General features: G+C 60.6%; 61 protein-coding genes, 4 tRNA genes and 2 pseudogenes (1 of these 67 running past the window's edge). 8 read left to right on the plus strand and 59 right to left on the minus strand.

What is annotated here, in order from left to right; genetic code table 11:
• The 31 genes and pseudogenes from truA to adhE form a co-directional block, all read right to left on the minus strand.
• On the minus strand, positions 1–835 hold the 5' portion of the coding sequence (gene truA / locus CRD60_RS05975) for a tRNA pseudouridine(38-40) synthase TruA (protein WP_201737228.1). It extends 95 nt beyond the left edge of the window; 835 of the gene's 930 nt are visible here — the first part of the coding sequence; the start codon lies at positions 833–835; the stop codon falls past the left edge of the window.
• A 398-nt stretch (positions 836–1,233) separates the two neighbouring features.
• Positions 1,234–1,683 (minus strand): annotated as a pseudogene (gene rplQ / locus CRD60_RS05980) (50S ribosomal protein L17); the annotation flags it as partial.
• A gap of 86 nt (positions 1,684–1,769) precedes the next feature.
• Positions 1,770–2,765, minus strand: a complete 996-nt coding sequence (locus tag CRD60_RS05985; protein WP_113860390.1) for a DNA-directed RNA polymerase subunit alpha — start codon at positions 2,763–2,765, stop codon at positions 1,770–1,772.
• Positions 2,766–2,845: 80 nt separating this feature from the next.
• Complete coding sequence (gene rpsK / locus CRD60_RS05990; protein ID WP_113860391.1) at positions 2,846–3,244, minus strand: 30S ribosomal protein S11; 399 nt, start codon at positions 3,242–3,244, stop codon at positions 2,846–2,848.
• 83 nt (positions 3,245–3,327) lie between these two features.
• Positions 3,328–3,705, minus strand: a complete 378-nt coding sequence (gene rpsM / locus CRD60_RS05995; protein ID WP_113860392.1) for a 30S ribosomal protein S13 — start codon at positions 3,703–3,705, stop codon at positions 3,328–3,330.
• A gap of 129 nt (positions 3,706–3,834) precedes the next feature.
• Entirely contained in the window at positions 3,835–3,948 is a 114-nt protein-coding gene (rpmJ, locus tag CRD60_RS06000) for a 50S ribosomal protein L36 (protein ID WP_003814578.1), read from the minus strand.
• An 8-nt stretch (positions 3,949–3,956) separates the two neighbouring features.
• Positions 3,957–4,175 carry a translation initiation factor IF-1 gene (gene infA, locus CRD60_RS06005; RefSeq protein WP_003827269.1) on the minus strand — a complete coding sequence of 73 codons (219 nt, stop codon included), beginning with the start codon at positions 4,173–4,175 and terminating at the stop codon, positions 3,957–3,959.
• 146 nt (positions 4,176–4,321) lie between these two features.
• Positions 4,322–4,882 (minus strand): adenylate kinase, encoded by a 561-nt coding sequence (locus CRD60_RS06010; RefSeq protein WP_113860393.1) that lies wholly within the window; start codon positions 4,880–4,882, stop codon positions 4,322–4,324.
• A 101-nt stretch (positions 4,883–4,983) separates the two neighbouring features.
• Positions 4,984–6,318, minus strand: coding sequence for a preprotein translocase subunit SecY (gene secY, locus CRD60_RS06015; protein WP_113860394.1), 1,335 nt, complete (start codon positions 6,316–6,318; stop codon positions 4,984–4,986).
• 215 nt (positions 6,319–6,533) lie between these two features.
• Entirely contained in the window at positions 6,534–6,992 is a 459-nt protein-coding gene (rplO, locus tag CRD60_RS06020; protein ID WP_113860395.1) for a 50S ribosomal protein L15, read from the minus strand.
• Between the two features lie 2 nt (positions 6,993–6,994).
• A complete protein-coding gene (gene rpmD, locus CRD60_RS06025) occupies positions 6,995–7,177 on the minus strand; it encodes a 50S ribosomal protein L30 (protein ID WP_113860396.1) in 183 nt (60 codons plus the stop codon).
• On the minus strand, positions 7,177–7,920 hold the full coding sequence (gene rpsE, locus CRD60_RS06030) for a 30S ribosomal protein S5 (protein ID WP_113860397.1): 744 nt from the start codon (positions 7,918–7,920) through the stop codon (positions 7,177–7,179). The genes rpmD and rpsE overlap by 1 nt, the downstream gene beginning before the upstream one ends.
• Entirely contained in the window at positions 7,917–8,288 is a 372-nt protein-coding gene (rplR, locus tag CRD60_RS06035) for a 50S ribosomal protein L18 (protein ID WP_113860398.1), read from the minus strand. The genes rpsE and rplR overlap by 4 nt, the downstream gene beginning before the upstream one ends.
• Before the next feature lies 1 nt (position 8,289).
• Positions 8,290–8,829 (minus strand): 50S ribosomal protein L6, encoded by a 540-nt coding sequence (rplF, locus tag CRD60_RS06040; RefSeq protein WP_113860399.1) that lies wholly within the window; start codon positions 8,827–8,829, stop codon positions 8,290–8,292.
• 15 nt (positions 8,830–8,844) lie between these two features.
• A complete protein-coding gene (gene rpsH, locus CRD60_RS06045; protein WP_113860400.1) occupies positions 8,845–9,243 on the minus strand; it encodes a 30S ribosomal protein S8 in 399 nt (132 codons plus the stop codon).
• Positions 9,244–9,325: 82 nt separating this feature from the next.
• Entirely contained in the window at positions 9,326–9,511 is a 186-nt protein-coding gene (locus CRD60_RS06050) for a type Z 30S ribosomal protein S14 (RefSeq protein WP_091847705.1), read from the minus strand.
• A gap of 1 nt (position 9,512) precedes the next feature.
• Positions 9,513–10,094, minus strand: a complete 582-nt coding sequence (rplE, locus tag CRD60_RS06055; protein WP_113860401.1) for a 50S ribosomal protein L5 — start codon at positions 10,092–10,094, stop codon at positions 9,513–9,515.
• Positions 10,091–10,426 (minus strand): 50S ribosomal protein L24, encoded by a 336-nt coding sequence (rplX, locus tag CRD60_RS06060; protein WP_113860402.1) that lies wholly within the window; start codon positions 10,424–10,426, stop codon positions 10,091–10,093. The genes rplE and rplX overlap by 4 nt, the downstream gene beginning before the upstream one ends.
• Positions 10,427–10,428: 2 nt before the next feature.
• On the minus strand, positions 10,429–10,797 hold the full coding sequence (gene rplN, locus CRD60_RS06065) for a 50S ribosomal protein L14 (protein ID WP_113860403.1): 369 nt from the start codon (positions 10,795–10,797) through the stop codon (positions 10,429–10,431).
• 70 nt (positions 10,798–10,867) lie between these two features.
• Positions 10,868–11,134 (minus strand): 30S ribosomal protein S17, encoded by a 267-nt coding sequence (gene rpsQ / locus CRD60_RS06070; RefSeq protein WP_113860404.1) that lies wholly within the window; start codon positions 11,132–11,134, stop codon positions 10,868–10,870.
• 2 nt (positions 11,135–11,136) lie between these two features.
• Positions 11,137–11,394 (minus strand): 50S ribosomal protein L29, encoded by a 258-nt coding sequence (rpmC, locus tag CRD60_RS06075; RefSeq protein WP_113860405.1) that lies wholly within the window; start codon positions 11,392–11,394, stop codon positions 11,137–11,139.
• Positions 11,394–11,813 carry a 50S ribosomal protein L16 gene (gene rplP, locus CRD60_RS06080; protein ID WP_113860406.1) on the minus strand — a complete coding sequence of 140 codons (420 nt, stop codon included), beginning with the start codon at positions 11,811–11,813 and terminating at the stop codon, positions 11,394–11,396. Before rplP ends, rpmC begins: the two co-directional genes overlap by 1 nt.
• 4 nt (positions 11,814–11,817) lie before the next feature.
• Positions 11,818–12,669: a 30S ribosomal protein S3 gene (gene rpsC / locus CRD60_RS06085; protein WP_113860407.1), complete on the minus strand. Its 852-nt coding sequence runs from the start codon at positions 12,667–12,669 to the stop codon at positions 11,818–11,820.
• Between the two features lies 1 nt (position 12,670).
• Complete coding sequence (rplV, locus tag CRD60_RS06090) at positions 12,671–13,030, minus strand: 50S ribosomal protein L22 (protein ID WP_113860408.1); 360 nt, start codon at positions 13,028–13,030, stop codon at positions 12,671–12,673.
• 17 nt (positions 13,031–13,047) lie between these two features.
• Complete coding sequence (gene rpsS / locus CRD60_RS06095) at positions 13,048–13,326, minus strand: 30S ribosomal protein S19 (protein WP_113860409.1); 279 nt, start codon at positions 13,324–13,326, stop codon at positions 13,048–13,050.
• A 15-nt stretch (positions 13,327–13,341) separates the two neighbouring features.
• On the minus strand, positions 13,342–14,172 hold the full coding sequence (rplB, locus tag CRD60_RS06100) for a 50S ribosomal protein L2 (RefSeq protein ID WP_113860410.1): 831 nt from the start codon (positions 14,170–14,172) through the stop codon (positions 13,342–13,344).
• A 35-nt stretch (positions 14,173–14,207) separates the two neighbouring features.
• On the minus strand, positions 14,208–14,504 hold the full coding sequence (gene rplW, locus CRD60_RS06105; RefSeq protein ID WP_113860411.1) for a 50S ribosomal protein L23: 297 nt from the start codon (positions 14,502–14,504) through the stop codon (positions 14,208–14,210).
• Between the two features lie 5 nt (positions 14,505–14,509).
• Positions 14,510–15,175 (minus strand): 50S ribosomal protein L4, encoded by a 666-nt coding sequence (gene rplD, locus CRD60_RS06110; RefSeq protein ID WP_113860412.1) that lies wholly within the window; start codon positions 15,173–15,175, stop codon positions 14,510–14,512.
• Between the two features lie 6 nt (positions 15,176–15,181).
• Positions 15,182–15,832 carry a 50S ribosomal protein L3 gene (gene rplC, locus CRD60_RS06115; RefSeq protein WP_113860413.1) on the minus strand — a complete coding sequence of 217 codons (651 nt, stop codon included), beginning with the start codon at positions 15,830–15,832 and terminating at the stop codon, positions 15,182–15,184.
• A 16-nt stretch (positions 15,833–15,848) separates the two neighbouring features.
• Positions 15,849–16,157 (minus strand): 30S ribosomal protein S10, encoded by a 309-nt coding sequence (gene rpsJ, locus CRD60_RS06120; RefSeq protein WP_003808013.1) that lies wholly within the window; start codon positions 16,155–16,157, stop codon positions 15,849–15,851.
• Positions 16,158–16,553: 396 nt separating this feature from the next.
• Positions 16,554–19,241, minus strand: a complete 2,688-nt coding sequence (gene adhE, locus CRD60_RS06125) for a bifunctional acetaldehyde-CoA/alcohol dehydrogenase (RefSeq protein WP_236630876.1) — start codon at positions 19,239–19,241, stop codon at positions 16,554–16,556.
• A 489-nt stretch (positions 19,242–19,730) separates the two neighbouring features.
• Between adhE and CRD60_RS06130 the strand changes: the two genes are divergently transcribed.
• Together CRD60_RS06130 and CRD60_RS09135 are read left to right on the plus strand one after the other, a co-directional pair.
• Complete coding sequence (locus CRD60_RS06130) at positions 19,731–20,561, plus strand: ROK family transcriptional regulator (protein WP_236630865.1); 831 nt, start codon at positions 19,731–19,733, stop codon at positions 20,559–20,561.
• Positions 20,555–20,773: a hypothetical protein gene (locus CRD60_RS09135; RefSeq protein WP_236630866.1), complete on the plus strand. Its 219-nt coding sequence runs from the start codon at positions 20,555–20,557 to the stop codon at positions 20,771–20,773. Before CRD60_RS06130 ends, CRD60_RS09135 begins: the two co-directional genes overlap by 7 nt.
• 225 nt (positions 20,774–20,998) lie before the next feature.
• Here the strand turns inward: CRD60_RS09135 and CRD60_RS06135 are convergent, their stop codons facing one another.
• The 9 genes and pseudogenes from CRD60_RS06135 to CRD60_RS06175 form a co-directional block, all read right to left on the minus strand.
• Complete coding sequence (locus CRD60_RS06135; RefSeq protein ID WP_407923179.1) at positions 20,999–21,388, minus strand: VOC family protein; 390 nt, start codon at positions 21,386–21,388, stop codon at positions 20,999–21,001.
• Between the two features lie 464 nt (positions 21,389–21,852).
• Positions 21,853–22,896, minus strand: a complete 1,044-nt coding sequence (locus CRD60_RS06140; protein WP_236630867.1) for an NAD(P)-dependent alcohol dehydrogenase — start codon at positions 22,894–22,896, stop codon at positions 21,853–21,855.
• Between the two features lie 234 nt (positions 22,897–23,130).
• Positions 23,131–24,012, minus strand: coding sequence for an AraC family transcriptional regulator (locus CRD60_RS06145; protein ID WP_113860466.1), 882 nt, complete (start codon positions 24,010–24,012; stop codon positions 23,131–23,133).
• Positions 24,013–24,243: 231 nt separating this feature from the next.
• A complete protein-coding gene (gene rpsI / locus CRD60_RS06150) occupies positions 24,244–24,735 on the minus strand; it encodes a 30S ribosomal protein S9 (protein WP_113860415.1) in 492 nt (163 codons plus the stop codon).
• A 21-nt stretch (positions 24,736–24,756) separates the two neighbouring features.
• Entirely contained in the window at positions 24,757–25,206 is a 450-nt protein-coding gene (rplM, locus tag CRD60_RS06155) for a 50S ribosomal protein L13 (protein ID WP_113860416.1), read from the minus strand.
• 489 nt (positions 25,207–25,695) lie between these two features.
• A complete protein-coding gene (gene malQ, locus CRD60_RS06160; protein ID WP_113860417.1) occupies positions 25,696–27,897 on the minus strand; it encodes a 4-alpha-glucanotransferase in 2,202 nt (733 codons plus the stop codon).
• Between the two features lie 104 nt (positions 27,898–28,001).
• Positions 28,002–28,781 carry an AbrB family transcriptional regulator gene (locus CRD60_RS06165; protein ID WP_407923180.1) on the minus strand — a complete coding sequence of 260 codons (780 nt, stop codon included), beginning with the start codon at positions 28,779–28,781 and terminating at the stop codon, positions 28,002–28,004.
• A 173-nt stretch (positions 28,782–28,954) separates the two neighbouring features.
• Positions 28,955–29,590, minus strand: coding sequence for an IMPACT family protein (locus CRD60_RS06170; RefSeq protein ID WP_113860467.1), 636 nt, complete (start codon positions 29,588–29,590; stop codon positions 28,955–28,957).
• Between the two features lie 201 nt (positions 29,591–29,791).
• Positions 29,792–31,153 (minus strand): annotated as a pseudogene (locus tag CRD60_RS06175) (CapA family protein); the annotation flags it as partial.
• A 463-nt stretch (positions 31,154–31,616) separates the two neighbouring features.
• On the opposite strand from CRD60_RS06175, the gene CRD60_RS06180 reads away from it, so the two are divergent.
• The 3 genes from CRD60_RS06180 (at position 31,617) to CRD60_RS06190 (ending at position 32,726) form a co-directional block, all read left to right on the plus strand.
• Positions 31,617–32,057, plus strand: a complete 441-nt coding sequence (locus tag CRD60_RS06180; RefSeq protein WP_113860420.1) for a hypothetical protein — start codon at positions 31,617–31,619, stop codon at positions 32,055–32,057.
• The gene (locus tag CRD60_RS06185; RefSeq protein ID WP_201737229.1) at positions 32,044–32,241 is read left to right on the plus strand and encodes a helix-turn-helix transcriptional regulator; all 198 of its coding nucleotides are present in this window, start codon (positions 32,044–32,046) and stop codon (positions 32,239–32,241) included. Before CRD60_RS06180 ends, CRD60_RS06185 begins: the two co-directional genes overlap by 14 nt.
• A gap of 98 nt (positions 32,242–32,339) precedes the next feature.
• Positions 32,340–32,726: a DUF4186 domain-containing protein gene (locus tag CRD60_RS06190; RefSeq protein ID WP_113860422.1), complete on the plus strand. Its 387-nt coding sequence runs from the start codon at positions 32,340–32,342 to the stop codon at positions 32,724–32,726.
• A gap of 92 nt (positions 32,727–32,818) precedes the next feature.
• Here the strand turns inward: CRD60_RS06190 and CRD60_RS06195 are convergent.
• Positions 32,819–32,905: transfer RNA gene (locus CRD60_RS06195), tRNA-Ser, on the minus strand.
• 181 nt (positions 32,906–33,086) lie between these two features.
• Between CRD60_RS06195 and dinB the strand changes: the two genes are divergently transcribed.
• The gene (dinB, locus tag CRD60_RS06200) at positions 33,087–34,364 is read left to right on the plus strand and encodes a DNA polymerase IV (protein ID WP_113860423.1); all 1,278 of its coding nucleotides are present in this window, start codon (positions 33,087–33,089) and stop codon (positions 34,362–34,364) included.
• 279 nt (positions 34,365–34,643) lie between these two features.
• Here the strand turns inward: dinB and fdxA are convergent, their stop codons facing one another.
• The 11 genes from fdxA to CRD60_RS06260 form a co-directional block, all read right to left on the minus strand.
• Positions 34,644–34,964, minus strand: coding sequence for a ferredoxin (gene fdxA / locus CRD60_RS06205; RefSeq protein WP_113860424.1), 321 nt, complete (start codon positions 34,962–34,964; stop codon positions 34,644–34,646).
• 145 nt (positions 34,965–35,109) lie between these two features.
• Complete coding sequence (locus CRD60_RS06210) at positions 35,110–36,630, minus strand: amino acid permease (RefSeq protein ID WP_113860425.1); 1,521 nt, start codon at positions 36,628–36,630, stop codon at positions 35,110–35,112.
• A gap of 235 nt (positions 36,631–36,865) precedes the next feature.
• Positions 36,866–38,038, minus strand: a complete 1,173-nt coding sequence (locus CRD60_RS06215) for an FAD-binding protein (protein ID WP_113860426.1) — start codon at positions 38,036–38,038, stop codon at positions 36,866–36,868.
• Positions 38,039–38,391: 353 nt separating this feature from the next.
• A complete protein-coding gene (gene rpmG / locus CRD60_RS06220; protein WP_113860427.1) occupies positions 38,392–38,562 on the minus strand; it encodes a 50S ribosomal protein L33 in 171 nt (56 codons plus the stop codon).
• Between the two features lie 50 nt (positions 38,563–38,612).
• Positions 38,613–38,686, minus strand: a tRNA-Met gene (locus CRD60_RS06225).
• Positions 38,687–38,690: 4 nt separating this feature from the next.
• Positions 38,691–38,762: transfer RNA gene (locus CRD60_RS06230), tRNA-Thr, on the minus strand.
• Position 38,763: 1 nt separating this feature from the next.
• Positions 38,764–38,845: transfer RNA gene (locus CRD60_RS06235), tRNA-Tyr, on the minus strand.
• Positions 38,846–38,987: 142 nt separating this feature from the next.
• Positions 38,988–40,067: a histidinol-phosphate transaminase gene (gene hisC / locus CRD60_RS06240; RefSeq protein WP_113860428.1), complete on the minus strand. Its 1,080-nt coding sequence runs from the start codon at positions 40,065–40,067 to the stop codon at positions 38,988–38,990.
• Between the two features lie 211 nt (positions 40,068–40,278).
• A complete protein-coding gene (groES, locus tag CRD60_RS06245; protein WP_113860429.1) occupies positions 40,279–40,572 on the minus strand; it encodes a co-chaperone GroES in 294 nt (97 codons plus the stop codon).
• 251 nt (positions 40,573–40,823) lie between these two features.
• A complete protein-coding gene (locus tag CRD60_RS06250; RefSeq protein WP_127975659.1) occupies positions 40,824–41,888 on the minus strand; it encodes a hypothetical protein in 1,065 nt (354 codons plus the stop codon).
• A gap of 326 nt (positions 41,889–42,214) precedes the next feature.
• Positions 42,215–42,889, minus strand: coding sequence for a GNAT family N-acetyltransferase (locus CRD60_RS06260; RefSeq protein WP_113860432.1), 675 nt, complete (start codon positions 42,887–42,889; stop codon positions 42,215–42,217).
• A gap of 231 nt (positions 42,890–43,120) precedes the next feature.
• Between CRD60_RS06260 and CRD60_RS06265 the strand changes: the two genes are divergently transcribed.
• A complete protein-coding gene (locus CRD60_RS06265; RefSeq protein WP_113860433.1) occupies positions 43,121–43,324 on the plus strand; it encodes an FmdB family zinc ribbon protein in 204 nt (67 codons plus the stop codon).
• Positions 43,325–43,675: 351 nt separating this feature from the next.
• Positions 43,676–44,449, plus strand: coding sequence for an SAF domain-containing protein (locus CRD60_RS06270; protein ID WP_161522199.1), 774 nt, complete (start codon positions 43,676–43,678; stop codon positions 44,447–44,449).
• A gap of 13 nt (positions 44,450–44,462) precedes the next feature.
• Here CRD60_RS06270 and CRD60_RS06275 read toward each other — a convergent pair whose 3' ends face one another.
• The 7 genes from CRD60_RS06275 to rplJ form a co-directional block, all read right to left on the minus strand.
• Positions 44,463–44,663: a hypothetical protein gene (locus tag CRD60_RS06275; protein WP_113860435.1), complete on the minus strand. Its 201-nt coding sequence runs from the start codon at positions 44,661–44,663 to the stop codon at positions 44,463–44,465.
• Positions 44,660–48,289, minus strand: coding sequence for a helicase (locus CRD60_RS06280; RefSeq protein ID WP_113860436.1), 3,630 nt, complete (start codon positions 48,287–48,289; stop codon positions 44,660–44,662). The genes CRD60_RS06275 and CRD60_RS06280 overlap by 4 nt, the downstream gene beginning before the upstream one ends.
• Positions 48,290–48,297: 8 nt before the next feature.
• Complete coding sequence (locus CRD60_RS06285) at positions 48,298–49,698, minus strand: FHA domain-containing protein (protein ID WP_113860437.1); 1,401 nt, start codon at positions 49,696–49,698, stop codon at positions 48,298–48,300.
• Between the two features lie 225 nt (positions 49,699–49,923).
• On the minus strand, positions 49,924–51,096 hold the full coding sequence (locus tag CRD60_RS06290; RefSeq protein ID WP_161522200.1) for a class C sortase: 1,173 nt from the start codon (positions 51,094–51,096) through the stop codon (positions 49,924–49,926).
• A gap of 695 nt (positions 51,097–51,791) precedes the next feature.
• Positions 51,792–53,747 carry an isopeptide-forming domain-containing fimbrial protein gene (locus tag CRD60_RS06295; RefSeq protein WP_161522201.1) on the minus strand — a complete coding sequence of 652 codons (1,956 nt, stop codon included), beginning with the start codon at positions 53,745–53,747 and terminating at the stop codon, positions 51,792–51,794.
• A gap of 769 nt (positions 53,748–54,516) precedes the next feature.
• Positions 54,517–54,900: a 50S ribosomal protein L7/L12 gene (rplL, locus tag CRD60_RS06300; protein ID WP_113860440.1), complete on the minus strand. Its 384-nt coding sequence runs from the start codon at positions 54,898–54,900 to the stop codon at positions 54,517–54,519.
• A 102-nt stretch (positions 54,901–55,002) separates the two neighbouring features.
• Positions 55,003–55,524, minus strand: a complete 522-nt coding sequence (gene rplJ / locus CRD60_RS06305; RefSeq protein ID WP_113860441.1) for a 50S ribosomal protein L10 — start codon at positions 55,522–55,524, stop codon at positions 55,003–55,005.
• Positions 55,525–55,828: the final 304 nt, after the last annotated feature.

Genomic DNA, 55,828 nt, shown 5'->3' on the forward strand with positions numbered 1-55,828 from the left:
CTATGGGACCCGTCGACCCCTCACGTAGGGGCACCTCCAACTTCTGGGCGAACCAGTCCAGGCTCTTCCTGTGCCGGCCTATGACGACGCAGGCCTTGACCAGTGAGCGGACCATGTTGTGGGCGAAGGCATCGGCCACGATGGTGAAGCAGAGGAGACCGGATTCCATGGAGGGCACCGTAAAATGCCCGGCCTGCTGGTTCTCGGCACTCACCCCGCTCCCCTCCCCCACCAGCGAACGCTCGCCGATACGGGACCAATAGGCCAGCTTCACCTCACGGATGGTGGTCCCGCCGGGATTGGGTGTGGAGAAGGAACCGAAGTCATGCAGACCGGGGATCATGGCAGCTGCCTGGTTCATCAGGTCGATATCGAGACGGTCGTCCAAGGAGAGAACGAAGGAGCGCAGACGGGGGTCGACCGGCATGGACCCGTCACTGATCCGGTAGACATAGGTGCGTTCCAGGGCGGAGAAACGGGCATTGAAGCCAGCTGGTGCCTCCTGGATGTCGAGAATCCTGATATCAGCCGGCAGACGGTGGTTGAGGCGGTTCATGAGTGCCTGCGTGGCCGGCAGGTCCATATGCCCCCGACAGGCCTCCAGGGTGACCTCAGACATGTCCAGGTGGCAGATCTGGCCCGCAGCATGTACCCCGGTGTCAGTCCGCCCGGCCACCGTCAGCCTCAGCGGTTCCTCCTGGCTGCCGGCCGGAACCCTGAGCACCGTATGCAGGGCATCCTCAATCTCCCCCTGCACGGTAGGCAGGTCGGGTTGCCGGGCCCAGCCATAGTAGGCGCCGCCATCATAGGCCAAGTCAATGCGTAGTCTCATCACCACCCAGTATATGCAGCGCCTCCACCGGGGCTGACACACCAGACACTAGGTCTCGGCCATTCACGATGGATCGCTGGTATGAAGATGCATACAGATGGCCAAATATGCAAACAGGTGGTTGGGAACCTTAGGGTTCCCAACCACCTGTAGACGTTCAGGCCTAAAGCTGCGGAACAGCGGTCGACCTTCTCGTTAGGGCCGGACTATTCGGCAGACTCGGCGGCCTCGTCAGCGACGTCGGCCTCTTCCTCTGCTTCGGCTTCCTTGGCTTCAGCTTCCTTGGCGACCTGCTCCAGGTCCTCGGCGGCCTCATCTGCTGCGGCCACGTCTACTCCGGACTCATTGGCGGCCACGGCCTGATCGACCGCCTCCTTGCCAGCTTCCTCGGCACGGGCTGCATCAGCGGCGGCGTCAACCAGGGTGGCATCGGCCTTAGCGGCAACCTTGGCTGTCGCCTCGGCCTCCTTGACCACGGCCTTCTTGGGGCTCACGGGCTCAGTGACCAGCTCGATGATGGCCTGGGTGGCATCATCACCGCGGCGGGGGGCCAGCTTCACGATGCGGGTGTAGCCACCCTCGCGCTGCTTCATCTGCTCCGCGATCTCCGTGAAGAGCTTGTGGACGATGGACTTGTTGCGAATGACGCGCATGACGCGACGGCGGGAGGACAGGTCCCCACGCTTGGCGAAGGTGATCAGACGCTCAGCCAGGGGGCGCAGACGCTTGGCCTTGGGCAGGGTGGTAACGATGCGGCCGTTCTGGAAGAGGCTGGTGGCCATGTTGGCCAGCATCAGACGCTCATGGGCCGGGCTTGACGCCAGGCGCGGACCCTTCTTGGGTGTAGGCATTATTAACTCCTTTATTGTCCCTGGACTTCAGGTGGGCATACGCCCGAACATCCAAAGTCCAGGGAATCGAAAGTCGAAGAGGTCTTCTACTCGTCTTCTGGCGAGAAGAAGGTGCCGCCTTCAAGGTTGTTGGTATCGAAGCCCAGCGGCGATTCCTTCAAGGACAGACCCAGGGTCTGCAGCTTTTCCTTGACCTCATCAATGGACTTCATGCCAAAGTTGCGGATGTCGAGCAGGTCCTGCTCGGTGTGGGAGACCAGCTCGCCGATGGTGTGGATACCTTCGCGCTTCAGGCAGTTATAGCTGCGCTGAGTCAGGTTCAGGTCCTCAATCGGTACTGCCATCTCAGGGTTGGGCTCTTCGACGACCGGGGTGGGCCCGATCTCCACACCCTCAGCCTGGGTGTTGAGCTCACGGCACAGGCCGAAGAGCTCGACCAGGGTGGAACCGGCCGAAGCCACGGCGTCCCTGGGAGAGATGGCGGGCTTGGTCTCGACATCGACGATCAGACGGTCAAAGTCCGTGCGCTGTTCCACACGGGTGGCCTCGACCTTGTAACTGACCTTGAGCACGGGAGAGTAGATGGAGTCCACAGGGATGCGACCGATCTCGTCGCTATCCTGCTTGTTCATCTGAGCAGGGACATATCCACGACCACGTTCGACCGTGAACTCGATCTCGAGTTCGCCGTCCTCTGCAAGGGTTGCGATATGCATGTCCGGGTTGACGATGGCCACACCTGCGGGAGGCGTGATATCCCCGGCCGTAGCCTCCCCCTTGCCGCTCTTACGCAGATACATGACCACCGGCTCGTCATATTCGCTGGTAAGCACGATGCCCTTGATGTTCAGGAGGATCTCAGTGACATCCTCCTGGACTCCAGGCAGGGTGGAGAACTCATGCAAGGCTCCTGCGATCCGCACGGAAGTAACAGCGGCTCCGGGGATGGAGCTCAGCAGGGTGCGACGCAGGGAGTTGCCGAGCGTATAGCCGAAGCCAGGCTCGAGCGGTTCAATGGTAAAGCGAGAACGCTGAGGACCGACTGATTCCTCAGTAAGTGTCGGACGCTGTGCGATAAGCACTGTTGTTATCCTTTCAGCTTGTGGGCGGTGGTGCACTCACCGGACATAAGCGGGTTGGACGGATGGAATTCTTCTAGTGCTCAGACGCGACGGCGCTTGGGAGGGCGAACGCCGTTATGCGCTTGCGGGGTAACGTCGGTGATGGAACCGACTTCGAGACCGGCTGCGGTCAGGGAACGGATGGCGGTTTCACGACCGGAACCGGGTCCCTTGACGAAGACCTCAACCTTCTTGACTCCATGCTCCATGGCCTTGCGGGCGGCGGACTCAGCTGCCATGCCAGCGGCGTAGGGGGTGGACTTACGGGAACCCTTGAAGCCGACATCGCCACCGGAGGCCCAGGCGACTACAGCTCCGGAAGGATCCGTGATGGAGATGATGGTGTTGTTGAATGTTGACTTGATATGCGCTTGCCCAACCGGTACCGACTTGCGGTCACGGCGACGCGGCTTGCGCGAAGCTTGCTTTGCAGATGCCACTTGGCCCTCGTTTCTTAACTTAGGAACTGATTGAATGGCTCAGGGACAAGACCGTATGAGACTTGCGCTGAGCATCGCCACCCTTACTTGGTGGCCTTCTTCTTTCCGGCGACCGTACGCTTGGGACCCTTGCGGGTGCGGGCGTTGGTTTTCGTGCGCTGACCGTGCACGGGCAGACCCCTGCGGTGGCGAATGCCCTGATAGCAGTTGATCTGGATCTTCCGGCGAATATCGGCGTCGACCTCACGACGCAAATCACCTTCGATCTTGTAGTTCGCCTCAAGATAGTCACGCAGCGTGATGAGCTGCTCATCCGTCAGATCCTTAACGCGAGTGTCTGGATTGACTCCAGTGGCAGTCAGCGTTTCCTTGGCGCGGGTGCGACCTACACCGAAAATGTAGGTGAGGGCGACCTCGATGCGCTTCTCATTGGGGATGTCGACTCCGGCAAGACGTGCCATTGCGATTCCTTCTGTTTTCCGTAGGTCTTACACCAAATCGTCCGGTTATCCGGCCCGGGCCTACGTACCCGGGGTTCAGCTTGTGCTGGGACTCAGTGTCTGTTTGTTTCCTGGTCGTTGGAAATCTGCTCAGCCTTGACGCTGCTTGTGGCGCGGGTTAGTGCAGATGACCATGACGCGACCGTGACGACGGATCACGCGGCAGTTCTCGCAGATCCTCTTCACACTAGGGCTGACCTTCATGGTTTTCCTTACTTGTAGCGGTACGTAATGCGACCCCTGGTCAAGTCGTAGGGGCTCATCTCCAGCACGACGCGATCCTGGGGCAGGATACGGATGTAGTTCTTCCGCATCTTCCCTGAGATGGTCGCCAGCACGATGTGCTTGTTCTCCAGTTCAACGCGAAACATCGCGTTAGGCAGTGCTTCCACCACCTGACCTTCAACCTCAATCACACCGTCTTTTGCCATGAGCCTCATTCTCTTCCTGGGCAACCTTACGAGTGTCATAAGACACACCAACTTGTTATAATACAGCAAAAGCGGGGAAATAGAACACTCGGCGTGTCCCTACCCCGCTTGATGAACGACGGCAAGCCGCCGTTTCCTCATATCCGCTAGCTCAATCCCTGGATAATCCGCTGGTTGATCTCGTCAACCTCACCGACCCCATCCACGGACAGGAGCTTCCCCCGCTGCTCGAAGACGTCGAGCAGCGGTGCTGTCTCCCGGTCGTAGGTCTCCAGTCGCTCACGGATGGCAGCAGGGGTATCGTCAGGACGCCCCTCCTCCTTGGCACGCTTCTCCATACGCTTGAAGAGCACTTCCCTGGAAGCCTCCAGGGCGATGACATGGTCCAGTTGCTGGTCCATCTGTGCGAGCATGTCGTCCAAGGCATGCACCTGAGCGATGGTCCTGGGGTAGCCATCAAGGATCCAACCGTTCCTGACATCGTCCATGCCCAGACGATCCTCGACAATCCTGTTGGTCAGATCATCCGGAACCAACTGGCCCTTATCCATGTAGGTCTGGGCCTGAACCCCGAGGGGGGTCTGGTTCTTCAGGTTGTAACGGAAGATGTCTCCAGTGGAGATGGCGGGAATGCCGTAGCGCTTACTGAGCAGGGCGGCCTGGGTTCCTTTGCCGACACCCTGGGGTCCCATAATCAACAGACGCATAATCAACGTACCTTCCTTGAGGACTGCTGTTGTTACCACTGGTTCTTTGCCAGTTTGCAAGGCTGCCCCGGTGCCTGTCGGCAACGGGACAGCTCAATGATTTACTTGCCTTCGACGTGCTCCGTATTCTCGAAGAGGAAGCCGGTGTATTGGAACTGCTCTGTCTGCGCCTTGGCCTGCCGCAGGGTGTCCAGGCCGACACCCGCGATGATCAGGATGGTGGTACCACCGAAGGGCAGCTGGTTGTTGAGCCCCAGGGCCATGATCAGCACGGTGGGAATCAGCGCCACGAAGAGGAGGTAGACAGCACCGACCGTGTTCAAGCGGTTCAGGACGTACTTGAGGTAGCGGGAGGTGGCCGAGCCGGCGCGGATGCCGGGAATGAAGCCGCCATATTCCTTCATGTTGTCCGCCGTCTCGTCCGGGTCGAAGGTGATCGACGTGTAGAAGAAGCAGAAGAACACGATCATCAACGAATAGATCGCTATGTACCAGATCGAGGTGGTGTTGGCAAAGTTGTCATTGATCCAGGTGGCCCACTTCTCCTTGGGGGCGAACTGGGCGATCAGGGTCGGAATGGCCAGGATCGAGGAGGCGAAGATGGGCGGGATGACGCCGGACATGTTGATCTTCAAGGGCAGGTAGGTGGAGGATCCGCCGTACATCTTCCGGCCGATCATCCGCCGGGTGTACTGGACGGGAATCCTGCGCTGGGAAAGCTCAACGAAATCCACGAGGATGAGGATGACAATCAGCACGGCGGTGACGATGCCGAACTTGGTCCAGTCGCCGTTCTTGCCGTCGGTGCCCCAACCGATCTCCCAAAGCTTGGGCAGGAAACCGGAGCAGATGGACATGAAGATCAGTATGGACATGCCCTGGCCAATGCCCTTGTCGGTGATGAGCTCGGCCATCCACATGATCAGACCGGTGCCGCCGGTCATGACCATGACCATGACGACCAGGTTCCAGACGGACTCATCCGGGATGACCTTGCCGCACTGGTAGTTGAAGAGGGCACCGGAACGGGCGGTGACCAGGATGGTGGTGGATTGGAGTATGGCCAGGCCGATGGTCAGGTACCGAGTGTACTGGGTCAGCTTGGTCTCGCCGGACTGCCCTTCCTTGTGGAGGGCCTCAAAACGGGGAATGACCACACGCAGCAGCTGGATAACGATTGAAGCCGTGATATAGGGCATGACACCCAAGGCGAAAATCGACAGCTGGAGCATGGCACCGCCGGAGAAGAGGTTCACCAGACCGACAAAGTTCTCCTGGTTATTGGACAGCGTGCTCACACACTGACTAACAACCTTATAATCCACACCCGGGGTAGGTATGAAAGAACCAATCCGGTAGATGATAATCATGCCAAGCACGAAGAGAATCTTGTGTCTCAACTCCTTGGTCCTTAAGGCCTGGATTAACGTCCTCACCTGGGGTTTCCTTCCCTTGTAGCGCGTTGACCACGCACCCATGCAAACAGTCTCTCAGCATAGAGCCTAACTTAGACCGTCTACCTCCGTGTCCGTCATCGGACCGATGGCAGCGTCCTCTCCCCAATGTCAGGCATCTTGCTCATGTGAAAGGCTCTCCCCGCCTGGTACGGGGAGAGCCAACCTAACAGCCCTCAGCGTGTCCCGTCAGAGCATTACTCCTCTGAGATGGAACCGCCTGCGGCCTCAATCTTGCTCTTGGCGGATGCCGAGGCCTTGACGCCCTTGAGCTTGAAGGCCTGCTGGCACTCGCCGTCGCCCAGAACCTTGACCGGGTAACCGTGACGCACAGCGCCCTGCTCTATCAGATCCTCGACAGTGACCTCGCCGCCCTTGGGGAAGAGCTTGGCCAGAGTCGAGATGTTGACGACCTGGAACTCCTTCTTGAAGGGGCTCTTGAAGCCACGGAGCTTGGGCAGACGCATGTACAGAGGCAACTGACCACCTTCGAAGCCAGGACGAACCTGATAGCGCTTCTTGGTGCCCTTGTCACCACGGCCTGAGGTCTTACCCTTGGAACCCTCACCACGACCGACACGGGTACGTTCCTTCTTGGCACCGGGGGCCGGGCGCAGATCATGCATCTGCAGGATGGTGTTTTCTTCACTTGCCATAATCAATCAGTCTCCTCAATGGTGACCAAGTGGCGCACAGCGTTGGCCAGACCACGGTTTGCGGGGGTGTCCTCACGCACAACGCTCTGACCGATCTTGCGAAGACCAAGGGTCTGGACGGAAGCGCGCTGGTTGGGCTTCTGGTTGACCAGTCCCTTGACCAAGGTGATCTTAATCTGTGCCATCACTCACCATCCTTTGCATCGGACTTGCTCTGGGCGGCCTCAGCCTTGGCGTCCTCACGGGCCTGACGGGCCTCGGCGATGCCTTCGGCGCGGGCACGCAGGAGGGCATCGGGGACGACCTCCTCCATGGACAGACCACGGCGGGCGGCGATCTCCTCAGGGTCTTCAAGGTTCTTGAGGGCATCCACGGTGGCGCGCACCACGTTGACAGCGGTGGCCGATCCCATGGACTTGGTCAGGATGTCGGTGATGCCTGCGCACTCCATAACAGCGCGAACAGCACCACCGGCGATAACGCCGGTACCCGGAGCAGCCGGACGAAGCAGAACGGTGCCTGCCGCATCATGGCCGATGATGGGGTGAGGAACCGTGCCCTTGATGCGCGGCACAGTAAACATGTGCTTCTTGGCGTCCAGCTGGCCCTTGGCGATGGCCGCCGGGACCTCACGGGACTTGCCATAGCCCACACCCACGGTGCCCTTGCCGTCACCAACCACCACGAGGGCGGCGAAACTGAAGGTACGGCCACCCTTGTGGGTTTTGGAAACACGGTTGATGGTCACCACGCGGTCGAGCAGCTCGTCTGCATGGTTCTCTTCACGGCGGCCACGGTTGCCACGGCCACTGCCGTGACGGCCGTGACGGTTGCGGCGACCCTTGCTGTCATCGCCCTGCTCCTGAGTGGAAGCCTGGGCATTCTGAGTTTCTTCAGCCACTTGGGTTTCCTTTTCCTGATCGCTCATAGTGCCAGACCTCCCTCGCGGGCGCCCTCAGCGACAGCTGCGACGCGACCATGATACTTGTTGCCGCCACGATCGAACACGACTGCGGATATGCCCGCGTCCTTGGCCTTCTTGGCGATGAGCGTACCGACCTGCTTGGCAGCCTCGGTCTTGGTTCCCTTGAAATCAGCGAAATCAGCGGCCAGTGTGCTCTGGCTGACCAGAGTTACACCCTTGGTGTCATCAACCAACTGGGCCACCATGTGGCGGTTGGAACGGGTGACCACCAGGCGGGGCAGCTCGGCGGTACCGGAGATATGCTTGCGCAGACGGGCATGGCGGCGCAGTCTTGCGACCTTCTTGCCCTTACCGAGAATCTTCACGGTCATATCACTTACCAGCCTTTCCAGCCTTGCGCACAATGTGCTCGTCAGAGTACTTGATGCCCTTGCCCTTGTAGGGTTCGGGGGCGCGCAGCTTGCGGATGTTCGCGGCAGCCTGGCCAACGGCCTGCTTGTCGTTGCCCTTGACGATCACCTGGTTGGCGTTGGGCAGTTCAAACTCAATGCCTTCCGGGGGATCGACCGTGATGGTATGGGAGTAACCCAGGGAGAACTCGATGCCCTTGCCCTTCTTCTGGGCGCGGTAACCCGTACCCACGATGTCGAGGGTCTTGGAGAAGCCACTGTGCACACCCTGGACCATGGAGGCGACGAGCGAACGGGCCAGACCGTGCATGGCACGGGTGGTGCGCTCATCATCAACCGGGGTCAGCACGATGGACTGGTCCTCGACCTTGGCGGTGATGCCTTCGGGGATCTCATAGGAGTCAGAACCCTTGGGGCCCTTGACTGAGAAGGACTGACCCTTGATGGTCACGTCTACGCCGTCAGGAATGGTGACGGGGAGCTTACCGATATGTGATGCCATGTTTGCTCTCCTTTCTCACCAAACGAAGGCGACGATTTCGCCACCAATGCCCCTATCGAGGCATTCCTTTTGTGTCAGCAATCCCGAACTGGTCGAGATGATGGCGATTCCCAGACCACCCAAAGGCATGGGCAGGGAGTCCGACTTCGCGTAACGGCGCAGGCCGGGCTTGGAAATACGCTTGATGCCCTGAATGGACTGCTCGCCGTGGGGGCCATACTTGAGGGTGACCTCAAGGGTCTGGCCCACGCGGGCCTCCTTGGCTGCGAAGTCCTTGATGTAGCCTTCACGCTTCAGGATCTGGGCGATGTTCGCCTTGAACTTGGAATACGGCATTTCAACGGTCTCGTGCTTTGCCGCACTCGCATTACGCAGACGCGTCAGCATATCTGCGATGGGATCTGTCATTGTCATGTGGGCTAACGCCCTTTCTCGCCATGGTTTCCTTTGCCTGATCGGGAATCCGAACCAGGCAAAGGACCTTCAGCGTCGATCTTTACCAACTGGACTTCGTAACTCCGGGCAACTCACCGCGGTGTGCCTTCTCACGAAGGCAGATGCGGCAGAGCCCGAACTTGCGATATACGGAGTGGGGACGGCCACAAACCTGGCAGCGCGTGTAGCCGCGCACCTTGAACTTCGGCTTGGCGGCCGCCTTGTTCCTCAGAGCGGTTTTTGCCATATCAGTTCTCCTTGAAAGGGAATCCAAGATGCTTGAGCAGGGCCCTAGCTTCCTTGTCATCCTTGGTGCTGGTCACCACGGTGATGTCCATACCACGCTGGTGGTCGATCTGATCGGGATCAATCTCGTGGAACATGGACTGCTCGGTCAGACCAAAGTTGTAGTTTCCCTGGCCATCGAACTGCTTGCCGGAGATGCCGCGGAAGTCGCGGATACGAGGCAGAGCGAGGGTCAGCAGACGGTCCAGGAACTCCCACATGCGCTCACCACGCAAGGTGACGTATGCGCCGATTGCCTGGCCCTCACGCAGGTGGAACTGCGCAACGGACTTCTTGGCGATGGTAATCTTCGGCTTCTGGCCGGTGATCAGGGTCAGGTCCTTGACGGCGCCCTCGATGAGCTTGGAGTCGCGTGCAGCGGCACCCACACCCATGGAGACGACAACCTTCTGGACCTTGGCAACCTGCATGGGATTGGAGTAGGTGAACTCCTTCTCGAGTTCAGGCACGATCTCATCCATGTAGCGCTGCTTCAGACGGGGAACCTTGGGTGCCTCGACGGCGATTGCTTCGGTGTCGCTCATGCCAGCTCCTTTCCGGACTTCTTGGCGATGCGCACACGCACGTTCTTCACCTTGCCGTCACGGGCCTCCTGGGTGACCTTGACGCCGACACGGGTCGGTTCCTTGGTCTCAGGATCGATGACCATGACATTGGAACGATGAATCGGAGCCTCAGTGGGGACAATTCCCGCCTGCTGACCCTCCTGGGTGGCGCGCACATGCTTCTTGACGATTTGAACGCCTTCGACGATCAGCTTGTCGTTGGGCAGGACCCGCAGGACCTTGCCCTCCTTGCCGCGATCCTTGCCGCGGATGACCTTGACCTGGTCGCCCGACTTGATCTTGGCTACCATTATCAGATCACCTCCGGTGCGAGGGACACGATCTTCATGAAGCGCTTGTCGCGCAGTTCACGACCGACCGGTCCGAAGATACGAGTGCCCTTGGGTTCACGGCCTGAGCCGAGAATCACTGCAGCATTCTCGTCGAACTTGATATAGGAGCCGTCGTTGCGGCGGTGCTCCTTGACAGTACGGACGACAACGGCCTTGACCACTTCGCCCTTCTTGACCGACCCGCCGGGGATTGCATCCTTGACGGTGGCGACGATTACGTCGCCGATGCCGGCATAGCGTCGCTTCGACCCGCCGAGCACGCGGATGGCCAGAATCTCCTTGGCACCCGTGTTGTCGGCGACGTGAAGCCGCGATTCCTGCTGAATCATTGATTCTCCTTAGCCGAGCTGGTTCTCCCCGGCCACCATGAAGGTGAGCCGCGGAGCCTTGCCGAACTTGTTACTTGGCGCGCTCGACGATCGAGTCGAGACGCCAACGCTTGGTCTTGCTCAAGGGCCGAGTCTCCATAATACTCACGATGTCACCAATGTGGGCATCGTTGTGTTCATCATGGACCTTGACCTTGCGAGTGGTACGAACGACCTTGCCGTACAGAGGGTGGGTCGAACGCTGCTCAAGCTCAACGGTAATCGTCTTGTCCATGGCATCGGACACGACGGAGCCGGTATGAACCTTGCGGAAGTTGCGAGTGCTCTCTTCAGCCATGCTTACTTCTCCTCAGCTTTAGTATCGGATGCTGTCGGCTCCTGGCTGATGCCAAGCTCACGCTCACGAAGGACGGTGTACATCCTGGCGATGTCGTGCTTGACGGCCTTGATGCGGGCGGAACCCGTCAGCTGGCCGGTCGCTGCCTGGAAGCGCAGGTTAAAGAGCTCTTCCTTGGACTTCTTCAGGAAATCCTCAATCTCAACGTTGGTCTTCTCGCCCAACTTCTCGACCGAATACTCTGCAGTTCCTAGAGACATCAGATGTCACCACCTTCACGTGCGATAATGCGGCACTTCATGGGGAGCTTGTCAATGGCACGACGAAGGGCCTCACGGGCCACATCCTCGCTGACGCCACCAATCTCGAACATCACACGGCCAGGGTGCACGTTGGCGATCCAGAACTCGGGCGTACCCTTACCGGAACCCATTCGCGAACCCAGCGGGTGCTTGGTCAAGGGGCGATCGGGGAAGATCGTGATCCACACACGGCCGCCACGCTTGATGTAACGGGTCATGGCGATACGAGCCGCCTCAATCTGCCGGTTGGTGATGTAGGCAGGGGCCAGGGCCTGGATGCCGAAATCGCCGAAGGAGATCTCGTTGCCACCCTTTGACATACCCCGACGGGTGGGCCGCTGCTGTTTACGGTACTTTGTTCTCTTTGGGATAAGCATCTGCTCACTCCTTCGTTTCCGTGGTGGCAGGAGCCGACTGCTCGGCGACCGGCGCCGCCTGTGCAGCGGAAGCCTGAGCCGCAGCCGCCTGCTGGCCTTCGGCCTTCGGGGCTCCGCTGGCGCCCGGGCGCTGGCCACGGCGGGGGCGACGATCGCCACCGCGACGTCCACCATTGCCGCGGGCACCCTGCTGGGCCTGCTGCTCTTCGAACTCGCGTTCGGTCATGTCACCCTTGTAGATCCAGACCTTGACACCTATGCGGCCATAAGTGGTCCTGGCCTCGAAGAAGCCATAATCAATCAGGGCGCGCAGGGTCTGCAGGGGGACTCGACCTTCGCGGTAGAACTCGGAACGACTCATCTCGGCGCCACCAAGGCGGCCGGAGAGCTTGATGCGGATACCCTTGGCACCGGCGCGCATGGCGTCCTGCTGGGCCTTGCGCATGGCACGACGGAAGGTGACGCGGTTGGTCAGCTGCTCGGCGATGCCCTGAGCAACCAGCTGGGCATCGAGGGCGGCGTTCTTAACCTCGAAGATGTTGAGCTGAATCTGCTTGCCCGTGATCTTCTCCAGCTTGGCGCGAACACGCTCGGCCTCCGCACCACGGCGGCCGATGACGATGCCCGGACGAGCGGTGTGGATGTCCACACGCACACGGTCACGGGTCCGCTCGATGATGATCTTGGAAACGCCTGCGCGCTCCAGATCCTTGCTCATCTCCTTGCGGATCTTGTCGTCTTCCAGGACGAAGTCGCGGTAACGCTCCCCCGGCTTGTTGGAATCGGAGAACCACTTGGAACGGTGATCTTCAGTGATGCCCAGGCGATAGCCAAAGGGATTGATCTTCTGACCCATATTAGCGGTTTCCTTCCTTCTGGGCGACGACGACCGTAATGTGGCTGGTCCGCTTGTTGATGCGGCCGGCCCGGCCTTGTGCACGAGCGCGGAAACGCTTGAGGGTCACGCCCTCGTCCACGTAGGTCTCCTTGATGACCAGGTCATTCTCACGGAAGGCCTCACCGGCCTTATCTGCCTTGACGCGGGCGTTGGCGATCGCGCTCTCCAGGACCTTGCGCACGGGAACCGCGGCATCCTGGGGTGCGAATTTCAAGATGGTGATGGCTTCTACCGCTTGCTTTCCTCGGATGAGGTCGACCATGCGGCGAGCCTTGCGCGGCGTCACGCGGACGTGACGTGCAATTGCTTTAGCTTCCATAAAGTCTTTACTCTCCTTTAGCGGCGTGCCTTTTTGTCGTCCTTCACGTGACCCTTGAAGGTCTTCGTGGGGGCGAACTCACCGAGCTTGTGGCCGACCATGGCCTCGGTGACGAACACCGGGACATGCTTGCGGCCGTCGTGAACGGCAAAGGTGTGTCCGATGAAATCAGGTGTGATCATCGAGCGACGCGACCAGGTCTTGATGACGTTGTGCGTGCCTTTTTCGTTCTGGTCGTCGACTTTCTTCTGTAAGTGGGCGTCGACGAAGGGGCCCTTCTTGATGCTACGAGTCATCTGAGTGACGCTCCCTTACTTACGATTCTTGCCATTGGGACGACGACGAACAATCATCTTGTTCGAGGCCTTCTTGGGATGACGGGTACGAACCTCGCCCTTGCCCCACGGAGACACTGGCGGCTTGCCACCGCGTGTACGACCGCCGTGCGGGTGGTCGACCGGGTTCATGGACTCACCACGGGTGTGGGGGCGGCGGCCGAGCCAGCGTGCGCGACCGGCCTTGCCCAGGTCGATGTTGGCGTGGTCACCGTTGCCGACCTCGCCGACCGTTGCACGGCAGCGGGCATCGACGTTGCGGATCTCACCGGAGGGCATACGCAGCTGGGCGTAGGCACCGTCCTTGGCGACCAGCTGGACGCCAGCGCCGGCGGACCGGGCGATCTTGGCTCCACCCAGGGGGCGCAGCTCGATGGCGTGCACCACGGTACCGGTGGGGATGTTGCGCAGGGGCAGGTTGCTGCCGGGCTTGATGTCGGCCTTGGGGCCGGTCTCAATGAGGTCACCCTGCTTGACACCTTCGGGAGCGATGATGTAGCGCTTCTCACCATCTGCATAATGCAGGAGGGCAATTCGGGCGGAACGGTTGGGATCGTATTCGATCTCGGCGACCTTGGCGGGCACCCCGTCCTTGTCCCAACGCTTGAAATCAATGAGACGATACTGGCGCTTGTGGCCGCCGCCGCGGTGGCGGGAGGTCATACGGCCGTAAGAGTTGCGACCACCAGTCTTGCTGAGCTTGCGTACCAGCGACTTCTCAGGAGTCGAACGCGTAATCTCGGAGAAGTCCGAGACCGAAGCGTTGCGACGGCCTGCAGTCGTCGGCTTATAAACGCGGATAGCCATAATGTAGTTCTTCCTTTGACTTTCTCGGCTAGCCTTCAGTTACCGAAGATGTCGATGCTCTGACCCTCTGCCACGGTGACGATGGCACGCTTCTGTGAGGCGCGCTGACCGAAACCGGTGCGGGTGCGCTGCTTCTTGCCAGCGCGGTTGAGGGTGTTGACGTTCGTCACCTTGACCTTGAAGATCGATTCGATTGCCTGCTTGATCTGCACCTTGTTGGCGTCCGGGGACACCAGGAAGGTGTACTGGCCACGATCGGCGCCGGCGTAGCTCTTCTCGGAGACGACGGGCTTGATGATGACATCATGAGCGGGCTTGTGGATTGCGACCATGGAAATCAGTCCTCCTTGGCTTTCGGCTCGGTCTTCGCCGCAATGAAGGCATCGAAACCTTCCTTGCTGAAGACGACGTACTGAGCGGTGACCACGTCATAGGTGTTCAGCTGGTCAGCAAAGAGCACGTGAACCGTGGGGATGTTGCGCACGGAGAGCCACTCGTTGATGTTATCGCGGGAGAGCACGACCGTGGTGAACTTGTTCTCGGTCACCGGGGTCAGCGCGGCCACAGCGGCCTTGGTGGAGGGAGCATCCTTGATGCCCAGGTCCACGACGGCGATGCGGTCGGCGTTGGCGCGGTCGGAAAGGATGTAGCGCAGGGCTGCTGCCTTCATCTTCTTGGGGGTGCGCTGATCGTACTTGCGCGGAACCGGTCCGTGGACGACACCACCGTGGACCCACTGCGGGGCGCGGATGGAGCCTTGACGGGCGCGGCCGGTGCCCTTCTGCTTCCAGGGCTTCTTGCCACCCCCGGAGACCATGCCCCGGGTCTTGACAGCGTGGGTGCCCTGACGGGCGGCGGCCAGCTGTGCGATGACGACCTGGTGGATCAGCGGGACGTGAGCCTCGATCTCCTCATGGGAGAGGCCGAAGATCTCGGCCGGAGCGTCTATGGTGCCCTTGGACTTACCCTTGGCGTCCGTGACCTTAAGCGTAACTTGTGCCATGATCTATCAAGCTCCCTTCACAGCGGTGCGGACCAGGACAATGCCACCCTTGGGACCGGGAACCGCACCCTTGATGGCGAGAACACCGTTCTCGACATCCGAGGAGATGACAGTCAGGTTCTGCACGGTCAGAGTGTCATGGCCCATACGACCGGCCATGCGCTTGCCCTTGAGAATACGGCTGGGCGTTGCGCAGGCACCGACTGAACCGGGGCGACGTTCGTTCTTGTGGGAGCCGTGGGTACGACGGTAGGACTTGAAGCCCCAGCGCTTGATGGTACCTGCGAAGCCCTTGCCCTTGGTGGTGCCGGTCACATCGACCTCGACACCCTCGGGGAAGACCTCGGCTGTCAGTTCCTGACCGGGCTCGAAGCTCTCGGCGCTGTCCGTACGGACCTCGACCAGGTGGCGACGGGGAGTGACTCCAGCCTTGGCGAAGTGGCCGGCAAGCGGCTTGGTCACCTTGGTGGGATCAATCTGGCCATAGCCCAGTTGAACGGCCTTGTAGCCGTCCGACTCGTCGGACTTGACGACGGTGACCACGTTGGTGGACACGTCGACCAGCGTGACGGGAACGAAGAAGCCGTTCTCGTCCCAAACCTGCGACATACCGAGCTTGCGGCCCAGCAGTGCAGAGCGATTTCCATTTTGCAACATGCGGTTTCCCCCTTCCTTAGAGCTTGATCTCGATATTGACGTCCGCCGGCAAATCGATGTGCATCAGGGAGTCCACCGCCTTGGGCGTGGGATCCACGATGTCGATGAGGCGCTTGTGGGTGCGCATCTCGAAATGCTCGCGGGAATCTTTGTACTTATGAGGAGAACGGATGACAACAAACACGTTCTTCTCAGTAGGCAGAGGAACGGGGCCCACCACAGTGGCACCCGCGTTCGTGACCGTTTCGACGATCTTCTTCGCCGATTGGTCAATGACCTCATGGTCATAGGACTTAAGCCTGATGCGGATTTTCTGTCCCGCCATTGCCGTCCGCCCTTTCTAGCGATTCGTTTACTGTTTACCAACCCGTTTGAAGGACACCAGCCGCAGGACCCCCAGGGTGAACCCCGTGGTCTTGTGCATCAGTGTGCAGCCAGGCAATCTCCGGTCCGAGACCAGCTTCTACCACTGCACTCGCTTTTTTGATTCCAATATGCGAGCCCAAAACAGGCAACTTCTTAATTAAAGCACTTGGGGTGCCCTGCAGAATTCGGGCGTGTCGTCAGCCAATGCCTGCGCTTCCTGCCCTCCGCCCCTCCCCCGAAACAACCAAACCGCCCCACCCACCATGGGTTGCAAGCCACTGGTTGGCAGTAAAGTGGCTCATCGCCTGGACGGTGGTGGGGCGGTTGAATATGGCTAGGCAAGGCCGGGCCTGGGCTAACGCTGGGAGGGCTCCTCCATGGCGACCCCGCCCTCACGCTCGGCCCGCAGGCGGTGGCCCTGCTCCTGGGGGACGCCGTAATAGGCCGCGATGGCGATATCCTTCATGTCCTCGATCATGGGGACCCGGGGGTTGGCTGGAGTGCACTGGTCCTCGTAGGCCCTCATACCGATCTGGTCAAGGATGGACCAGAAGTAGTCCTCATCCACACCGCAGTCCTGGAAGGACCGGTTCATGCCCAGCTTATTGTCCCGGTAGTCCTCGACGGCCCTGGCCAGGGTCTCCACACCCTCGGCAGCGGTGCTTCCCGGGTCCAGCCCCAGGGTCTTGGCCAGCTCCTGGTAGCGCTCCGGGGCTACATACTTGTTGTACTTGGGCCAGGAGGTGGGCTCCTCGGGGATGGACCCGTTGTAGCGGATCACATAGGGCAGGAGGATGGAGTTGGTGCGGCCATGGGCCAGATTGCACAGGGCCCCGATGGTGTGGGCCATGCCGTGGCACATGCCCAGGAAGGCCGACCCGAAGGCCATGCCGGCCATGGTGGCGGCATTGTGCATCTTCTCCTGGGCCTCCTCACGCTCACGGCCGGGCTCCATGTTGATGGAGGGGGCCAGGTTGTCCCAGATCAGCTTGGCAGCATGCAGGGCCATGCCGTCGGTGAAGTCGTTGGCGTAGACCGACACATAGGATTCCATGGCGTGGGTCAGGGAGTCAAAGCCCGAGTCCTGGGCCAGGGTCCGGGGCTGGGTGCGGGCCAGGACCGGATCGACGATGGCCACGGTGGGGGTCAGGGCGTAGTCGGTGATTGGGTACTTGTAGCCGGTCTTGTGGTCGGTGATGACCGCGAAGGGGGTCACCTCCGAGCCGGTGCCCGAGGAGGTGGGGACGCAGACCAGCCGTGCCTTCTTGCCCAGGGGTGGGATGCGGAAGGCCCGCTTGCGGATGTCGAAGAACTTCTCGCGCACGTCGGAGAAGGAGATCTCCGGATGCTCGTAGAGAAGCCACATGATCTTGGCCGCGTCCATGGGCGAGCCGCCGCCCACGGCGATGATGGTGTCGGGCTCGAACTCCTCCCGCATCATCTCGGCGCCCCGCTCGACGGTCTCGACCGAGGGCTCCGGCTCCACATAATCAATGATGCGGAAGGTCACCTGGTGGGCACGTACCCTCAGCTGGTCGATGATCTTGTCGACCACGCCCAACTGCTCCATGGTCTTGTCGCAGACGATGACCGCCCGGCGGATGCAGTACATATCCCGCAGGTAGCGGATGGCGTTGGGCTCGAAGTAGGTCTTGGCCGGCACCTTGAACCATTGCATGTTGTTGTTCCTCCGGGCGATCCGCTTGACATTGATGAGGTTGACGGCCTGGACGTTGCCCGAGACCGAGTTGCCGCCGTAGGAACCGCAGCCCAGGGTCAGGGAGGGGGCTATGCAGTTGTAGATGTCGCCGATGCCACCCAGGGAGGAGGGCGAGTTCCAGATGATCCGGCAGGCGTGCATCCTCTGGCCGTAGCGGCGCACCAGCTCCTGGTCGTTGCTGTGGATGGCGGCGGTGTGGCCGGCGCCGTACTTGAGCATCTGCTCGCACAGGTCGAAGGCCTGGTCCTGATCCTTGGCCTTGAGGAGGGCGTGGACCGGGGCCAGCTTCTCCAAGGTCAGAGGTTCCCGCTCGCCCACCTGGGAGCATTCGGCGATCAGGATGGTGGCGTCGTCGGGAATCTCGAAGCCGGACTGCTGGGCGATCCACTGGGGGGACTTACCGGGCACTATGGAGTTGAGCTTGGGGGTCTGGCCGGAGTCACCGGTGCAGCCGAACATGAACTCCTCCAGCTTGGCCTTCTCCTCCTTGTTGACGAAGTAGGCCCTGCGGCGCTTGAACTCCTGAACCAGGGGCTGGTAGATGGCCTGGTGGGCGATGACGGCCTGCTCGGTGGCACAGATCATGCCGTAATCGAAATGCTTGGAGAGGACCAGGTCGTTGACGGCCCTGGGCACATCCACGTCCCGGTCCACGTAGGCCGGCGCGTTGCCTGCGCCCACACCCAGGGCGGGCTTGCCGGAGGAATAGGCGGCCTTGACCATGCCGGGGCCACCAGTGGCCAGAATGGTGGCGATGCCGGGATGGCGCATGAGGGCGCCGGTGGCCTCCACGGAAGGGTGCTCGATCCACTGGATGCAATCCTGGGGGGCACCGGCCTCGATGGCCGCGTCACGTACGATCCGGGCCGCCTCCGCCGAGCAGCGCTGGGCGAAGGGGTGGAAGCCGAAGATGATGGGGCAGCGGGTCTTCAGGGCGATCAAGGACTTGAAGATGGTGGTGGAGGTGGGGTTGGTCACCGGGGTGACACCGGCCACCACACCGACCGGCTCGGCGATCTCGTCGATGCCGATCACGTCGTCCTCGCTGATGATGCCGACGGTCTTCTGCTTGGCCAGGTAATGGGTGACATGCTCACAAGCGAAGATGTTCTTGGTGGCCTTGTCCTCCACCAGGCCACGGCCGGTCTCCTCCACGGCCATCCTGGCCAGGGTCAGGTGCTGGTTCAGGGCCGCGATCGAGGCCTTGGCCACAATCCGGTCGACCTGCTCCTGGTCCAGGCCCTCAAAGGCATCCAGTGCCTTGAGGCCCTTGCTGACCAGGGCATCGACCTCGGCCTGGGCTGCAGCGCTCTTATCTTTCAGCCCTGGCTTGGTTCCTGCACCCGAGGCCTGCGTGCTGCTCTGCCGGCTACTTGCGCTCTGCTCTGTCTTCGTCACGTCAATGCTCCTCAGCTGGTTGAATCTGGTCTTTGGCTGGGTTCGATTACCGATCTTCAGGGGTCTTGTTGTGACCCAGACCACAATCTAACCGATAGTCCGAACCTTTTCGTCCTGGCCAAAAGTTGAGCGTTTCATGGCCGAAGACGTTGACCTGATGAAAGCTTTCAGTGCGATATTGGTTGATTTTATGTGCTATTTTGCCAATATATTGAGCTTTTGATTGGTTTGCGTATTCAAACGAACATTCATAGCCCAATTGTTAACGCTCACAGCATTGTCGTTTACCCGGCAATCGGACTAGTCTTAGCAACAGTCGGTATAGATGTTAATGAAATGGGCTCTTAAAAAGTTAAGGAGTTCCGACCATGACTTCGAGTCATATCCATCAAAGAACGCAACCAGAAGCTCATCATGGTGTACCTATACTCACACCCTTACGCCAGCAAGCAGATGCTCGAGCGTGACCTTGGCCTGAGTCTGCCCACCATCAGTCAGAATCTTCGTGATCTGGAGTCGCAAGGACTAATCAGCCAGGGCGGCCAACTGCAATCCACCGGCGGACGACGCCCCATCAGCTACCGGTTCGAACCCACCTCCCGTCTGGCCCTAGGCGTGAAGGTAGGCCTCAAGCAGACCAACATCTGCGCCATCGGACTTCATGGAGATATCGTCGACAAGCGCCAATTCAAGGGCAGGTACCGCAACACCGATGGGTATTTCACACGCTTGAATGCAGCCATCACAAGCTTCGTACGAGACCAGGAGCAGGGCGGGTCGAAGGTCCTGGGAGTGGCTTTCGCCGTCCATGGACTCATCTCCAGCGATGGCGCCAGCATCAGCTTTGGGAAAATACTCAACAACACCGGCCTTACCCTTGAGACCATAAGCCAGGGGCTTGACCTGCCCAGCATGATCATCCACGAGGCGGATGCTTCCGCCATGGCAGAACTTTGGTTCGATCCCGATACCCATGATGCGGTCTGCATATACCTGGAGGATCGACCGGGAGGAGCCATCATCGTCAACGGGAAGCTCTACCAAGGGCCCAATCTGTGCAATGGCACCATAGGGCACATGAGAGTGGTCCCGGGAGGAGAGCTCTGCTATTGCGGGCAGCGCGGCTGCATGGACTGCTACTGCTCCCCGGACTACCTTCTCGGCCCCACTAATGACCCGAGCCATTTCTTCAAATCCCTGCGCAAGGGCGACCAAGAGGAGACCCGACGCTTCGACAGATGCTGAACTACCTGGCCCAGACCATTGTCAACATCCGCGCGGTCCTCTCCTCGGACATCATCATCGGTGGCGATGTCGCCCAATACCCGACAGACAGCGATCTGGCTACCCTTAGAGACCTGGTCAAGGCCTCGTTCACCATAGACTCCCCCCGGTCCGCTATCCGCAAGAGCATCTGCCGACCCTACCAGGACATCGTGGGGGCCGCCCTGCGGTAGATTGAACCCTTCGTCAACGAACTCTGCGGCCTGGTCCCCGATCAGATCGCCTCCCCCATTCTGCATCCAGCCGACTGACATCGGCCCGCGCGCCCCTGAAGGCAGGTCATGACATGGCGCACCTCGCCCAGCTGCCACCGCCACGCAGGACCGCTGACCATCCGTGGATGGTCAGCGGTCCTCTCCTGTCTGTCCAGGACCATACAAGGCCCACGGGGGTTGGAGTTACTTCACGATCTGGCAGAACTCGATGGTCTCATGGTTGGGGCCGTAGATGTTGAAGTAGCGGATGCCCTTGTCCCAGAAGGTCGGGATGGCCTGGATCTCGGTGTCCTTGAAGTCCAGGCCCAGCCGCTTGGCGTTCTCGAAGGCGGCGTCGATATCCGGTGTGTCGAAGGCCCAGTGGTTGATGGCACCATCGCGCATGTTGGCGGGGTCTCCCTCCCAGGTCTCTACGGTCAGGTGGCCATAGCGCAGAAATGCGCAACGGTTGTCGCCATTATGGAAGAGCCCAGCCAGCTCGAAGCCCATGACCTCGGTATAGAACCTGATGGTCTCGTCCAAATCCTTGGCGGGCATGCCCGAGTGCTGCAGATCAGTGGTGAAGGCTGTCATTACAGTCATTGCCAACTCCTTTGTCAGAGGGTGCCCCTTGCTGGACCACCCGTTTGCTTGTGTTGAATACTAGCAGACCTTTGGTGTGAAGCCATGTAGCAGGGTCGGGGCCTTCTATCCACCGATTGTGACTACGGCCTTGGAGACACCCTGATTCCTTCCCTCCAGGAAGTCCTGGACCTCCTCAAACCCCTGCGCACTCCCGCAGCCACAAGTGTCGGTCTTCAACGGCACGACAACCCGCTGGCGCCGGAGCCTATCATGTTCATACCCATGAGACACCATCACCCATCATAGGAACTGGCCGGCAGAGGACAACCATAGGTTTTCAACCACGGGCAGGAGGCCATAGCCGACAGCACCGACAGACCCATGGAACTCCAGGAACAGCCCCTGAGCCAAGATCATCTTTGCAGGCATGAGCCCAAGAGAGCCACTGGGGCCAAAGGGCGTACATCGAAGCGCTAATCGGCGACCTGGATCTGGATCTTGACATCCTCGGGACGGGCCTCAGCCACCTGGTCGAAGGCGTCGACGGCATGATCCATGTCGAAGACCTTGGAGATGAAGGGCTTGACATTGATCTTGCCGGCTGCCATCAGGTCAATGGCCTTCTGGTAGACGTTGGCGTAGCGGAAGACGGTCTTGACGGTCGTCTCCCTGCCCTGCACCTCGGTCACATCCAGGGGCACGACCCCATCGGCGGGAATGCCGACGATGACGGTGGTGTTGCCTGGCGCACCCAACTTCCACAGGTCCTCATAGGCCTTGGTGTTGCCCGAGCATTCAAAGACCCGGTCAGCACCCCAGTTGTCGGTCTCCTGGGCCACCCGGTCCAGAAGCTTCTCCCGCTTGACATCCACAGGGATCACGCCTGGGATCTGGGCGGCGATGCCCAGCTTGACATCGGAGACGTCGGAGACCAGGACCTTGGAGCAGCCGCCGGCCAGGGCGGATGCGGTGGTCAGCAGGCCCACCGTTCCGGCCCCCACCACCACACCGATGTCACCAGGGCGGATGGTGGCCTTGGTGGCCGACCACATACCCACGGCCAGGGGCTCGATCAGGGCCCCCTCGCCGAAGCTGACCGAGTCCGGCAGCTTATAGGTGAAGGCGGCCGGGTGGTTCACCAGGTCACACAGGCAGCCGTCGACCGGCGGGGTGGCGAAGAAGCGCACCGCCGGGTCCACGTTGTACATGCCCAGCTTGACGGCCTTGGAGTTCATATCGGGAATGCCGGGCTCCATGGCCACGCGGTCGCCGGGCTTGAAGCCCTCGACCCCCTCACCGACCTCTACGACGGTCCCTGAGGCCTCATGCCCCAGAATCATGGGCTGCCTGACAATGTACTTACCCACCCGGCCATGGGTGTAATAGTGCAGGTCGGAGCCGCAGATGCCAACTGTATGGGGGGCTATACGCAACTCACCCGGCCCCGGGGCCGGCGGATCGTCCACCTGCCGAATGTTGATGAGACCCTTCTTCTCCAGTACCACTGCCTTCATCATGTCCTCCACGTTGTGCTGGTCAGCCGGCTTGCCGTGAGCTGCCTTACTGCCTCCACCGGCTTGGTCATCGCTGACCTACTTGTATTCTATGGGCCACAGTCAGGCCTCTTGCATGTTTTCATATCGCCATATGGTACTTTTTTGATATATTGTCCCGCCAATTACCCAGAATCGATAGCGAATCGTACAAGAGTCCTCCACCGCTTCCTCCTCCCAGCTGGGCACCGGTTCAGCTCAGCCGCAGTGGAGCCTGCGGTACTGACTGGGTGACAGGCCGATCTCCTGACGAAAGCGGCGGTTGAAGTTGGCGGCATTGCCGTAGCCGCACTCCTTTTGAATCGCCGAGACCGCTTTGTCGGTCGATACCAGCAGCCGGCAGGCCCTGGCGATTTTGATCCGCCGGACCATCTGGGAGAAGTTGATGCCGGTGGTCTTCTTGAAGAAGCGGGAGAAGGCGGCAGGGCTCATGGCCACCTGCGCTGCAGCCTCCTCCAGGCTGGTGGGCCGTGAGACACGGTCGCTGATGTACTTGAGACTCGTGTTGATCCGTTCAGCGGCATCCGTAGAGTTGTCAGGATTGAAGTCGGGAGTCACCACCGTGAACCACTCCCCCCGCGGTGCGTCCATGAACACCTCCAGCAGACTCAATAGATCCTGCAGGCGCGCAAAACCACTATCCTGTCCCATATCTTCCAGGATGGCCCGGGCCCTGAGGGCCGAACCACCCTTGAGCACAATGGCCCGTTCGGACCGGACCAGCAGCTGCTGCAGACGACCGGCCTCAGGGAAGACGCGGGAGAGGGCACGGATCTGGTTGGGATGGACCTGGCAGAGCACATCACGCCGTGGCAGGCTCTCCCCGGGCGCCAGAGCTGAAATCCAGTTATGGGGCAGGTTGCTGCCCATCATGGTGACTTGCCCAGACTCGAAGGGGACCATGCCGTCCCCGGCCATCATGTAGCCGGTGCCCTGGCGGATCAGGTGGAATTCAACCTCCGCATGGTAGTGCCAGCGGGCGAGGGCTGAGGGGAAGCCATGGGCCCTCCAACCGATGGACTGATCACGCTCGGGCAGAATCACCTCGAGCGCACCGCGATCCTGTATACTGCCTACCATTCCGCCTGCCTCCCGTCCCTCACCATTGAAAGCCGTACCCAGCCTCGCCAAGCCCAAGCCTGGCATCTCCAGCACATAGTACTGCCAGGTAAAGCCTTACCGTGAGGTCGTTCATGAACATAGGCCGGCTTCTGGCGATACAAGAGTCCAGGAGAGGCAGGCAGGACAGGGCCCTGCGGGTATGAAAAAGCCCCGCACATAGGAGCGGGGCTTGAGGCGTTCCGGTGAAGCCTAGCGCTTCGAGAACTGAGGTGCGCGACGGGCCTTGTGCAGGCCAGCCTTCTTACGCTCGACCACACGGGCGTCGCGGGTCAGGAAGCCGGCCTTCTTCAGGGCGGCGCGGTTGGCATCACGGTCGATGGCGTTCAGGGCGCGGGCCACACCGAGACGGATGGCGCCAGCCTGGCCAGTGGTGCCACCACCGTCAACGAGGACGATGATGTCGAACTTGTTCTCCAGCTTGAGCAGGACAATGGGGGAATTGACCTCACGCTGCTGCAGACGGGAGGGGAAGTACTCCTCCAGGGTGTGGCCGTTGATGGTCCACTTGCCGGAGCCGGGAACCAGACGCACGCGGGCTACTGCCTCCTTGCGGCGGCCGGTGCCATAGCCGGGGGCAATGGCGGAAGAGCCGGTGCCCTCGCCTGCATTGGTCTCTGTGCTGTATGAAGTCAGTTCCTCTTCGGTTTCGAGAACCGCGGAGTCGTTGGTATTTTCAGCCATGTTTCTCTATCTCCTTCCGGTTCACTTAGCCTGTTGCGAAACCTGATCGATCTCAAAAACCTGGGGCTTCTGAGGGGTGTGAGGGTGCTCTGCGCCTGCGAAGACATGCAGACGGTCCAGCTGAACCTTGGACAGGCGGTTCTTCGGCATCATGCCCTTGATGGCCGAGATGACCATGCGGTCGGGGTTCCTCTGCAGCAGATCGCCGTAGCTGTCCTCGCGCAGGCCGCCGGGGCGACCGGAGTGGCTGTAGAGGACCTTGCCCAGCTTGTTGCCGGTCAGGGCAATCTTGCTGGCATTGATGATGATGACATGGTTGCCGGAATCCGCGTGGGGGGCAAAGGTCGGCTTGTTCTTACCGCGCAGCAGGGTTGCCGCCTGCGTGGCGAGACGACCAAGCACCACGTCGGTGGCGTCAATGACGTACCAGTCGTGAGTCAGATCAGCTGGCTTCGGTGTGAAAGTGTTCACGATGTACCTTTTCTTATGTTCATTGTGTTCCGAACTTCAACTCGCACAACCCATTGCCGGGCATAGCAGTATCCGTTTCATTATCCGTGGGCTCCCTTAAAGTCCTCTATGCGAGTGGGAAAGCGCTTTGAAGGACCCCTTAGGGAAACACAACAATCCTTAACTATATCCGCTCACCCGGACTAAATGCAAGACGCCCGACCCGCCCGAACCACCGGCCACCCAAACCGCCCCTTGAGCAACCAGATCTCCCGGTCCGAAATGATGCGAACACATGGCCCAAAATACTTGCCCGCTGTGCGCTCAAGCACCCACAAGACCCTGGGAAACATACACTCCGCTGATGGTCAAGACAGCACAAGGACGACGCCCAAGTTGCAGAGGGCCGACGACCAAGCAGGCGAATGGGTCGCTTGGACTTCCTGCAAGCTGGGCGATGCGATTGGAAGAAGCCAGGCGCGAGAGAGGACTCGATACCATTGCGGCCGATCAGCGCCCAAGGCCCTCCTGCATGACCCTGGCCAGGGACTGGACCCGGGGGCGGTCAAAGACCTCGTCTGCGAGAACCACCTGGCCATGGTCGTCGGCCATGGGAATCCGCCAGTTGGGGTACTCGTTGTTGGTGCCAGGTTGGTTCTGGGCCCGGTCCTCCCCCACACCATCAACCAGGGAGACGGCCAGCAGCATGCAGGGAGAGGCGGTCAGGGCCCGGTACTGGGCCTCGACGATCTGCTGGATGTTCCCATCCTCATCATCGGGAGTCCGGGGGTCAAGGAAACCCTGGTCCATGAGCATGGTCAGCATCTGGTTGTGTTCGGCCACGGCATCGGCACGGAATTGGCCATCAGACTCGGCCAGCAGGCCCAGCCCCTCACGGATCTTGACATGCTCGTACTTGAGGTAGCCGGCGGCCGGTGGCATGTCATGGGTGTTGACCGAGGCCAGGGCGCAGGTCCGCCAGCTGGATGGCGGGTTGAAGTGGTCTCCGCTACGCTCGAACCACTCCACACAGCAGCCCAGAATTCCATGCCGTTTCAGGGAATCGGCCACATAATCGGGGACCACGCCCAGGTCCTCACCAACAATCAGGGCCTTGGCCCGGGTGGCCTCGATGGCCAGGATACCCAGGAGCATCTCACTGTCGTAGTAGACGTAGGCGCCCTCCTTGGCCCCCATGCCCTGGGGAATCCACCAGAGGCGGAAGAGTCCCAGAATATGGTCGATGCGCAGGGCCCCGGCACAGCTGACCATGCCGTGGATCAGGTCGCGGTAGGCCTGGTAGCCGGTCTCCCCCAGACTCAGGGGGTTCAGGGGTGGCTGGCTCCAATCCTGCCCCTGCTGGTTGAAATGGTCCGGCGGGGCACCAACGCTCACTCCTCGGGCAAAACGGTCAGGATGGCCCCAGACATCGGCGCCGGCCGGGTGGACCCCCACAGCCATGTCCGAGAGGATGCCGATCTTCATACCGGACTCCAGGGCGGCGCCTTGGGCCCCTTCCAACTGCTCGTAGGCCACCCAGGTCATCCACTTATAGAATTCGTAGGTGCTGGGGAACTTCCGGCGCAAACCCTCGACCTCCGGCGATTCCAGGCACATGGTCCGCTCCCAACCCATGGAGGCGGGCTTGGGCGAACCCCACTTGTCATAGCATAGGCACCAGCTGGCGTAGGCATCCAGCTCCTGGCCATGCAGGGCCTTGTAGCGGTCGAAACCGGCCTGGCGGGCCTGGCTGCGCGGGGCCTTGAAGAGGAGCCAGAGGGCGCGCATCTTGGCCCCCCACATGGCATCGCGGTTGAGGAGTTTGGGGTCCTCGTTCAGGCCCGCCACACTCTCGTGGAGCCTGGCTATCTCCTGACGGGTCTGTTCGTCCAAAGAGGCGTACTCCTCCACGGCTTCCGGCCTAATATAGCAGAAGTTGACGAAGGACCGGGAGGCGGGCAGATAGGGTGAGGGTGTCAGTGGCGGGACAGGCTCGGCCGCATGGACCGGATTGAGCTGCAGAAAATCCGCACCCGTCTTGGCCTTGGCTTGGGACAGCATAAGACGCAGGTCCTCAAAGTCGCCGATTCCCCAGGAGCCTCGGGAGCGTATGGAATAAAGCTGGGTGGCCCAGCCCCAAAGCTGGCTCTCCTTGAGGTCCTCGACCCTGCCAAAGGAGGCCGGGGCGCTGATCAGGGTGGCATCCTGTGTGCGCTCGCCCACGGTGACATGCAGGGTGTGGTAGCCCATGGGCAGGTCGGCCGGAACGATGATTGAGGCGGTCGAGACAAAGCGGCCGTCAAGATCGTAGGCCAAGGACCCATCGCCGGGGCCCGGCAGCAGGCTGGCCTTGTATGGCTGGCCATTCTCCAGGGTGATGCTGGCCTGGGGAATCTGCAGAATGCCTGTGTTGACCACCACCCGGTCTTCCCTACCGACGGTATGGAGCACGGTCGGAGCCAGCAGGCGGCTGTGCCTGCTGTCGAGCACGCTCTTGATCGACCGCTCTATGGACTCATCGTCGAATCTGTCGAAACCCAGGGCCCGCAGAATCCCCATCAGGGTCCGGTCCTCAATCTCGTGGTAGTCACCGGCCTGACCCACATACGAGGTGCCCAACCCGACCAATATGGCCAGACGAATCAGAGGGCGGGCCAGTCGCTCGGCGCTTTCCTGCCGCCGCTCCCCCTCCGCGCTTGTCTTCCTTGTCATGCAGTCAGTCTATCTCCCCTCAGCTCGCGATCGTTGAAGGACCCAGCCAACCCAATCGCTAAGCTGTATACCCCTTGGGCCAGAAGGATCCCAGCGGGTCTGCCTCAGCCAGCCAGACGACTCTGGGCGGCACGGGCCACTTCCCCGCTGGGGTCCTTGGCCAAACGTTCCAGGGTGGACCGGGAGCTGTTGTGGTTCAGGGCCACAGCCCTGCGGACCATGGAGGAGAGGACGACGGGAGCGTCTGACTCCAACTCAACCCCCAACTGCCCTAGAAAATCAAGGGTCTGCTCATCAACCTCGGGATTCTGCCCACCTTCCAGGCGCATCTTCCAGGTGGTCTGCGGATTGCGCAGGGCTGCGCTGCGAACGGCTGGGTCCGCATCCTTGGTCAGGCGGCCGACCAGCCAATTCTTATCGGCCTCGTTCTTGGCCACTGCCTCACGCACCGCCGCGCAAGGGTCTGCCGAGAGCTTGACCAGGATGTTGGGGAAGGGCATGGTCTCGGCCAGGAAGACCCGGTCCTCCTCCGGAGTGCGGTTGTTGCCGGCCACCGCCTCCAGCAGGGCCGTGACCCGGGAGTAGGCTGCCTGATCGCTGCGGTCGGGCAGTGGACGCCGGGCGAAGGCGCTGAGTTCAGCACTGTCGTCAGTATGGCGCAGGTGCTCGTAGGCGTCAGTGAGGGGCTGGAAGACTGAGCTCCCTGACTCTGAATCCTCATCGACATTCGGCTCCGAACCGGTATTGGCATCCGCCTTGGGATTGGTCTGTGCCTCCTTATCGGCACCGGTCGATGGGGACTGTGCCTCGCCCTCCGACTCGGCGTCGCCCTGGGTCTCAGGGCTGTGGCTCTGAACGTCTTCCGCTGCTGCCTTCTGGTCCAATCCTTGCTCTGGAGCCTTGTCTCCATTGGCTTCCACAAGGTTTTCAGGACTGGTTTCCGGCTGTGCCGGCGCGATGCTGCCCTCGCTGGAGGCTTGCGTGGATTGCTCTTGCTGACTCATGCGTCCAGCTTATCGCCGCCCCTTGAAAGCCGACACCATCCGCCTCGTATTGCCTAACGCACCGGCATGGAGACCTGGCCCAGGGCATGCAAGCTGACCTGGGCGCTGAAGGCCTCCTGGACCTGGGAGGCGAACCGATCACTGGACTCCAGGGGAACCAGAACCTCAAGGACCACCTTGTCGCTATAGCTTTGGCCGGTCTGCCGACCGCCGAGCCCGGCCAGTATGTGCTGGAAACTCCCCAGCTGGTGGTACTCCAAGGGCACCGCATAGGACTGGAAATGTTGGATTGATGCCAGCTGCGCCGCCTTCAAGGCCAGGGAGGCGCCGGACGCATAGGCCCGAATAAGGCCACCGGATCCCAGCAGTATGCCGCCGAAATAACGGGTGACGGTCACCAGGCAGTCAGTCAGGTTCTTGGCACGGATCAGATCCAGGATGGGCTTGCCTGCTGTGCCCGAGGGTTCGCCGTCATCGCTCATGCGTTCGGAGCTTGACCCCTTGGACTCTCCGCAGATGGCGGCATAGGCCGTGTGCCGTGCCTTGGGGTGGCGAGCGCGGATGGCTTCGACCGCCTCCATGGCCTGGGTCAGGGATTCGACATGGCAGGCATCACCGATGAAATCGGACTTCTTCTCGACCAGTGAGGCATGGGCGGGTTGGTCGGGGGTGTCCAGAATCGTCATCAGTTCAGTCATAGCGAGTCCATCCTACTGCCAGCGTCTGAGCCGGTTGGAAACCTGCGGGTCTGGCGTCCGGCTGCCCATGACCCTTGACCGTCGCGTGGGCTACCGCTTGGCTGCCGGGCGCTTGGGTGCGGCAGAGGCATCGCCCTTGGGCTTGGCCTGCGGCTGATGCTCCGCCTGTTGCCCGCTCTGGGCCTTGGCCTGCTCCTTGGCTTGGGTCTCTGCCGTGATGTTCCATTCCCGGACCACATTCTGGTCGGCTCCCATGGAGTAGATCACATTCCAGATCCGCTGCCGCACCTGGGCGTCCTTGTCGGAGCCCCAACAGCTGCCATCGGGGTGGTCGGCGGCGATGGGGCACCACTTGTAGGACTGCCCCTGCACGTTGGCCGTGGGCACCCAGTCGATCCGGTTGACCCGCCAACTTCCGGGCTTGCCCTTCTTGCCGGCGAATTGCACACGGGCGGTGACCCCCTGGTTGTTGACCACATTCTGGGGCAAGCTGGCGGTTTCGGTCACCGTGTTGCCCAGACCGTAGATGATCCAGGTATCCTTGTACTTCTCGATGGGTTGGGCACAATGGCAGCCGGCCCCGTAAATCACATCGAAGGCTCCGGTATCGGCCAGTTCGTGGGCCTCGGAGACTTGCCAGGAGTCGGCCTGGTCGATGTATTCCTGAAGGGAGTGCATGGACATGGCCACCACGTCGGCCCCCTGGGCCCGGGCCGCCCTGGACTTGGCCACAGCCTTGTCAATGTCGGCCTGGTGGTTGGGGTCGCCGGACTCACGCAGGCGGTCCACCTGCCAGTCGTGGTCGGCGGTCATGGCGTTGAGGGAGACGGTGCCAGTAATCAGGGCCAGCTTGCCGCCGCCGGTCGGCGAGTCAACCACCAGGGGTTTCTTGGAGTCCTCCTCTGTCTTATAGGAGCCGGTCTGGGCTATGCCGTCGGCGGCCAGGGTGTCCCACAGCCGGTTGATGCCCTCGGTGCCCTGGTCCCATGAGTGGTTGGTGCCGTGAGTGCAGGCCCGGTAGCCGACCTTGGCGGCGGCGTCCGCAACCTCGGGCGGAATATTGAAGATCGGGTAGGCCGAGTAGGGGCCACCCCGTTGGGCGATGGGGGTCTCGAACTCGCAGACCGCAATGTCAGAGGCCTGGATGTACTTGCCCATGGGCTCGAAGAGCGGAGTGAAGTCAAAGGCCGTGCCGTCGGTGGCCGTGGGGTTCTTGGCGAATTGGCTCCACAGGCCCTCATGGAAGAGCAGGTCACCGTTGACCAGCATGGAGATGCAGTCGTCGTCCGGGCAGTCCGGCGAGTTGCCATGGTGGGTGGCCGCCGGCTTGACCTTGGATTTTGACTTATTCACCTGCTTATGGGAACCCCGGGATTGTGCCTGTGCGTCGGCGGCACCGGCCTGCTGGCCGCTGGGCCTGACCTGCATATACCAGGCGAGGAAGACCGCTGTGACCACAGCGGTCACAGCCAGGGCAAGGAGCAGGATCCGCATAGGATTGAGTATTGGCTGCTTGAACGCCGCATGTCGCCCGCCATTATTGCTATGGTGCATTTCCATCCGCTTCCTGCTTGGTATGGACCCGCGCTGGCGGCCCCGTATCTCGCTTATCCCTCGCCTGTTCTTCCCCGCTCCGCTTATGGCTCAGCGAGCAGTAAGGATACTCACAGAGTACACGCAGACCATTCATGTGACATTTTCGACGGTTTGCGCAATCCACGATATACCGGGGAGAGGCCCGTTACAGCACCCTCCGGAATCGGCACCCACCAAACAGATACTATAGAGACGCAGAGCGAAGGTCAATGGCGTACTTCCTGCACCACCAAGGATTCAGCCCCGGCCCTCATACCCTATACGCCCTATGGCACCCACGATCGCCCCTTACTATCTACAGCTACGCAACAGACATTTACACAATATCGGTCAAGAGTATATTGACTATGCATATGTGATATATTTGCCACTAGTGATAGATTTATCACTGTTCTGGAATTATTAGAACAAAGGACACGACATGTTTTCAGATCAACTCAACAGACTCAAGGTCACCGAGCTTCTGGCCTCAGCCCTGGCCTTCGCGCTCTTCGCCCTCTGCGGGCTCTACCGTAAGCCGCCGCTGCTCCTGGTTATCTTGTCGACTATGAGCATTCTCATCTATGACCTAGCCTTGGCCCATACCAGAAACTCCATCAGGGCCGGGAAGGCACAGCGTGACGAAACCTCTGAGAGCAACGAAGCTGAAGCAGGCCGTCTGACCATCAAGATCGCCGGACTTGTGGTTTGTCTGGTAGCCTTGGCGGTAACCCTCGCCACGCCTAATTACTGGACATCCATCACCATCAACACCCAGTCGTTACTGGGCATCTACATGGTCTTCCCTTTCCTGCAGAACATCTGCTATCTGGCCCTTGAATACCGCTACAACCGGGAAGTCAGTGCACATGTTGAGAACTAACCTCAGAGGTGTCCGCCAGGCCAGAGGCATGACCCAGAGTGCACTGGCGGGACTGGTGGGAGTGCGCCGGGAGACCATCATCCGTCTGGAGAACGGCAAATACAACCCCTCCCTCAAGCTGGCCATGGACATCGCCAAAGTCTTTGGAACCAGCGTGGAGGAACTGTTCGGCTTCGAAGACTGAAAGACCCCGGCACCGCTTTGGCCGAGAGCGAGCGCACGGCATGAACAAGGCTAGTCTAGGTGCTTGAAGGTCGATGTCAACGGCGAAAGGGGTCGGGTATGGACCAGACGGCTCGTGTGGCATGGTGCCAGGAGATGCTAGATCGGCTGGGCAGGTCCAAGTTCCGGGCCAGCTTCTCCCTCTCCCCCAAGGACAGGGCCTACGCCCGGGCCAAGGGCAAGGCGACCATCGACCGGCATGCCCATGAGATGCTGGCCAAACGAATCGGTCCGGCCCATCCCCTCAAGGACGGCAAGCAGACACCCTACCGGGGCCATCCCGTCTTCACCGCCCAGCACGCCACCGGAACCTGCTGCCGTGGCTGCATCGAGCGCTGGCACCACATCCCTCATGGCCGCCCACTATCACGAGAAGAGGTGGACCAGCTCGCCAGCCTGGTCATTGCCTGGATAGAGCAAGACCTGACCCGGCATCCAAGCAGCTGATGAATACGAAGTCCTCAACAGTGAGAAACTGACCAACAATCATCATTGATATGAGCTGGAACCGTTGCGAAACAACGGTTCCAGACTACTTGCGGAGTCGGAGGGATTCGAACCCTCGAGCCGCTTACACGACTAACACCTTAGCAGGGTGCCCCTATCGGCCACTCAGGCACGACTCCACGTTTCTTGATAAATATCAAGACAACAAGAATATACTCTACCATCTCAGAACGACACAAATCGCCAATGACACGACCCAATAAGATTTACCCCCACCCAGTCAAGCGGTTCGTGGCCCCGAGATACCGCCCTCAGCGACATATGGCTCAGTATGGACCGCCAAACCGATACCATGGAGCCATGAGCACTGCACCACGCCTTGCGGCCGCCAAGAAGAATTGGGGCCATGACGAAACAGGCTGCACCGTGCTCCATATCGATATGGATGCCTTCTATGCCTCCCTCGAGACGGCTCGCAACCCGAGGCTCGCCGGCCACCCAGTCATCATCGGCACAGGCACCAGGGCGGTGGTTTCGGCGGCCAACTACGAGGCCCGAACATATGGCATCAACTCGGCCATGCCGGCGGCCAGAGCGCATCAGCTCTGCCCGAATGGCATCTTCCTTCCAGTCGACATGGCTTACTACCGCATGATGTCCAGACGCATCTTCGATGAGGTATTCAGACAGGTGACCGACCAGATCGAACAGGTCTCCGTGGACGAGGGCTACATGGATGTCTCCCATGCACTGCTGACCTGGGGCCAGCCCAGCCGCATCGGTACCTGGATTCGCCAGCAGGTCTCGAAACGCTACGGCATCACCTGTTCCGTAGGTATCGCCTCAAACAAGCTGGTGGCCAAGATGGCCTCCACCAACGCCAAGCCGGACGGCATGCTGCTGATTCCACAGGCCAGGCAGGCAGAATTCGTACAGATGATGCCGCTGAGGGCCATCCCCGGCATCGGACCGGCCATGGGCAAGAAGCTGACAGCCTGGGGCGTGCAGTCCGTGGCCGACCTGGCCGACATGAGCAAGGAGTCCCTTACTCAGGCCACTGGCTCGGCCATCGCAGCCGGGCACCTGTACCAAGCCAGCCGGGGACTGGATGACCGCCCCATCGTGACCCACGCCCCCGAGAAGTCCATCGGCTCGGAGAGCACCTTCGCCAGCGACACCCGCAATATGGAGAAGGTCTGCGCTCTCCTGCGCCGCTGTTCCAACGATGTTGCGTCGACCCTGCGCAAACGCGGTCTCCTTGCCCGAACGGTCACGGTCAAACTGCGCTTCGCCGATTTGAGCTACATGACCAAGACCCGTACCTTGGCCAATCCGATCGACACCGCGAGCGCCATCTACCCCGAGACCGTGAGCCTGCTCAAGTCCATGTTGAAGATGCCGGCCGATGCCTCGCCGACCGTCGAGCTCCCCCGGGAGATACGGCTGGCCGGGGTCAGTTCCAGCAGCCTCAGCGACGTCTCCTCGACCCCCCTTCAACCCTCTCTGGAGGACCTGCTCAAGGAAGAGGATTCCACCAGGAACGCCGGCCCCGACGCCAACAAGCTCCGCAGTGCCGAGCAGGCTCTGGACCAGGTGAGAAGGCGTTACGGCGGCAAGGCGGCAAGTCTGGGGGCCTGATGGCTGAGTACCGTTTCCTCCCGAAACAGCGCCGAGAGCCTCGATAAGCCTTGAGATTAAGAGCACCTCATTGAGGGTTTGGAGATTGGTAACTGGAGATTCAAGGTCTACGAAGCGATCAGAACTCACCAGACCGGATCGGAAACGAAGTATGGCGCAGCAGGGGCTCGGACCTTTCATTTCACGCATCCTACACCAACGCCCGCAAGCCGCGATGAGGCAGCTGGCGGGCGAGACGCATCAGCAAAGGTGGTCAATCAGGCTTTCATGCGCAATCGGCTACTCACCCTGGGGCGGGAGGGCAGTGACCTGTTCGGGGTCCTTGCCGGAGGGGCCGGCGGCCTGGGCTCCACCAAGGTCACCCAATTCAGCGAAGTAGGAGTCGGCCACGTCCTTATACCAGGCCCAATCGTCGGGCAGGTCGTCCTCATAGAAGATGGCCTCGACCGGGCAGACAGGCTCGCAGGCGCCACAATCGACGCACTCATTGGGATTGATGTAGAGGGAACGCTTGCCCTCATAGATGCAGTCGACCGGGCACTCGTCCACGCAGGCCTTGTCCTTGACGTCCACGCAGGGCTGGGCGATAACGTATGTCATGAATGGCTCCTTACATCATTCCAATACTCTCGATACACTACCCGCCCAAGCGGACGAAAACGAACCGACTCACACCGCCCGCCGACCCAGTGCAGGCCTTCGTCCGCATGTCCACGGTCATGCCGAGGTCTGCACCAAACGCCGCCTAGATTCTGGCATGCCCCTGCCCTGACGGGGACAGCCCCTTGCCCTTGTTCCTGCCCAGGAGGGCATGCCGGTAGGAGTAACCGAAGTAGATGGCGAAGCCGACCAGGAGCCAGACCAGGAAGCGCAGCCAGGTCAGCAGGGAGAGGTTGAGCATGAGCCAGAGGTTGGCCAGGGCGATCAGGATGGGCGCCCAGGGGTTGCCGGGCATCTTGAAGCTGCGGGGCAGGTCCGGGTAGTTCCGGCGCATGATGGGGATGGAGATGGCCACCAAACTAAAGGCCGACAAGGTGCCGATGTTGACCATGTCGGCCAGAATCCCCACATCGAAGGTGGAGGCCACCAGGGCCACGACCACGCCCACGCCGATCTGCAGACCAGCCGGTGTGCCGCGTCTGCCGACCTTGGACAGGCTCCGGGGCAGCAGGCCGTCTCGGCTCATGGCGAAGACCACCCTGGTCAGTCCAAGGAGCAGGACCATGACGGCGGTGGTCATGCCGATCACGATGCCGAAGGATATGATCTTGGCCGCCCAGGTGGCTCCTGCCATCTCGAAGCCGGTGGCCAGGGAGGGGCTGGGAGACTTGGCCAGGTCCCTGTAGGAGACCATGCCTGTGGTGACGATGGCCACCAGCATATACATGACGATAATCATGATCATGCCCATGATCAGTCCCTTGGGCACATTCCCGGCCGGGTCCTTGGTCTCTTCGGAGGCTGTGGCCACCGTGTCCATGCCCAGGAAGGAGAAGAAGACCAGGGCGGCACCGGATATGATGCCTGAGACCCCGTAGATGCTGGGCTGGCTACCGGTGATCCACTGCATGAGCGGTTGGCCCAGGGCACCGTCCGCAGACGCCCCCACAACGCTGGAGGCAGGCTGGGCGGGTGGAATGAAGGGGGTGAAGTTGGATGCCTTGACGTAGAAGAAGCCCACGATGACCACGAAGAGGACGATGGCCACCTTGAGGATGGTCAGAGCACCGTCCACCCGGGTAGACAGCTTGGTGCCGATGACCAGCAGCACCGTAAAGAAGGCCACGATGGCCATGGGTGCGAAGTCGATGCTGAGCGGACCCAGCTGGACCTGGGTACGGATGTTCAGGCCGATAAGCCGCATGAAGTCGTTCAGGTAGACGCTCCAGTACTTGGAGACCACCGAGCCGGCCATGAGCATCTCCAGGACCAGGTCCCATCCGACCACCCAGGCGATGATCTCGCCGACCGTCGTGTAGGTGAAGGTGTAGGCGGACCCGGCCACCGGCAGCATGGAGGCGAACTCCGCATAGCACAGGACCGCTGCCCCACACACGATGCCGGCGATCAGGAAGCTGATGATGACGGCCGGGCCGGCATGGAAGGCAGCGGCCTGGGCTCCCACCGAGAAGATGCCTGCGCCGACGGCGACGGCCACGCACATGACCGCCAAATCCCAGGCGTTGAGGGTCCGGACCAGCTTGTGGTCGGCCTCTTGGGCCTCCGCCAGGGTCTGCTCGACCGATTTGGTTCTGAATATCTGCATGGTCCCGTTTCTTCTTGTCTCAGTCTGTCTTGCGGTGTCGAACCAGCTCTGGGCTTTCCCCATTGCAGGGCCACTTCCGGTCCTCTGTATTATGCCACTGGCCCCTTCCTAGGTCCTGTTCGTGCTCAACTTTCGTACCATGCTTCGCATGCGCCTTAAGTCGCCCTGGCACCGGGACTCAGCAGGACTTGCCCGTCACCGCAACTTTACCCTGGCCAAGCCCCCCGGGCAGCCATCAACCAAGCCGAATGCCCAGGAGCACCGGCTCCGGCAGCAGTTGCACCCCATACGTGTCTCTCACGCCCTCCTGGACGGCCTTGGCCAGGGCCATGAGGTCGTCCGCATTGGCGCCGCTGCGATTGGTCAGGGCCAGGGTGTGCAGGGGCGAGAGGGCGGCCCGGGCATCAGGGGCCAGGGCGTAGCCCTTGTGGAAGCCTGCATGGTCAATCAACCAGGCCGCTGAGGTCTTGACGGCCTCGGTCCCGTCCGGCATGGTGGCCTGGTAGCGCGGTGCCTGCGCCGGCAGGGTCCTGGCCTGGTCGGGGGTCAGCAGGGGGTTCATGAAAAAGCTGCCGGCACTGTGACGGCTGGGGTCCGCCCCTTGGCTTCCGGTCTCCTCCGCCTGCCGGTCCAGATCAGCCGCAACGTTGCCCTCCCTTTTTGTGGAGGCCATCCAGGGATTGTGGTAGCGGTTGGCATCCTCCAACATGCCTTTTCGGGCCCTGACGGCCAGCACGGCCCGCCGAATGTCCGCCGTGGGCATCCGGGCACCCACGTCCACCCCCAGGGCACTGGCGAGCTGTGGGAAGGACACGTGGCCCAGGGAATCATGGCGGAGCTGAAAGGTCACCGAGATAACCACGTATCGGGGCGTCGGAAAGTAGGATTCCGCTGGCAGCCCAGGCTCCCGGTACATGCTCTCCTTGAGGAGGGAGGACCGGTATGAGAAGCGCATGTCCTGGTAGGAGAGGTTTTTGACCCGCTTGTCCTGGCGGTCCCAGACCTCCACCGATTCGACCGAATCAGCCACCTCCTGGCCGTAGGCTCCGATGTTCTGGACCACTGACGCGCCAACGGTCCCGGGTATGCCTGACAGGCCCTCCACCCCGGAGAATCCCAGCTCGATGGCGAAAACCACGAAATCATCCCAGTTGCAGCCAGCCTCGGCATTGATATGGGCTACCGGCTGCCCGTCCTCGACGGGTGCCACCTCATCGGGTACCGTCAGCAGTTGGCAGGCATCGCGGACCACCACACCCTCAAAGGGCGTATCGGCTGCAAGCAGGTTGGACCCGCCGCCGATGACCAGGAGGGGCAGGCCCGCATCATCGGCATCCTCCACCGCCTCAATCAGCCCCACCCTACTGGTGGGCTCCAGGAAGCGCTTGATGCTGCCCCCCACACCCATGGTGGTCAGATCGGCAAAACACGGGACCGGACCAGCCGAGCTGCCGGACTGTGCAGGGGCGGAACGCCCATCTTGTGGGCCTGCCCATGAGTCAGTGGTGCGTGCGGTATGCGGATTAGTCATACCGTCATTCTATAGAACCGCTCAGAACCAAAGACTCACCACTGTGCCGCGCGGATTCAGTACAGCGGCCTGCAACCCGCACAGCCCACCACTGTGCGGGAATTGCGCCCATACTCATCCCTGAGGCCTGTCTTCCCCATGAACTGGCTGCAGACTGGACTGGCTGCGGGTAAGGGGGCCGAATATGGAAAAACCCGACCGAGGTCGGGTCATTCAGGGCGAAACCGCAATCAGCGGGTCTCGCGGTGCAGCGTCTCCTTGCCGCAGCGGGGGCAGAACTTGTTCAGCTCAAGGCGGTCAGGCGTGTTGCGACGATTCTTGGTCGTGATGTAGTTACGCTCCTTGCACACGGTGCATGCCATCGTGATGCCGGGACGTATGTCGGCGCTCTTGCTTGCCATTGGTTCACCCCTATGGTCGTTTGTGTTCCACCGGTGTTACCCGGCATTTGTAGCGAGGAAGAGACTCGAACTCTTGACCTTACGATTATGAGTCGTACGCTCTAGCCAGCTGAGCTACCCCGCCAGAGAGCCTCGGGTGAGAATCGGACTCACGACCTCTTCCTTACCAAGGAAGTGCTCTACCACTGAGCTACCGAGGCGTGGCGGATAGAGGATTCGAACCTCTGAAGCACGAAGCGGCTGATTTACAGTCAGCTCCCTTTGACCACTTGGGAAATCCGCCATGCAGTTTCACGACCCGGTCAGCGACCCAGCCTCAAAACGGCAACTTCGTTATTGTGCCACGAGACCCCGACTTCTGCAAGCCGGGCGAATGGCGTGTCGGTCAGAACCGGTCTGAAAGCCACCTTCCATAGGCTTCCACGCTAGAATCCCTGCTTCTTCAACTGGGCACAGACCTGGATGACCCGGTCGTTGGCCTCCCTCTCCCCCACGGAGATGCGAATGCCCTCCCCGTTGAAGACACGGGTGGCGAGTCCAGCGGCTTGGAAGGCCTGGGCAGCTTGGGCCGTATGCTCCCCCAGAGGCAGCCAGAAGAAGTTGGCGAAGGGCTTGGGGAACCGCCAGCCTTGCCTGCCCAGGGACTCGACCATCCGATCGCGCTCCTCAATGAGGGCCTGGACCCGCAGGTCAAGCTCCTCCTGGGCATCCAAGGACGCCATGGCTGCGGTCTGGGCCGCAGCGGTGACACCGAATGGCAGGGCCACCTTCCGCATGCCGTCCGCCACGTCGGCAGGGGCGATGGCGTAGCCTATCCGCAAACCGGCCAGGCCGTAGGCCTTGGAGAAGGTGTGGGCCACGACCACATTGGGGTAGTCCCTGAAAAGTTCCATGGCCTGGCTGCGGGTCGAATCCGTATTGAACTGGAAGTAGGCCTCATCAAAGAGGACCAGCAGGTCTGAAGGAAGGGCCTCCATGATCCGGCGAACCTCAGCCTGGCTCACCGAGGCGGATGTGGGATTGTTGGGGTTGTTGACGATGACCAGGCGGGTGCGCTCGTCGATGGCGGCCAGCATGGCTTCCACATCATGCCCACCATCAGGCCGATTTGGCACCTGCACGCTCTGGGCTCCGGCAGCCGCCACAATGATGGGGTAGGCCTCGAAGCTGCGCCAGGGGTAGACCACCGTGTCACCCGGCCCCGCCAGCAGGTTGACCAGCTGGGTGATCACCTCAGTCGAGCCACAGCCCAGGACCAGATTCTCGGCCCCCACCCCATACCGGGCGGCCAGCCGCTCGACCAAGGCGGTGCCGTGCATGTCCGGGTAGCGGTTGATCTGCCCCAAGGCCTTGTCTTCGATCGCTTCGACAACCGAGGGAAGCGGCCCGTAGGGGTTCTCATTGCTGGAGATCTTATAGGAGACCAGACCTGAAGCTGCCGGTGCCGGCTTGCCTTGCTTGTAACTGGGAATGCTGTCAATGATGGCACGATGTTTGAAGGACATATCTCAATGCTAGTCGCTGCGGCTTCCGGAGGTCTAACCGGTCTCAGTATTCGCGGCCAGCCGTGTCCAGGGCTGGAGTCGTATGCTGGCCTGCTTGGGTGACTGCGATGCCATCGGCTTGCCAGAAGCCGGAAGCGGGCTGGATACGCAAAGGTCCCGACCTGCTATTCGGCAGGTCGGGACCCATCAGCTACTGGTTACGAACCGGCAATCAGTTGAGGATGGCCAGCACGTCGCGAGCGGAGACGATGAGGTAGTCTTCACCCTTGTAGTTGACTTCGGTGCCGCCGTACTTGGAGTACAGCACCTTGTCACCGACCTTGACATCCATGGGCACACGCTCGCCATTGTCGTCGCGGCGACCAGGACCCATTGCCAGGACTTCGCCCTGCTGGGGCTTCTCCTTGGCGTTGTCCGGGATATACAGGCCTGATGCGGTCTGGGTCTCGGCTTCTGCCTGCTTGACAATGATCTTGTCTTCCAACGGTGTGAGTGAGATCGACACTGTGGACCTCCTCTTTCTAGCTAAATAAGAGTTACCAATGTTCCGCGCCAGAACCTGCCGACAGAGGCTGACGAACTCCCTCGGCGCCGTTCCTTTGCGCTATGGCTTATGGTAGCGCGATATTAGCACTCTGCCAACTCGAGTGCTAACGCTGAGAGAGAAACGACTGATATTCCATGCTTCTGACAACTTGCTTTCTGAAAACCACAGCCAGTAAGACCAGCAAGCGCAGACAGAAGTCTTGCTTGTCGCTAGGCACCCCGCCGGGCCAGAATCGCATCCAGACCAACACTTAGGGAGTCGGAGGTGGCCTCAGGGGCTTCGACATCCGCCTCGATCTCGGCTTCATGGAAGGACTCGGCCTCATAGAGGCTGTCCTCCATCGCCGCTCCTTCGCTCTCGTGGACCTCGGTCTCGACCTGAGCCTGGGACTTGGCGGCATCCTCCTGTTTCTCCACCGGCTGAGCCTTGGCCACCTGCTTGGTGGACTTGATCTCCAGGCTTTCGGGAGCCTCGACCTTGGTCTCAACACCATTGCGGGGCGCACCCATGGAGAAGGAGATCAGATCCTGCCTGGCGGCTATATCGAAGGCGTCGATGGCCTGGGCCGGGTGAATCTCCTGCAGTTCGGTGGTGGCATCGTCATGGGTGGCACGGTCCCCAGCAGCCGACTTGGCAGTCACTACCGACGTGGCCTGTGAGGCCTGGGCCTGGGTTCCTGCAGCATCCTTGGCATCGGACCTGACCGTGGCCGTATTAGCTGACTCAGCGGTCTTGGAGGCTGACGGCAGCGACTGATCATAGCCCTTGTCTGCAGTGCCTTCGCCACGCTTGGACTGCTGGGCCTTGTGCCGGGCCAGGGCCTGTTCCTGGACCTTCCTGGTCTCCAGGAGTGCCCGCCGAATCTCCCTCTGCTCCATCACACCGGTGGGAACCCCGTCATCATCACGAGACTTTAGGTTTTCAGCCCGGGACACAGCATCCATGCGCTCGGATGAGTCCACCTGGGCGGCCGAACCGGACGCTGGCCGGATACGGTGCTCACGACGAGCCTGTGCGACCTTACCCTCCCACTGCCTGGCCTGACGGGAGGCGTGAGCGCCCAATACCAGCACGGCAGCCAGAGCGGCCGTGGGAATCAGGGCGAACAGGGGGCTGAATTGAAGGGTCGGAGCGAGCACCAGCAGCAGGACGGTCAATCCAAGAAGCGCTATGGCTATGTTCCTTCTGCGGCCCACAGCCTGGTGGCGCAGGAGGCGAATATGGTCGATATGCTCTTGGGACATGGTCGCGCCTATATTCTGCCTCGGCTGCATAATCGCCCCTTTCGACGTCAGCGTATGCTCGTCGGAAAATCTGGTACCACTGCTTCTGTCAACCACATGCAACGAAGCCGAGTACTTGTCCTCCCGATGTTCAATCACTCTGTTCATACTGTTGACCGTCTTTCTCGGCAGCCAACCAATCAACATGATACCTACGAGGACAAGCACCACCACGGCGCTTATCGAATCGTAATCCATATCACCAAGAATAGAAGATTCCTTGACTTTTTGTTTACATTCCTATCAGCGTGTCGACCCAAGGGCTCCCGAGCCGACTCCCCCAACGCCGGCTGACAAGCACAGCGTGCCTTATGGTCCTACCTCCCCCTGCCCGACAGCGACCGTACCAGACCGGGGCCCAGGTCCTCGGCCACAATACTGAAGATCCTATGATCGCGCCAGGAATCGTTGATATACATGTATTTGCGCATGGTTCCCTCAGCATGTGCACCGACCTTCTCCACCACCCGGATGGAGCGGTCGTTCTCCGGCAGTATGGCAATCTCCAACCTATGCAATCCAGGGCCATCGGGATTGGACAAGGCCCAATCACCCAGGAGGGCCAGAGCTGTGGGAGCGATCGACCGGCCCAGATAGCGCTGGTCCACCCAGTAGCCGACCATGCCGGATCGCACGGACCCATAGGAGATGGCCGCCAGGGATATCTGCCCCACCATCCGCATCTGATAGCGAATCATGAAGACCGCACCGGTCCCCTGCCGCTCATCGCTACGCAGGCGTTGAATCCACTGGTTGTAGCTCAGGCGGGGGCCATGGTTGGGATCGGATGACTGCCAGGGGTCCAGCCATTGCATGTTGGCCCAGCGCACCTGGTTCCATTCCTCCTGGTCCTCCAATCTGAAGGGGCGCAATTCAATGGGAGGGCAGCCGACTGGGGCCTGAAGGACCGGTATATGAATACTGGGGTCGGGCCTGTGCGCATCAGTACGGTATGGGGCCAGGGCCTGTCGTAAGGAATGAAATACGGTCACGACTCCATTGTGGCACTCCAGCGATGGCAGTGAGCGACAAATATCGTTCTATGTGAAGGTTTTCCACAAAGAGGCAATCGGCCTGTGCCGGAGGCTGCCATGCGCATTGCCACACCCAGGCTGAACCGGGGGAACTTCGCATATCGTGAACCATGCGGGCATGGCTGTCACACTGGTGGCTAGAATGTGAACAGTTCAATTGTGATTGTTCCTAATCCTGTGGAGGAAACTGTGCCCACTTATCATTACCGTTGCAAGAGCTGTGGTTACGATTTCACCGAGCAGCAGTCCTTTGAAGATGACCCCATTACGGTGTGCCCCCAGTGCGGTCAGGCCCAGGTGCGCAAGGTCTTTTCGGCGGTTTCCATCGAGTTCAAGGGTCACGGCTTCTACCGGACCGATTCCTCCAGCTCCTCCAGTAAGTCCTCGGACTAGCCTGGGATAGGCGACAGTGCCCCTTGCACTGACGCCTCCGTCTGCCTGCCAGGACTCTCTCTAAGGAGAGGGTCCTTTGTTGTATCGGCTGAACTGGGTGCTGCCAGCCCGCATGGCGGCGACACGCCCGGGATCTGGATAAGTGCCAGCCTTCGACCACAGAGGCCCTTCAGCAGTGAATACACCGCAACAACCAGTGACAATGGCCCCATGGTGCAATCACTTGATAGGCAAGGCCGTCGCCGAAGGTCCACCGGCAGCAATCAGCACAGAGGGCCTGGGCACACTGCCGGCAGCCGGGGACACCGACTGGAGTCGGTAGCTGTGCTCGGGTTGGGGGCCAGGCGGCGCTTGTGGCTTCTGCTACGGCTGGGAGCCATAGTCTCCCTGTCGCTCTGCCTCTTCTTCATACTCGAGGCCCTGGCTCCCACCCAGCACGAGCAGGCAGTGGTCGTGGCGGCCAAGACCCTGGCCCAGGGGCAGAGGATTGATAGAACCTCCCTCAATCTGACGAGCATCCCGTCCAGCACGGCATTGGTGGGCAGCTTCAGCTCGACAGACCAGATTGAGGGAAAGATAGCGCAGGTGGGTATTGCCAGGGGGCAGATCATTTTGGCCCCCATGGCGGGGCCGGGGCCGACCTTGCCGATTGGATTCACCATGGTTGAAGCACCCATAGCCGGGTCTGTGGGACACCTGCTCCCAGGTGACCGCATCGCTCTGCTGTCCAGCGCGATTTGTTCCCAAGACGGCACACCTGAAACCTCTGGATCCTCAGAGCGGACGGCGGCTAACCGACTGCTGACGGGTGTGGAATGGAAAAGAGCTTGGTCTGGGCAGAGCCCAATGACTGGCCTGAACATCCCGACCCTAGAAGCGGCCAACCAGCCCTGCACCCTGGCCGCCGAAGCCATAGTCATGGAGAAACCGGGAAAGACCGGCAGGGCGGATGCTGCAGCCAGCCTGCTCTGCGCCATGCCTGCCCAGGAGGCGCTGAAGGTCATTGGCGCCCAGGAAGTGGGAGCCATCGTTGCAGTAAAACTGGATGCGCCTAAAGCCAGCACTGGGAACCAAAGTGGTCTGTTGCCACCAGACGAGTCGTCGAATCAGCACTCAACCGGATGAGGTGCCGGACTAGTCAGCGGCTGTCCTTGAAAATTCCCCAGTGGGGTGGCAACTCGCCGAGGATCCGCTGGTCATCGTCACGGCTGCGCTGCTGGTCTGTCTGCATGTCCCCAGGCTCCAGCTTCACGCCGTCAGGGTCGAAGAGCTCACTGCCCTGCCTCACCACCCGCTTATGACCCCGCGGCGTGCGGCGTGCGGGGTCATAAGCAGTCACTGGACCTCCCGGTAGATCTCCCCGATACGCTCAACCAAGCGGTCGACCTCCTTGTCCGGGTTCACGAAGGCTCCCACGCTCCAGACTGTCATGACCGACCAGCCCAGGTCCCGCAAGTCCTGGAAGAGGAGGCGGTGGCGTCGACGGGTGGACTGAATGCTCATGAACTGGGCATCATCGGTCAGGACGGCCAAGGCAAATGGCTTGCCGGTCAACCCGACCACCAGTGGGATCTTCATGCCGCCATCGTAGCCGTAGTCAACAGCCACATTAAGGCCACGTGCCCTGATGCGATTGGCCAGGTCATTGAAGAGCACATTCTCGGATGTGGTCTGAGCCAGGGGTCTTGAAGGATGCTCATCCAGCTGCTGCGCCCAAGCCAGCATGGTCTTCAGCAGCTTGGGGCCAGGCTGGTGGAGCCTGTCGTCCTCAAGGTCCTCGGCCTTGAAGGCGGAGACGATGTCCAGATTATGGTTGGCCAGCGCCAAGGCATCAAGAAGTTTGCCCTTACCGCCATCGCCCTCAAGGGCTCCGAACTGCTGGAGGAGCCTGCCATGAGCGGTCTTGGCATAGCACAGGGAGAGAATGACATCTTCGGCCTTGGCCCCTGCCACCTCATTGATGCCGACCAGGCGAACATGGCGCAGGAAGCGTCCAATGGTCTTGTTCTTGTAAGCCAGGGATTTTAGTTCTATACCCAAGCGGCTGCGGAAGACCGATGTCAGAGTGACCACGGACAGGGTGTAGTCGGCAGGCACGATGGTGAAGCTGGCCGCCCGCTGCTCGATGAGACGGATGACCTGGTCGATCTCCTGCTGGCTGCTTTCCACCAGTCCGGTCTCGATGACCGGCACCCCGGTGGCCTCCACCGGGTGGAAGCGGACAAGCCCCTGGAGGCTTTCGGTTGCGGTGCCGAAGCTTAGTTCACCATAGCCCTCCTCTTCCAGGAAACTGGCCAACTGCTGGGAGCGGCGCGCTGCCTTCTCGTGCACCGAAATGCTGGGCAGCAGATCGATCAGCGCCTTGAGGCTGTCAGAGGTCACCGTATTGCGGTGGGCCAGGACCACCACCTGCCGGGCCCGGCTGACAATCGAGAGCAGCTGAATGGCCGGCATGTGGGCACCGGCGTCGATGATGGCCACATCGGCCATGTAGCCGGGGTCGCTCAGGGAGGCCAAGGCTGAAGGTGTGCCCAACATAATGGGCTTGGCGGCAGCCAGAATCTCGCCGTGTTCCCTCCAGATACTCCCCATGGAGACCGCCTGGTTGGAGCCTGCCAGAGCGGTGTGCAGCTGGTTGGCCTCCTGGGTGCGGGAGAACAGCAGGTCGCACAGGCGCTTCATGGACTCCTGGGCGACCATGGGCCCTATGGAACTCACATGCTCCACATCAACCTGGGCAAATCGTTCCGAAGCCGACTGCAGGGCTGAGCCGTCCTGGTTGGAGATGATGGCCGAGGACTTGACGATATCCTCAAAGACCGTGGTCCACCAGGAGAGGAGCAGCTCCCCCTCCAGATCGTCAACCCCGACCTGGCGGGTATGGAGGTCATCGACCAGCTCGTTCAGGCCGATCCGCTGGAACTCCCGTTCCAGTTGGCAACGACCCGGGAGGGTGTCCAAGGCCAGACGGTCCTCGAAGAGAGCCTTGAGTCGAGTCTCGACCTCGTTGAAATCATGGGTCTCCAGATTGCCGCCCTGGGCGGTGGTGGCCAGCACGGTGTCCAAGGCCATCATGTCACGGCTGAGCCGGTCCTGGGTCTCGATGATGGCATCCAATTTGGCGGGCAGCACAGGCCAGCCACCGTGGGGCACGAAGACCCTCCACTGCTCCGCCTGCTTGGCGACCACCTTCAAAGCCTCATGCAGGCTCTCCACCTGGGTTCCCACCCGCAGTAGGCCCTTGGCCTCCTTGATGTGCCGCCGGCGTTCCCAGAATCCCATGGACGAACCCTCGGCCTTGCGCTCGGCCTTGGGTTTGCTGGCCTCGATCATAGCGTCGATGTCACGTTCGAAGATCTCTGGCTGGAAGACGTCAAGGACACGGCGCAGGTTCTTCAACACCGTTACCTGCCGGCCCCATTCCTGGGCTGTCGTCGGGATGGGGAACCCGCAGGTCTGGACGGTCGAGGCTACCTGCTCACGAGTGGCCGGCAGTTCCTTTTGTAGGAGGTTGACCACCCGCTGGTAGGCGGATACCGCGTCCTCCTCCGAGTAGAGGGACGCCTTGTACCAGGCCGCGTCGTCGGGCCCGATGGTGAACTCGCCCAGCTTGCCCGCTTCGACCAGCTTGGCCGTCCAATCCTCCATATGCCCGTTCAGGGACCTGGCCGTGGTTCTACTCATGCGAACATGGGTGGCCGGATGGGTGGGCAGGGCGGCTATGGTGGCCAGGTTCTGAATAGTCTGGAAGGCCGAGACGCCCCACTCCTCATTGACCCCGTGCAAATCAGCCAGGTATCGGGTCAGGCGTGAGCGGACACCTACCAGCTCATCGGCCAACTGGTTGAAGTGAGAGGCGGCGGCACCGGGTTGGAAGGCAACGGCCCTGATGAGCCGGCGGTCAAGGTTCTTGTTGGCCTGCTCGTCGGCCAGGTCCAGCATGAGGTCTTCCATGCCACTGGCCTTCACCGTCTTGCGGAAGCGCCGCTTTTGCTCGGCCACACAGGGCACATAGAGCACTGAGCGGCCTGCACTCAGACAACCAGCGGCTATGGATGCAGCCTGAACAGCGGTATCATCCCCGGCGGAGCTGTCCACGAAGATGGACCGGCCGGACGCTGCCATATTGGCCGCATAGCGTACGGAATTGTCCACGTCGCCAATCTGCGTCTCGGTATGGGGGTCAACATCAAAAGGGCTGTATGCCGGCAGGCTGGTCTCCCGAAGGGCCGAGATGGCCTGCTCGTCTCCGGCCAGGGCATCGAGCAGCTGGTTTCCGCTGGGGCCCTGCTGGAGGAGATCTATGATGCGCTGGCTCTCCAGCAGCATCTGCGAGGAGGGGTCCATGAAGCAGCCCAGGATGATATCCCGTTCGATGTCGAAGTCAGGGAAGGCCACCACGGCCTGGGTGGCAATGGCGGCGAAGACAGCCGAGGTCTCCGGGGTGCCGTTCTCGTAGTGGGAGCCGTCGAAGAGGTCGCGCTCATCCAGATCCACACCCTGCTCGGCCATGGCGGAGACAAAGGATGGATTCAGACGCACGTGGCCGGTGAACCGGATGCTGGCGTCGGTCTCTTTGGCACCCTTGTGTCGATTGACCTCCGATGGGTAGAGCAGTACAGGAACGGAGTTGCCCTTCCATGTGGCCACACCGACCACCAGGGAAAGTTCAGCCACCCCGCTGATGCGGCTCTTGCTGGCCTGGTCCTCCAGGACACGCTCCAGGCGGCGTCCGGCCGCACGCAGCATGCCGGTGTCGCGGAAGAGCGCCTCCAAGGCGACCTGGCCGCTGGCGAAAAGTTGGGCGATGCCCGAGGGATGGGCATGGGTCAGGTCCAGTTGGGCCACCAGCTGGGAGACATCCTCCAGGGGTGAAGGATTGAGCTGGCTGCGATAGTCCCTGCGCCATTGACGAATGCGATCCAGCCCGGTCTTGTCTTGCGTGGAATCATTCGTGCCTGCCATTGCTCGGCTCACTTCCCTACCGCCTTGCGGTATTCCTCGTATCCTGCGTTCTTGGAGAGCGCGGCGTCAATATCCTCGTTGCCCTGGGCGGACAACCATGCGTACAGATCGTCATACAGGCTCGGGTTCATGGCCAGGAACGGAAGGAGCTCCTGGTGCTGGGCCATGGCGAATTGGTCAGCGAAATCAGTGCTTTTCCTGGCCTGGTCATCAGTGAATCCGTCGACCTCGACCTGTTCCCGGTGCTGGTCGAAGTCACCTCGGGAGACACGCTCAAAGACCGAACCAGCCTCGAAGACCGGCTGGTAGTCCTGGGCGAGGCCTGATGATCCCCCGATGCTACCCGTCTGACTGCTTGTCTCGGCAGCACCCAGATCTGCTTCCGGCAGGTCCGACTGAGCATTGCCATACTCCTCCAGCTTCTGTGGAAGAGGCATGGACACCGGCACCGCGGCCCTGCCGGGCTCCTGAGGGGCAGGCTGCTGGACGGGCGGGCTCGCGACCCCCTGCGAGGCATCGGCGCCGGTATCAACAGTGCCGGTGCCTACAGTGGGGTTAGCCTCAGCGGCTGTACCACCCATGGCCTGCCTATCAGCGGTTTGGGGCGGGGTGGTCTCGCCACCCGACTCAACGCCTCCGTTCAGGGCATCACGGAACAGATCCCTGGGCTCAGCCTCCTCCAAGCGGTCGGGCTGAACGATGTTCAAGGATATGCTCTCCACAGGGTGCTGGCTGCTCTCACTGGCTTCCTGCTCGACCTGGCCTGAATCAGGGGTCAGCAAAGACTGCCCGGCCTGCTTCTGCTCGCCGGCAGCGGGCGTCTGATCAGCAGGAGCTCCCACGACAGAGGAAGCACCTGGGGCCGGCTGCAGACCCTTGATCCGCTCGGAGACGTTTCTGGCGTCGAAGACTGTGGTGGGCTCACCCGCACGGAGGTCAAGAATGTCATCGACAGACATCTCTCCCAACTCCGGCTCCTGCTTACCGCCCCTGGCAGCGTAGGTAAAGAGGTCGGAGACTTCCCGGCGGATCCCGTGCTCGGGCTCCTCGACCCTGATGAAATCGACCGGCACATCACCGAATTGGATGCGGGCGGGCGAACCCGGCAGGGAGACCTCATCTCCTGGTTTGAGCCGTAGCAGACCGCCATCGGGACGGACCAGATAGGAGCCATTGGTCGAGTTCAGATCGACGATGGAGGCAAGGCCCTGGTCATTCACCCTGAACCGTGCATGCTTCTTGGACATGGAACGGGTCTTGTCCACAATCTCCATTCTGGGAACCCCATCGCCCGCCAGAGGACGAATGGGCTTGCGCCCGATTTCCAGACTCATGCCCGGCCTGACACTCATCTGCTCAGCGTTGTTGACCTTGATGATCCAACGCTGTTCAGCACGCTCTTCCGCCACCGCCTGGCCTCCCTCTTAGTACTTACGACAGTCTAACTGATATTGTGTCATGCTTTACTGTTCAATGGGCCATCTTTCAAGCCTTTTAACAAGTTTCGCGCATTTTCATGGCTTCCGGGCCTGGGACCCGCGGCTCAGGCCACCTGTTCATATACAAGCAATCCGATACCCCTGGCAGCTCTTTGAGATACGCGGGGCATCGGATTGTCGCAGGAGCCAACAGGGCTAGTCGCCAGCCTGGTCCTGAGCTGTGGCATGGGTTTCCTCCAAGGCTCCGGCATCGTAGGATTGTTCCGAATCAAGGAAGGCGGACCCTACCGGCACACCTCCTGTCGCCTGGGGCAGCCCTGTCTTCTGGTGGCTTGGCCCCGGTTCTGCGATTCCCTTGTTTGCCGACTCAACTTTTCTATTGCGATCGTAGGGAAGCTTGCCCTTGTTCGGATCTGCCACCATGCCATTGAAATGACAGGGGAAGAGGGAGCGTTTCCGGGTCACCGTCACCGCGACCATGCCGACCGACAGAAGCAGCAGTCCCAGTTTCAGTCCTTGGAGAACACCGTCACCGTCGGACTGGTCCGGGTAGGGAATGGGGTGGGGCATGGATTCGCGTGTGCCGGTCAGGACCAGCCGCTGGGTGTTGACACCGTATGGCGTGCAGGTCATGAGCGTGACCAGGTCCTGGCCTGGAACCACCTTGTAGAGATGGGTGTCCTCTGGGTCAATCACGTTGATGGCGGTTATGCGGTAGCCCATGGTCCGCCCCAGGCTGTCTAGGTAGAACACATCTCCGACCTTGAGCTCATCCAAACGGGTGAACAAGAGGGAGTCCGGGAGGCCTCGGTGGCCGGACAGAACCGCATTGGTGGATTTACCGCCTACCGGCAGACTCGTTCCATAGAGATGGCCGGCACCTCGAGCCAAGGATTCGTCGGAGGTTCCATGGAAAACAGGCAGCTTGACGGAAACCTTGGGGATCCTGACGATACCCATGATGCCGCCACCCACGTCCAGCAGGGAACGGTAGTCGGTGTCCTTCTGGGACACACTCTTGCCTTTGCTTCCCTCAGGACTGAACGGATCAATGGCCTCACCCATGGACCCCTGGCCGGAGTCAGCCAATTTGCGGTTGTATGCATTGACCTTGGTGAGCTCTTCTTTGGTCTTCTTGTTGGGCCACTTAGCCACCCTTGCGGCGGCGGCCTCCGCCTCGACGGCGGTCTTGCGAGCGTTCACGTATTGCACGGCGGGAATCCACAGGATGGATGACACGGCGACAAGAATGCAGATAAGGATGGCCAGACGCAGGACAAGATCCACCCGCCGGTCTCTGATCCTTCGGGAATCAGGGGTGTCATCAGTGACGACCGTGGTGAAATCCGCCGTAAGAAGCCTGCTCATGTCTGCTCTGGCATCGCCGTCGCCCTTACTGGACCTACGACGCCGTCTGCGCTTTGCCTTGTTGTCGGCTCTGGCCTTTTCCTTGGCGTCTACCCGGCCGCGGACCCTGACAGCCCTTCCGGACTCAGGCTCAGACGACTCATCATCAACCGCTCCGCCAGCTGGGCCATCACTGGTCTCAGCAGCCTCTTCCACTACAGAGGAGGCCCACGTCAAGGCTTGCGGGTTGGCAGATGATTCGGGCACAGCGGTTGAACGCGTGGTATCCGCGGGTGAACCATCAGTGGCGGAAGCTGAAACCCAACCAGGTTCGTCCTGTTTCCTTGGGGCAGCAAACTGGCTTGATAGCTCTTCACGCGCAGGGTCGTGGGAGCCGATGGCACCATCGAACCCACCGGCCTGAACGGCCTCAGGCCCATCGCCTGCTTTCTTATTTGCTCCCAATCCTTCAGGATTGTTGAGACCATCGCTCACAGTCACGTCGTCCAATCTTCGGTCCATTACCAATGGTTAATAGATTCAGTCCCACCGGACTCCCCCACCACAGCGCCATCAATGCGCATCTACATTCAGTCCCGCCCAGTCTACCTGGCCCACTATATGCCGAACCGTTCTGGCTGCCAGCGGGAGGACAGGGTGGTGACATAGGAAGACCCGGTCGCCGCCAGAGCGATAACCGGGCCCAACCCATGACCTTAGAGAACGGTCATTCCTGATGGTAAGGACCGACCTCGCCTGCTGGTCCTGTAAAGGATCAGTGCCAGGACGATGCAGACCAGCGCCACCAAAACGGCCAGAATCAGGCCTGCGACACCCGTCATGGACAACTGGGTGGGCGAGTCCACATTGTAGACCGTCGTCAGGGGACTGAAGAGCTTCAGGCTCACCGGATCTGTGGAAACAGGAGAAACAATACCCTCGCTGTTGTTGGGCTTAGGAGTACCCACCAAGTCCCACACGTCATCCTTTACCGTGAAGAGAGGAGCATCCGCCGTGGCAGGAGCATCATTGCTGATGGTCTCCTTATAAGAGGGCAGGAACCTGTCGGGGAAGTCCTTTGGCTCCGTGGGTGCGTCTACCTGGGTAATCTTATAGGTGCCGACGGCCAAACCGTTGACGAACAGGTAACCAGCTTGAGCATTGATCTTGCCTGAATCGGTCAGATCATCAGCAGCCTCGGCATTGAAGACCTGGGTGCGACTGCGGAAATCCGCAGTACTGACATGTCCATAGCCTTGGAGGAAGCGAGCCCCATGAGCTTGCATGGCCTTGCCATCGGACACCACAAGTTCGGTCACACACTGTTCGGGGACCGAGCAGTTCTGATCAGCGGCCCTGATGTAGTTACCCTTGCCGCGCTGCTTGAACTTCATAGGGGAATCACTGCCTTCCTGCGAGACGGTGAACTTTCCATTCATGAGCCTGCTGCGACCATCAACCTTGGACCGATTGACAATGGACAGACCGTAGAAATACAGATTGGTGTCTGGATTCTCTCCGTCGCTGCCACCACTGGGATCGGTGACACCCTGGCTGCCGGTGCCCTCATTGGGGCCCTTGGACGGGTCCATGGGATCGAGCGGAGTCGAAGGATTGGAGAAATCGTTGGAGTAGTTCAGCATCACACCGTTGCTAAGAACACCGCTCTGCGACTGCTCATTAACCGTGTTGGAATAGGTGATGAAGATGAACTGGCCATACTTGAAGTAGCTGGTGTTCATAATACCAGGGAAACGAATGACCAAGACCGGATTACCGGTTTCGGGACTGTTCTCCGCCCGGGCGTTCCACAATTCGCTATGGGAAGTGATTTCAGTGGCGGCCGCAATGGACCCGCTCTCCGTAGGTGAGGTATACACCTTCACCGATGCGGGATTGATGGACAGACCCTTGGAAGGCACATCGGTAACCTTGTACACATAGCCACCATCGGGGAAGCCGCTTGTCAGAGGCACACTCGCTGTGACCTGATAGTTGACCTTGGTACCAACCGCCACAGACCTGTTCTGCATGTTGACGAACTTCTTCTCAATCAACGGAACATTGGCCTTAAAGGTGATGACGCCCAGCGGAGCGATGTCCGCCCCACCATCGGCATACTCGGTATAGCCGGGATCGTTTGCCGTGGGAGCGACGGCGGTGCCTACCAACATTGGCACCGAGGCGCTGACCCTTCCACCCTGGCCGGTCGGGGTTGTATCCACGATTACATACAGGCCCTGCTTGAGACCGCTGATGGTCAGGCTCTTGGGGTCAGGGGAATTCGCATTCACACTATGCTCGTCCACCGCAGCCTGTGCGTTGGCGAATTGCGGGTCCTGAACCAGGGAAAGCACGAACTTACGAATCTGGCTGGACGTGATGCCGCTACTGTTGTTTCCTCCCTGGGCACCTGACCAGTTGGCTGCGACCTGCCCGATCGGGTTCCCTGGATATGAGGAAGAGTCTTCCGGGACGCCAATGTCCTGTAGGGCATGCTTGCCCGCGTCGACCAGACCAGGCGCAGGGTCGGTCGTCACCGATATTTTTCTTATCTTTCCGTCGTCAATGGTGGCCATCGAATATTTACCGATACGCACAGCCTTGAACTTGTGACCAACCAGAGCATTGCCCTTGATGGTCAAAGACGCATTGGTGTTGGTATCCGGCATGTCTCCTGGAGACAGCTGGACTTCCGTAGCCGAAGCGGTCGAAGCGGCTGTCAGCGACAGTCCTAGGACCATCACTGCACTCACCGCAAGGCCGGCAACCTTACGGGACAGCAACCCTCTTCTCATGGACTTCTCCCTTGTTCTTCTCTCTGGTGCGACTTCTCCAAATCGCCCAACCCGGTTTACCGGGCCACAGGCCGCTGGGACCCACTGGGCGCCAACCCTTCAAACCCTAGGATTACACGCACTTCTCAACCTTGATGATTAGTCAACAAGCCAACCGCGTCAGTGGCCGTTTCATGATGGAAGGACACTTTGCTAGATAGCAGTGATTACCAACCGCCATCCACTTCGTATCAACCCATACGAAGGTACGGCTTGTTAAGTCCCCATCAAATACATTCGTTACATATAATATATCGAGGGCCATACCCAGGGCAAGTCACGGCAAGTCACAAGCCATGTTCCCTCCCGTGAGACCTTGGCAACTTGCCAAATCTGCCAGGGGCCGGTAGGTCGTTATACGGACTCGTGGAATGACAGCGGCTGCCCAGCGTTGGAATCGAAGAGGCATCCACCTCGTGGTTCAGAACTATGAAGATCCCCGGTTCAGGGCACATCACGGATTAAGAAAACCGTCCCAGCTGCAACTTCAATTCCATAGCGGCCTGCTGAGGCCACCATCAACACAAGCCCGATAACGACAGGACCCCACCGCCCGAGGGGACGATGGGGTTCTACGCAAGCAATGCGGCTTAAGCCGCTTGCATTACTTGAGCTCGACGGAGGCGCCAGCCTCTTCCAGCTGGGACTTTGCCTTCTCGGCGTCTTCCTTGGCGGCCTTCTCCAGGACAGCCTTGGGAGCACCGTCAACCAGGGCCTTGGCCTCGGCCAGACCCAGGGAGGTGATGGCACGGACGGCCTTGATGACCTGGATCTTCTTGTCACCAGCGGAGGTCAGGACGACATCGAACTCGGACTGCTCCTCCTCGGCACCAGCGGCGCCGGCGGCAGGAGCGGCGGCGGCAGCGGCGACCGGAGCGGCAGCCTCAACATCGAACTCCTCCTCGAAGGCCTTGACGAACTCGGAGAGCTCGACCAGAGTCATTTCCTTGAACGCATCGAGCAGCTCATCTTTGGAGAGCTTAGCCATAATGGCTTCCTTTCAATAAGGGTAACAGGCGCTTGGTATGCCCGCCACCTACAACTGTTCTACTACTACGTAACCGATGGATGCGGCCGAAGCCGTCTCCGATCAGGCAGCCTTCTCCTGCTTGTCGCGCAGGGCGTCGATCGTACGCACGGCCTTGGTGGGCACGGCGACGAACATGTACGCAGCCTTGGCCATCGTGCCCTTGAGCGCGCCAGCCATCTTGGAGAGGAGAACCTCGCGGGATTCGAGATCCGCAAGCTTCCTCACACCCTCTTCGTCGTACATGGTTCCATCTGCGAAACCACCCTTGACGACGAGGGTCTTGTTTGTCTTGGCGAAGTCACGCAGGGTCTTCGCTGCCTCCACATAGTCACCCTTGACGAAGGTGATTGCGGTGGGACCGGCGAGCGCTTCATCGAAGCCCTCGTAGCCAGCCTCCTTGGCGGCGATACGTGCCAGCGTGTTCTTAGCCACAGAGTAGGAAGTATCGCGGCCTAGCTTTTCGCGCAGATCGGAGATCTGCGGAACGGTAAGCCCGCGGTACTCGGTCAGGTAAACCGCGTCGGCGTTACGGAACTGCTCCGTAAGCTGCGCGATCACCGCTTCCTTTTCGGGCCTTTTCATGGCGTTCCTTCCTAGTCGACCATTGACCGAAGTTCCGCCTGTCAAACATCACCAGGGCAAGAAAAAAGCCCTGCACACAGGCAGAGCACACATGGACCCTTACGAGTCCTCAATCTCAACCTGCGATGGCTTGGCGAACCAAACTTCGAGGGACTCACGCCCCTAACCAACGGTCTGTGGTTTACAGATAAGCACTATACACAGGGTACCGGACCAGTGGCAAGTCATCACCGGTAGCACAGCGAGTCGCATGGCCGACATATGACCCAAGGACGGATCAAGACTGCTCCCCCTTATAGCTATC

The organism is Bifidobacterium aemilianum, from assembly GCF_003315635.1.
GTDB classification, from domain to species: Bacteria; Actinomycetota; Actinomycetes; order Actinomycetales; family Bifidobacteriaceae; genus Bifidobacterium; species Bifidobacterium aemilianum.

What these genes read in the sequence shown, in the direction of transcription:
- rpsM (WP_113860392.1), bottom strand. Translation starts at nt 3,705, where the DNA reads ATGGCACGTCTTGCCGGAGTCGACATCCCCAATGAGAAGCGCATCGAG.
- rplW (WP_113860411.1), bottom strand. Translation starts at nt 14,504, where the DNA reads ATGGTCGCAATCCACAAGCCCGCTCATGATGTCATCATCAAGCCCGTC.
- rplN (WP_113860403.1), bottom strand. Translation starts at nt 10,797, where the DNA reads ATGATTCAGCAGGAATCGCGGCTTCACGTCGCCGACAACACGGGTGCC.
- CRD60_RS06010 (WP_113860393.1), bottom strand. Translation starts at nt 4,882, where the DNA reads ATGCGTCTGTTGATTATGGGACCCCAGGGTGTCGGCAAAGGAACCCAG.
- rpsJ (WP_003808013.1), bottom strand. Translation starts at nt 16,157, where the DNA reads ATGGCGGGACAGAAAATCCGCATCAGGCTTAAGTCCTATGACCATGAG.
- fdxA (WP_113860424.1), bottom strand. Translation starts at nt 34,964, where the DNA reads ATGACATACGTTATCGCCCAGCCCTGCGTGGACGTCAAGGACAAGGCC.
- rpsS (WP_113860409.1), bottom strand. Translation starts at nt 13,326, where the DNA reads ATGACTCGTAGCATCAAGAAGGGCCCCTTCGTCGACGCCCACTTACAG.
- rpsQ (WP_113860404.1), bottom strand. Translation starts at nt 11,134, where the DNA reads ATGGCTGAAGAGAGCACTCGCAACTTCCGCAAGGTTCATACCGGCTCC.
- rplE (WP_113860401.1), bottom strand. Translation starts at nt 10,094, where the DNA reads ATGAGCGACACCGAAGCAATCGCCGTCGAGGCACCCAAGGTTCCCCGT.
- rplV (WP_113860408.1), bottom strand. Translation starts at nt 13,030, where the DNA reads ATGGAAGCTAAAGCAATTGCACGTCACGTCCGCGTGACGCCGCGCAAG.
- CRD60_RS06145 (WP_113860466.1), bottom strand. Translation starts at nt 24,012, where the DNA reads ATGGTAGGCAGTATACAGGATCGCGGTGCGCTCGAGGTGATTCTGCCC.
- rpmD (WP_113860396.1), bottom strand. Translation starts at nt 7,177, where the DNA reads ATGGCACAGATTAAGATCACCTTGGTCAAGGGACTGGTCAACCAGAAG.
- rpsC (WP_113860407.1), bottom strand. Translation starts at nt 12,669, where the DNA reads ATGGGTCAGAAGATCAATCCCTTTGGCTATCGCCTGGGCATCACTGAA.
- dinB (WP_113860423.1), top strand. Translation starts at nt 33,087, where the DNA reads ATGAGCACTGCACCACGCCTTGCGGCCGCCAAGAAGAATTGGGGCCAT.
- rpsE (WP_113860397.1), bottom strand. Translation starts at nt 7,920, where the DNA reads ATGAGCGATCAGGAAAAGGAAACCCAAGTGGCTGAAGAAACTCAGAAT.
- CRD60_RS06215 (WP_113860426.1), bottom strand. Translation starts at nt 38,038, where the DNA reads ATGGGTGTGGGGGGCAGCATCAAGCGCTTCCTGGAGCCCACCAGTAGG.
- CRD60_RS06280 (WP_113860436.1), bottom strand. Translation starts at nt 48,289, where the DNA reads ATGGCAGGCACGAATGATTCCACGCAAGACAAGACCGGGCTGGATCGC.
- CRD60_RS06185 (WP_201737229.1), top strand. Translation starts at nt 32,044, where the DNA reads ATGTTGAGAACTAACCTCAGAGGTGTCCGCCAGGCCAGAGGCATGACC.
- rpmC (WP_113860405.1), bottom strand. Translation starts at nt 11,394, where the DNA reads ATGTCTCTAGGAACTGCAGAGTATTCGGTCGAGAAGTTGGGCGAGAAG.
- hisC (WP_113860428.1), bottom strand. Translation starts at nt 40,067, where the DNA reads ATGTCCTTCAAACATCGTGCCATCATTGACAGCATTCCCAGTTACAAG.
- CRD60_RS06250 (WP_127975659.1), bottom strand. Translation starts at nt 41,888, where the DNA reads ATGCAGCCGAGGCAGAATATAGGCGCGACCATGTCCCAAGAGCATATC.
- rplF (WP_113860399.1), bottom strand. Translation starts at nt 8,829, where the DNA reads ATGGCATCACATATCGGTAAGCTCCCCGTCACCATTCCTGACGGCGTA.
- rplJ (WP_113860441.1), bottom strand. Translation starts at nt 55,524, where the DNA reads ATGAAAAGGCCCGAAAAGGAAGCGGTGATCGCGCAGCTTACGGAGCAG.
- rplP (WP_113860406.1), bottom strand. Translation starts at nt 11,813, where the DNA reads ATGCTTATCCCAAAGAGAACAAAGTACCGTAAACAGCAGCGGCCCACC.
- CRD60_RS06290 (WP_161522200.1), bottom strand. Translation starts at nt 51,096, where the DNA reads ATGAGCAGGCTTCTTACGGCGGATTTCACCACGGTCGTCACTGATGAC.
- CRD60_RS06140 (WP_236630867.1), bottom strand. Translation starts at nt 22,896, where the DNA reads ATGATGAAGGCAGTGGTACTGGAGAAGAAGGGTCTCATCAACATTCGG.
- CRD60_RS06180 (WP_113860420.1), top strand. Translation starts at nt 31,617, where the DNA reads ATGTTTTCAGATCAACTCAACAGACTCAAGGTCACCGAGCTTCTGGCC.
- rpmJ (WP_003814578.1), bottom strand. Translation starts at nt 3,948, where the DNA reads ATGAAGGTCAGCCCTAGTGTGAAGAGGATCTGCGAGAACTGCCGCGTG.
- malQ (WP_113860417.1), bottom strand. Translation starts at nt 27,897, where the DNA reads ATGACAAGGAAGACAAGCGCGGAGGGGGAGCGGCGGCAGGAAAGCGCC.
- CRD60_RS06210 (WP_113860425.1), bottom strand. Translation starts at nt 36,630, where the DNA reads ATGCAGATATTCAGAACCAAATCGGTCGAGCAGACCCTGGCGGAGGCC.
- CRD60_RS09135 (WP_236630866.1), top strand. Translation starts at nt 20,555, where the DNA reads ATGCTGAACTACCTGGCCCAGACCATTGTCAACATCCGCGCGGTCCTC.
- rplR (WP_113860398.1), bottom strand. Translation starts at nt 8,288, where the DNA reads ATGACCGTGAAGATTCTCGGTAAGGGCAAGAAGGTCGCAAGACTGCGC.
- CRD60_RS06190 (WP_113860422.1), top strand. Translation starts at nt 32,340, where the DNA reads ATGGACCAGACGGCTCGTGTGGCATGGTGCCAGGAGATGCTAGATCGG.
- infA (WP_003827269.1), bottom strand. Translation starts at nt 4,175, where the DNA reads ATGGCAAAAGACGGTGTGATTGAGGTTGAAGGTCAGGTGGTGGAAGCA.
- rplD (WP_113860412.1), bottom strand. Translation starts at nt 15,175, where the DNA reads ATGGCACAAGTTACGCTTAAGGTCACGGACGCCAAGGGTAAGTCCAAG.
- CRD60_RS06130 (WP_236630865.1), top strand. Translation starts at nt 19,731, where the DNA reads ATGGTGTACCTATACTCACACCCTTACGCCAGCAAGCAGATGCTCGAG.
- CRD60_RS06295 (WP_161522201.1), bottom strand. Translation starts at nt 53,747, where the DNA reads ATGCCGGATACCAACACCAATGCGTCTTTGACCATCAAGGGCAATGCT.
- rplC (WP_113860413.1), bottom strand. Translation starts at nt 15,832, where the DNA reads ATGTTGCAAAATGGAAATCGCTCTGCACTGCTGGGCCGCAAGCTCGGT.
- rplX (WP_113860402.1), bottom strand. Translation starts at nt 10,426, where the DNA reads ATGGTAGCCAAGATCAAGTCGGGCGACCAGGTCAAGGTCATCCGCGGC.
- CRD60_RS06135 (WP_407923179.1), bottom strand. Translation starts at nt 21,388, where the DNA reads ATGACAGCCTTCACCACTGATCTGCAGCACTCGGGCATGCCCGCCAAG.
- rpsI (WP_113860415.1), bottom strand. Translation starts at nt 24,735, where the DNA reads ATGGCTGAAAATACCAACGACTCCGCGGTTCTCGAAACCGAAGAGGAA.
- rplL (WP_113860440.1), bottom strand. Translation starts at nt 54,900, where the DNA reads ATGGCTAAGCTCTCCAAAGATGAGCTGCTCGATGCGTTCAAGGAAATG.
- rplO (WP_113860395.1), bottom strand. Translation starts at nt 6,992, where the DNA reads ATGGCAAGTGAAGAAAACACCATCCTGCAGATGCATGATCTGCGCCCG.
- CRD60_RS06050 (WP_091847705.1), bottom strand. Translation starts at nt 9,511, where the DNA reads ATGGCAAAAACCGCTCTGAGGAACAAGGCGGCCGCCAAGCCGAAGTTC.
- rpsH (WP_113860400.1), bottom strand. Translation starts at nt 9,243, where the DNA reads ATGACAATGACAGATCCCATCGCAGATATGCTGACGCGTCTGCGTAAT.
- rpmG (WP_113860427.1), bottom strand. Translation starts at nt 38,562, where the DNA reads ATGGCAAGCAAGAGCGCCGACATACGTCCCGGCATCACGATGGCATGC.
- rplB (WP_113860410.1), bottom strand. Translation starts at nt 14,172, where the DNA reads ATGGCTATCCGCGTTTATAAGCCGACGACTGCAGGCCGTCGCAACGCT.